This window comes from Yoonia maritima (genome assembly GCF_002933395.1).
GTDB lineage: Bacteria > Pseudomonadota > Alphaproteobacteria > Rhodobacterales > Rhodobacteraceae > Yoonia > Yoonia maritima_A.
On the sequence record NZ_CM009490.1, the window covers coordinates 115,343 to 171,489 of the forward strand.

Annotated in this window: 56 protein-coding genes and 1 pseudogene (2 of these 57 running past the window's edge); 34 read left to right on the forward strand and 23 right to left on the reverse strand. The window is 54.4% G+C overall.

Features of this window, described 5'->3' with window-relative positions; all coding sequences use genetic code 11:
• Positions 1-105 carry the 5' end (the start) of a LysR family transcriptional regulator gene (locus tag CYQ09_RS00560; RefSeq protein ID WP_204353885.1) on the reverse strand. The gene continues 786 nt to the left of window position 1, outside the view, so 105 of the gene's 891 nt are visible here — the first part of the coding sequence; the start codon lies at positions 103-105; its stop codon lies beyond the left edge, outside the window.
• Positions 106-246: 141 nt separating this feature from the next.
• On the opposite strand from CYQ09_RS00560, the gene CYQ09_RS00565 reads away from it, so the two are divergent.
• Genes CYQ09_RS00565 through CYQ09_RS00585 form a run of 5 tightly spaced genes read left to right on the forward strand, consistent with a single transcriptional unit; the run spans position 247 to position 4,648 of the window.
• On the forward strand, positions 247-714 hold the full coding sequence (locus CYQ09_RS00565; protein ID WP_106743467.1) for a cytochrome P460 family protein: 468 nt from the start codon (positions 247-249) through the stop codon (positions 712-714).
• Positions 715-745: 31 nt separating this feature from the next.
• On the forward strand, positions 746-1,432 hold the full coding sequence (locus CYQ09_RS00570) for a DUF4405 domain-containing protein (RefSeq protein WP_239495811.1): 687 nt from the start codon (positions 746-748) through the stop codon (positions 1,430-1,432).
• Positions 1,429-2,442, forward strand: a complete 1,014-nt coding sequence (locus CYQ09_RS00575; RefSeq protein WP_106743468.1) for an alpha/beta hydrolase — start codon at positions 1,429-1,431, stop codon at positions 2,440-2,442. Before CYQ09_RS00570 ends, CYQ09_RS00575 begins: the two co-directional genes overlap by 4 nt.
• 40 nt (positions 2,443-2,482) lie before the next feature.
• Positions 2,483-3,646, forward strand: a complete 1,164-nt coding sequence (locus CYQ09_RS00580; RefSeq protein ID WP_106743559.1) for an aldo/keto reductase — start codon at positions 2,483-2,485, stop codon at positions 3,644-3,646.
• A gap of 12 nt (positions 3,647-3,658) precedes the next feature.
• A complete protein-coding gene (locus CYQ09_RS00585) occupies positions 3,659-4,648 on the forward strand; it encodes an aldo/keto reductase (RefSeq protein WP_106743469.1) in 990 nt (329 codons plus the stop codon).
• Between the two features lie 348 nt (positions 4,649-4,996).
• On the opposite strand, the gene CYQ09_RS00590 is transcribed toward CYQ09_RS00585, so the two are convergent.
• From CYQ09_RS00590 to CYQ09_RS00605, 4 genes are all read right to left on the reverse strand, one after another.
• Complete coding sequence (locus CYQ09_RS00590; RefSeq protein ID WP_106743470.1) at positions 4,997-5,563, reverse strand: metallophosphoesterase; 567 nt, start codon at positions 5,561-5,563, stop codon at positions 4,997-4,999.
• 50 nt (positions 5,564-5,613) lie between these two features.
• On the reverse strand, positions 5,614-5,964 hold the full coding sequence (gene tnpB / locus CYQ09_RS00595) for an IS66 family insertion sequence element accessory protein TnpB (RefSeq protein WP_106743471.1): 351 nt from the start codon (positions 5,962-5,964) through the stop codon (positions 5,614-5,616).
• Positions 5,961-6,395 carry a hypothetical protein gene (locus CYQ09_RS00600; protein WP_106743472.1) on the reverse strand — a complete coding sequence of 145 codons (435 nt, stop codon included), beginning with the start codon at positions 6,393-6,395 and terminating at the stop codon, positions 5,961-5,963. The genes tnpB and CYQ09_RS00600 overlap by 4 nt, the downstream gene beginning before the upstream one ends.
• Before the next feature lie 257 nt (positions 6,396-6,652).
• A complete protein-coding gene (locus CYQ09_RS00605) occupies positions 6,653-7,876 on the reverse strand; it encodes an AAA family ATPase (RefSeq protein ID WP_162617508.1) in 1,224 nt (407 codons plus the stop codon).
• A gap of 169 nt (positions 7,877-8,045) precedes the next feature.
• Between CYQ09_RS00605 and CYQ09_RS00615 the strand changes: the two are divergent.
• A pseudogene (locus tag CYQ09_RS00615) lies at positions 8,046-8,255 on the forward strand (IS3 family transposase); the annotation flags it as partial.
• Positions 8,256-9,376: 1,121 nt separating this feature from the next.
• Here the strand turns inward: CYQ09_RS00615 and CYQ09_RS18590 are convergent.
• The 3 genes from CYQ09_RS18590 to CYQ09_RS00635 all read right to left on the reverse strand — a co-directional run bounded on the left by CYQ09_RS18590 (position 9,377) and on the right by CYQ09_RS00635 (position 12,125).
• Complete coding sequence (locus CYQ09_RS18590; protein WP_106743475.1) at positions 9,377-9,742, reverse strand: uracil-DNA glycosylase family protein; 366 nt, start codon at positions 9,740-9,742, stop codon at positions 9,377-9,379.
• Positions 9,743-10,075: 333 nt separating this feature from the next.
• The gene (locus CYQ09_RS00630) at positions 10,076-11,266 is read right to left on the reverse strand and encodes an alpha/beta hydrolase (RefSeq protein ID WP_106743476.1); all 1,191 of its coding nucleotides are present in this window, start codon (positions 11,264-11,266) and stop codon (positions 10,076-10,078) included.
• 79 nt (positions 11,267-11,345) lie between these two features.
• Positions 11,346-12,125, reverse strand: coding sequence for a MipA/OmpV family protein (locus tag CYQ09_RS00635; protein ID WP_106743477.1), 780 nt, complete (start codon positions 12,123-12,125; stop codon positions 11,346-11,348).
• 157 nt (positions 12,126-12,282) lie between these two features.
• Here CYQ09_RS00635 and CYQ09_RS00640 point away from each other — a divergent pair, with 157 nt between their 5' ends.
• The gene (locus CYQ09_RS00640) at positions 12,283-12,807 is read left to right on the forward strand and encodes a helix-turn-helix transcriptional regulator (protein WP_106743478.1); all 525 of its coding nucleotides are present in this window, start codon (positions 12,283-12,285) and stop codon (positions 12,805-12,807) included.
• Between the two features lie 52 nt (positions 12,808-12,859).
• On the opposite strand, the gene CYQ09_RS00645 is transcribed toward CYQ09_RS00640, so the two are convergent.
• Entirely contained in the window at positions 12,860-14,545 is a 1,686-nt protein-coding gene (locus tag CYQ09_RS00645; protein ID WP_106743479.1) for a vWA domain-containing protein, read from the reverse strand.
• Positions 14,546-14,786: 241 nt separating this feature from the next.
• Positions 14,787-15,395, reverse strand: coding sequence for a hypothetical protein (locus tag CYQ09_RS00650; RefSeq protein ID WP_162617509.1), 609 nt, complete (start codon positions 15,393-15,395; stop codon positions 14,787-14,789).
• A 337-nt stretch (positions 15,396-15,732) separates the two neighbouring features.
• Between CYQ09_RS00650 and sctJ the strand changes: the two genes are divergently transcribed.
• The 11 genes from sctJ to CYQ09_RS00705 all read left to right on the forward strand — a co-directional run bounded on the left by sctJ (position 15,733) and on the right by CYQ09_RS00705 (position 24,590).
• Positions 15,733-16,518 (forward strand): type III secretion system inner membrane ring lipoprotein SctJ, encoded by a 786-nt coding sequence (gene sctJ, locus CYQ09_RS00655; protein WP_162617510.1) that lies wholly within the window; start codon positions 15,733-15,735, stop codon positions 16,516-16,518.
• On the forward strand, positions 16,515-17,144 hold the full coding sequence (locus CYQ09_RS00660; RefSeq protein ID WP_106743482.1) for a hypothetical protein: 630 nt from the start codon (positions 16,515-16,517) through the stop codon (positions 17,142-17,144). The genes sctJ and CYQ09_RS00660 overlap by 4 nt, the downstream gene beginning before the upstream one ends.
• Positions 17,141-17,821, forward strand: a complete 681-nt coding sequence (locus CYQ09_RS00665) for a FliH/SctL family protein (protein ID WP_106743483.1) — start codon at positions 17,141-17,143, stop codon at positions 17,819-17,821. The genes CYQ09_RS00660 and CYQ09_RS00665 overlap by 4 nt, the downstream gene beginning before the upstream one ends.
• On the forward strand, positions 17,818-19,167 hold the full coding sequence (locus CYQ09_RS00670) for a FliI/YscN family ATPase (RefSeq protein ID WP_162617511.1): 1,350 nt from the start codon (positions 17,818-17,820) through the stop codon (positions 19,165-19,167). The genes CYQ09_RS00665 and CYQ09_RS00670 overlap by 4 nt, the downstream gene beginning before the upstream one ends.
• Positions 19,164-19,685, forward strand: a complete 522-nt coding sequence (locus CYQ09_RS00675) for a hypothetical protein (protein ID WP_106743485.1) — start codon at positions 19,164-19,166, stop codon at positions 19,683-19,685. Before CYQ09_RS00670 ends, CYQ09_RS00675 begins: the two co-directional genes overlap by 4 nt.
• On the forward strand, positions 19,682-20,863 hold the full coding sequence (locus CYQ09_RS00680; RefSeq protein WP_106743486.1) for a FliM/FliN family flagellar motor switch protein: 1,182 nt from the start codon (positions 19,682-19,684) through the stop codon (positions 20,861-20,863). The genes CYQ09_RS00675 and CYQ09_RS00680 overlap by 4 nt, the downstream gene beginning before the upstream one ends.
• The gene (locus CYQ09_RS00685) at positions 20,860-21,501 is read left to right on the forward strand and encodes an EscR/YscR/HrcR family type III secretion system export apparatus protein (RefSeq protein WP_106743487.1); all 642 of its coding nucleotides are present in this window, start codon (positions 20,860-20,862) and stop codon (positions 21,499-21,501) included. Before CYQ09_RS00680 ends, CYQ09_RS00685 begins: the two co-directional genes overlap by 4 nt.
• A 14-nt stretch (positions 21,502-21,515) precedes the next feature.
• Positions 21,516-21,785 carry a flagellar biosynthetic protein FliQ gene (locus CYQ09_RS00690; RefSeq protein WP_106743488.1) on the forward strand — a complete coding sequence of 90 codons (270 nt, stop codon included), beginning with the start codon at positions 21,516-21,518 and terminating at the stop codon, positions 21,783-21,785.
• 3 nt (positions 21,786-21,788) lie between these two features.
• Positions 21,789-22,601 (forward strand): EscT/YscT/HrcT family type III secretion system export apparatus protein, encoded by an 813-nt coding sequence (locus CYQ09_RS00695; RefSeq protein ID WP_106743489.1) that lies wholly within the window; start codon positions 21,789-21,791, stop codon positions 22,599-22,601.
• Positions 22,598-23,635, forward strand: coding sequence for an EscU/YscU/HrcU family type III secretion system export apparatus switch protein (locus tag CYQ09_RS00700; protein WP_106743490.1), 1,038 nt, complete (start codon positions 22,598-22,600; stop codon positions 23,633-23,635). The genes CYQ09_RS00695 and CYQ09_RS00700 overlap by 4 nt, the downstream gene beginning before the upstream one ends.
• Before the next feature lie 139 nt (positions 23,636-23,774).
• The gene (locus CYQ09_RS00705; protein ID WP_106743491.1) at positions 23,775-24,590 is read left to right on the forward strand and encodes an IclR family transcriptional regulator; all 816 of its coding nucleotides are present in this window, start codon (positions 23,775-23,777) and stop codon (positions 24,588-24,590) included.
• Between the two features lie 45 nt (positions 24,591-24,635).
• Here the strand turns inward: CYQ09_RS00705 and CYQ09_RS00710 are convergent, their stop codons facing one another.
• Positions 24,636-25,700, reverse strand: coding sequence for an OmpP1/FadL family transporter (locus CYQ09_RS00710; RefSeq protein WP_162617512.1), 1,065 nt, complete (start codon positions 25,698-25,700; stop codon positions 24,636-24,638).
• 224 nt (positions 25,701-25,924) lie between these two features.
• Here CYQ09_RS00710 and CYQ09_RS00715 point away from each other — a divergent pair, with 224 nt between their 5' ends.
• The 4 genes from CYQ09_RS00715 to CYQ09_RS00730 all read left to right on the forward strand — a co-directional run bounded on the left by CYQ09_RS00715 (position 25,925) and on the right by CYQ09_RS00730 (position 29,773).
• Complete coding sequence (locus CYQ09_RS00715; protein WP_106743493.1) at positions 25,925-26,734, forward strand: enoyl-CoA hydratase/isomerase family protein; 810 nt, start codon at positions 25,925-25,927, stop codon at positions 26,732-26,734.
• A 254-nt stretch (positions 26,735-26,988) separates the two neighbouring features.
• Positions 26,989-28,233 (forward strand): acyl-CoA dehydrogenase family protein, encoded by a 1,245-nt coding sequence (locus tag CYQ09_RS00720; protein WP_106743560.1) that lies wholly within the window; start codon positions 26,989-26,991, stop codon positions 28,231-28,233.
• A gap of 3 nt (positions 28,234-28,236) precedes the next feature.
• Complete coding sequence (locus CYQ09_RS00725; protein ID WP_106743494.1) at positions 28,237-29,001, forward strand: SDR family NAD(P)-dependent oxidoreductase; 765 nt, start codon at positions 28,237-28,239, stop codon at positions 28,999-29,001.
• Between the two features lie 4 nt (positions 29,002-29,005).
• A complete protein-coding gene (locus CYQ09_RS00730; RefSeq protein WP_106743495.1) occupies positions 29,006-29,773 on the forward strand; it encodes an SDR family oxidoreductase in 768 nt (255 codons plus the stop codon).
• A gap of 37 nt (positions 29,774-29,810) precedes the next feature.
• On the opposite strand, the gene CYQ09_RS00735 is transcribed toward CYQ09_RS00730, so the two are convergent.
• From CYQ09_RS00735 to CYQ09_RS00785, 11 genes are all read right to left on the reverse strand, one after another.
• Entirely contained in the window at positions 29,811-30,512 is a 702-nt protein-coding gene (locus CYQ09_RS00735; protein ID WP_106743496.1) for an ABC transporter ATP-binding protein, read from the reverse strand.
• Between the two features lies 1 nt (position 30,513).
• Positions 30,514-31,272, reverse strand: a complete 759-nt coding sequence (locus CYQ09_RS00740; protein WP_106743497.1) for an ABC transporter ATP-binding protein — start codon at positions 31,270-31,272, stop codon at positions 30,514-30,516.
• Positions 31,269-32,552 carry a branched-chain amino acid ABC transporter permease gene (locus CYQ09_RS00745; protein WP_106743498.1) on the reverse strand — a complete coding sequence of 428 codons (1,284 nt, stop codon included), beginning with the start codon at positions 32,550-32,552 and terminating at the stop codon, positions 31,269-31,271. Before CYQ09_RS00745 ends, CYQ09_RS00740 begins: the two co-directional genes overlap by 4 nt.
• Positions 32,549-33,505 carry a branched-chain amino acid ABC transporter permease gene (locus CYQ09_RS00750; protein WP_106743499.1) on the reverse strand — a complete coding sequence of 319 codons (957 nt, stop codon included), beginning with the start codon at positions 33,503-33,505 and terminating at the stop codon, positions 32,549-32,551. The genes CYQ09_RS00745 and CYQ09_RS00750 overlap by 4 nt, the downstream gene beginning before the upstream one ends.
• An 89-nt stretch (positions 33,506-33,594) precedes the next feature.
• A complete protein-coding gene (locus tag CYQ09_RS00755) occupies positions 33,595-34,839 on the reverse strand; it encodes a branched-chain amino acid ABC transporter substrate-binding protein (RefSeq protein WP_106743500.1) in 1,245 nt (414 codons plus the stop codon).
• 140 nt (positions 34,840-34,979) lie between these two features.
• Positions 34,980-36,011 carry a phosphotransferase family protein gene (locus CYQ09_RS00760; RefSeq protein ID WP_106743501.1) on the reverse strand — a complete coding sequence of 344 codons (1,032 nt, stop codon included), beginning with the start codon at positions 36,009-36,011 and terminating at the stop codon, positions 34,980-34,982.
• Between the two features lie 7 nt (positions 36,012-36,018).
• Positions 36,019-36,660: a histidine phosphatase family protein gene (locus tag CYQ09_RS00765; RefSeq protein ID WP_106743502.1), complete on the reverse strand. Its 642-nt coding sequence runs from the start codon at positions 36,658-36,660 to the stop codon at positions 36,019-36,021.
• Positions 36,653-37,663 (reverse strand): NAD(P)H-dependent flavin oxidoreductase, encoded by a 1,011-nt coding sequence (locus CYQ09_RS00770; protein ID WP_106743503.1) that lies wholly within the window; start codon positions 37,661-37,663, stop codon positions 36,653-36,655. The genes CYQ09_RS00765 and CYQ09_RS00770 overlap by 8 nt, the downstream gene beginning before the upstream one ends.
• Complete coding sequence (locus CYQ09_RS00775) at positions 37,663-38,859, reverse strand: acetyl-CoA C-acyltransferase (RefSeq protein WP_106743504.1); 1,197 nt, start codon at positions 38,857-38,859, stop codon at positions 37,663-37,665. The genes CYQ09_RS00770 and CYQ09_RS00775 overlap by 1 nt, the downstream gene beginning before the upstream one ends.
• 59 nt (positions 38,860-38,918) lie before the next feature.
• Complete coding sequence (locus tag CYQ09_RS00780) at positions 38,919-40,025, reverse strand: acyl-CoA dehydrogenase family protein (protein WP_204353886.1); 1,107 nt, start codon at positions 40,023-40,025, stop codon at positions 38,919-38,921.
• Positions 40,026-40,035: 10 nt separating this feature from the next.
• Positions 40,036-41,196: an acyl-CoA dehydrogenase family protein gene (locus CYQ09_RS00785; protein ID WP_106743505.1), complete on the reverse strand. Its 1,161-nt coding sequence runs from the start codon at positions 41,194-41,196 to the stop codon at positions 40,036-40,038.
• A 141-nt stretch (positions 41,197-41,337) separates the two neighbouring features.
• Here CYQ09_RS00785 and CYQ09_RS00790 point away from each other — a divergent pair, with 141 nt between their 5' ends.
• Both CYQ09_RS00790 and CYQ09_RS00795 read left to right on the forward strand, forming a co-directional pair.
• Positions 41,338-42,336 carry an NADPH:quinone oxidoreductase family protein gene (locus tag CYQ09_RS00790; RefSeq protein WP_106743506.1) on the forward strand — a complete coding sequence of 333 codons (999 nt, stop codon included), beginning with the start codon at positions 41,338-41,340 and terminating at the stop codon, positions 42,334-42,336.
• Between the two features lie 23 nt (positions 42,337-42,359).
• Positions 42,360-42,827 (forward strand): MaoC family dehydratase, encoded by a 468-nt coding sequence (locus CYQ09_RS00795; protein ID WP_106743507.1) that lies wholly within the window; start codon positions 42,360-42,362, stop codon positions 42,825-42,827.
• 6 nt (positions 42,828-42,833) lie between these two features.
• On the opposite strand, the gene CYQ09_RS00800 is transcribed toward CYQ09_RS00795, so the two are convergent.
• A complete protein-coding gene (locus tag CYQ09_RS00800) occupies positions 42,834-43,559 on the reverse strand; it encodes an IclR family transcriptional regulator (RefSeq protein ID WP_106743508.1) in 726 nt (241 codons plus the stop codon).
• A 170-nt stretch (positions 43,560-43,729) separates the two neighbouring features.
• Between CYQ09_RS00800 and CYQ09_RS00805 the strand changes: the two genes are divergently transcribed.
• The 10 genes from CYQ09_RS00805 to CYQ09_RS00850 form a co-directional block, all read left to right on the forward strand.
• Positions 43,730-45,235: a class I adenylate-forming enzyme family protein gene (locus CYQ09_RS00805; protein ID WP_162617513.1), complete on the forward strand. Its 1,506-nt coding sequence runs from the start codon at positions 43,730-43,732 to the stop codon at positions 45,233-45,235.
• Positions 45,228-46,418 (forward strand): acetyl-CoA C-acyltransferase, encoded by a 1,191-nt coding sequence (locus CYQ09_RS00810; protein ID WP_106743510.1) that lies wholly within the window; start codon positions 45,228-45,230, stop codon positions 46,416-46,418. The genes CYQ09_RS00805 and CYQ09_RS00810 overlap by 8 nt, the downstream gene beginning before the upstream one ends.
• Complete coding sequence (locus CYQ09_RS00815; RefSeq protein ID WP_106743511.1) at positions 46,415-47,176, forward strand: electron transfer flavoprotein subunit beta/FixA family protein; 762 nt, start codon at positions 46,415-46,417, stop codon at positions 47,174-47,176. The genes CYQ09_RS00810 and CYQ09_RS00815 overlap by 4 nt, the downstream gene beginning before the upstream one ends.
• On the forward strand, positions 47,176-48,102 hold the full coding sequence (locus CYQ09_RS00820) for an electron transfer flavoprotein subunit alpha/FixB family protein (RefSeq protein WP_106743512.1): 927 nt from the start codon (positions 47,176-47,178) through the stop codon (positions 48,100-48,102). Before CYQ09_RS00815 ends, CYQ09_RS00820 begins: the two co-directional genes overlap by 1 nt.
• Before the next feature lie 16 nt (positions 48,103-48,118).
• The gene (locus tag CYQ09_RS00825) at positions 48,119-50,200 is read left to right on the forward strand and encodes a 3-hydroxyacyl-CoA dehydrogenase NAD-binding domain-containing protein (protein WP_106743513.1); all 2,082 of its coding nucleotides are present in this window, start codon (positions 48,119-48,121) and stop codon (positions 50,198-50,200) included.
• Between the two features lie 2 nt (positions 50,201-50,202).
• Positions 50,203-51,390: an acyl-CoA dehydrogenase family protein gene (locus tag CYQ09_RS00830; protein ID WP_106743514.1), complete on the forward strand. Its 1,188-nt coding sequence runs from the start codon at positions 50,203-50,205 to the stop codon at positions 51,388-51,390.
• A 4-nt stretch (positions 51,391-51,394) separates the two neighbouring features.
• On the forward strand, positions 51,395-52,447 hold the full coding sequence (locus tag CYQ09_RS00835; RefSeq protein WP_106743515.1) for an acyl-CoA dehydrogenase family protein: 1,053 nt from the start codon (positions 51,395-51,397) through the stop codon (positions 52,445-52,447).
• A gap of 49 nt (positions 52,448-52,496) precedes the next feature.
• Positions 52,497-54,104 carry a GMC family oxidoreductase gene (locus CYQ09_RS00840; protein WP_106743516.1) on the forward strand — a complete coding sequence of 536 codons (1,608 nt, stop codon included), beginning with the start codon at positions 52,497-52,499 and terminating at the stop codon, positions 54,102-54,104.
• 22 nt (positions 54,105-54,126) lie between these two features.
• Positions 54,127-55,605, forward strand: a complete 1,479-nt coding sequence (locus CYQ09_RS00845) for an aldehyde dehydrogenase family protein (protein WP_106743517.1) — start codon at positions 54,127-54,129, stop codon at positions 55,603-55,605.
• Positions 55,606-55,791: 186 nt separating this feature from the next.
• A protein-coding gene (locus tag CYQ09_RS00850; RefSeq protein ID WP_106743518.1) for a helix-turn-helix domain-containing protein crosses the window boundary here: on the forward strand, positions 55,792-56,147 show its 5' portion. It continues 469 nt past the right edge of the window; the window shows 356 of its 825 coding nt (coding positions 1-356); it begins with the start codon at positions 55,792-55,794; its stop codon lies beyond the right edge, outside the window.

Genomic DNA, 56,147 nt, shown 5'->3' on the forward strand with positions numbered 1-56,147 from the left:
GCTCAATGCAGATTGGGAAATCCCCAGTTTTGCTGCGGCACGGGTGAAGCTGCGTTCACGAGCCACCGTCGCGAAGGTGGCCAAGGCGTTGAAGTTCTCGCTCATCACTTATCAGTTTACCTAATAGGCCCATCCGGTTTCCTAGCTCTAATCAATGAATAGTGGAGCGATTAGAGTCAATAACGTCAGCCACAACGTTCATCCATCAGCAAAACACCATGTCACACACCTACAGCCGGAGAACCGATGAAACCTAAACTCACCCGGACAACCTTTGTCGCGGCCCTTGGAATTGGAACCTTTACCGCCCTATTGGCCACAGCCGAGGAAACGCGCGTCACGTTCCCCGACCTTGACGCGTTGATTCACTATACCACGGTCAATCGCGGCAATGTGACCGAGCATATGCTGACGACGCAGGCCGCAATTGATGCCGCGCAGGCCGGACAGAAGATCCCCGATGGAACACAGGTGGTTCTGGTCGATTACCGTGAAGGCGAGGTCTACCGCTATTTCGTGATGGAAAAAGGTCCGGGCTGGGGCGCAGAATATGACGATGGCCGTCGCACGGGCGACTGGCAATTCCAGTTCTACTGGGGTGATCAATCAATCAACATGGAAGAGAGCACCGCCCGCTGCCAAAGCTGCCATCAAGCGCGATCAGATGTAGAATACATGTATACTTACAACGATCTGCGGAGGTTCGCGCAATGACCCTCACCTCTAATATTTCGGGGTGCCTGTGATGCTGCGCTCGCGAATTCTGTTGGATTTCATTGCTGTCCTCCTGTTCGTGTCGGCAATGGCCTATTGGGCATTTGGTAACCTGGCACATGAGGTGATTGGCACTGTGTTCTTTGCGCTGTTGATTGCCCACAATGTGTTTAATCAGCGCTGGTATGGCACCGTGCGGCGTGTGCGCCCTGATCCCGTGCGCCTGTTCAATATGGTGATCATTGCGGCGATGGCGCTGTCCATGATGATCCTTTTGGTCACGAGCATCCTAATCTCGAAAGATGTTTTCGCCGCGGTTGCACTGAATGCCGCCTTTGCCGTGCGTGCAGCCCATATGTTCGTAGCTTTCTGGGCGCTGGTTTTCCTTGGGGTGCATCTGGGTACGCGATGGACGCTTGTGATGACCATCGCAGGTCGGGCTTTTGGCTTTGCAAAACCTAACCTGCTACGTGCTTGGGCGCTTTGGGTAATGGTCGCGGCAGTAGCTGTTAAAGGCGCCTTCGCCATGCGCGAGATGGGGATCTTCACGCGGTTGCGGTTTCAATACGCGCTCGACATGTGGGATTTCAACGCGGACATGATCGGGTTCTTTGTAAATTACCTGTCCATCATCGGCCTTCTTGCGGCGCTGACTTATTACAGCCAGCGCATTTGGCGTTCCCTGCCGCGGCGCATTGTGCGGGGGAAGGCGCAATGAGACAGTCGCAAACGTACTTCATCGCCTTCCTTCTGCTGGCTTTCTTCGGTCAATCCTCGTGTGCGCAAGAGGCGGGCCCGGCTCAAGCGCAGACAACGCTTGCGGACATTACTTGGCCAATCAGTGAGCATCTGGCTTCGGACGCACGGCTGGCGGATATCCTTGACAATCCCGCTTTTGCGGGTTTTGCCGAACGTATCTTGCCATGGCATGGTCGTAGGTACGACCCCGCGATGCCGCTCGGGCATATTGGCCCCCTCGTTCCTTATCACACGGTTTTGAATGTCGAAACTATGGTCTCCGCCCTGAATCTAGTGATCGACGAGGCCAATGCAGGGCAGACCATCTTTTATGAGCTCTATTCCGAGGCAGAAATCAGGGCCGATCCGTCCAAGGCCGCGGCGGGGCTTTTCGTGTTTCGGGGCCGCCCCGGAGCACCTTTTGCAGTTATCGCGGCCGGCGGAGCCTTTTCGCATGTGGCGTCGTTGCACGAGGGCTTTCCTTATGCGCAGGGGATCAGCGAGATGGGGTTCAATGCCTTCGTGGTGACCTACCGCACAGGGCAAGGCGGGCGCGTTGCGACCGAAGACATGGCACGCGCGATTGCCTGGATTTTCGACAATGCGGTACGTCTAGAAGTCAGCACTCTGGATTATTCGGTTTGGGGCAGCTCCGCGGGGGCGCGTATGGCGGCGTACATTGGTTCACATGGACCAGCGGCTTTCGGTGCCGATGACTTGCCCAAACCGGCGGCGGTTATCATGGCCTATACCAGCCATTCTGATCTGGCCGCGACCGAACCTCCGACTTTCGTCGTGGTGGGCGAAGACGATCGTATTGCCCCTCCCATCAATATGGAGCGACGGATTGCCGATCTGCGCCGCCTTGGCACGCTGGTGGAATATCACCGCTTCCCCAACGTTGGACACGGTTTCGGAGCGGGTATCGGAACGAGCGCCGAAGGCTGGATCGCGCAAGCAGTACGCTTTTGGGATGCCGCTCAAAAGTGACAGCTACAGACTTACTTCTTCATCACAAGGACATGACAAGATGACAAATGAAAATGGCTTAAACGTCGGCCGCCGAGGATTCTTTGGCGCAGCAGGTGGCCTTGCCGCGGCACCGCTGCTGGTTGCGAACGGAACACCGGCCGCTGCTCAAGAGCCGCAAAGCGCGGGGGTTTATGCCAGCGCGGCGCGCATTAGCAGCAAGCGTATGCTTGGCACGCTTGAGGTGTCCAGCATCGGCATGGGGGTGCAGAACATGTATCGCACCTATCAAACCACGCGCCCCTCAAGGCCCGAGATGGTCAACATTATCCGCTCTGCACATAATCACGGTGTGACCTTCTTTGACACCGCCGAAGCCTACGGCCCGCATCACTGCGAACGGATTTTGGGCGAGGCCATCGCATCGTTTCGCGACGAGGTGACCATCACTTCGAAATTCGGCTGGAATATCGATTTGGAAACCGGCGCGCGGCTTCCGGGCCTTAATAGCAAGCCCGATCACATCAAGCTTGTGGTCGAGGGGATGCTAAAGCGGCTGAACACCGACCGCATTGACCTGCTTTATCAGCACCGCGTTGATCCCGACGTGCCGATCGAAGATGTGGCGGGCGCGATCAGTGACCTGATGGATGAGGGCAAGGTGCTGCATTGGGGCCTGTCGGAAATGGGACTTGGCACGCTGCGCCGCGCCCATGCGGCCCTGCCTGTAACGGCCGTTCAAAACGAATATTCGATGCTGTGGCGCGGACCTGAGGCAGAGGTTTTGCCGCTTTGCGAGGAACTGGGGATCGGTTTCGTGCCGTGGAGCCCACTGGGTGTGGGCTTCCTGACCGGGGCCATTGATGCGGCAACCCGCTTTGCCGAAGGCGATATCCGCGCGGTCGAGGGGCGTTTTAGGCCCGAAAACCTGCCCGCCAACCTTGCCCTTGTCACCTTGTTGACTGACTGGGCCGCTCGCAAAGAAGCAACGTTGGGGCAAATCGCACTTGCGTGGCTGCTGGCGCAAAAACCTTGGATCGTGCCGATCCCCGGTACGACGCAAATGGCGCACATGCTGGATAATGTCGGTGCGGTAGAGGTCACGTTTACGCCTGAAGAAATCGCCGAACTGAACGCCGCAGTCGCGTCCATCGAGATTCAAGGCCAGCGTCTACCCGATTTCGTACTGGCGTTTTCAAACGTCGAAGCCCCAGCGCAACAATAAAGGAAAACGACAATGAATTACAGAAAACTTGGAAACCTTGAGGTGTCCGCGCTTGGCCTTGGATGCATGGGCATGACTGGGGTCTATGGATCAGGTGCAGATAGATCTGCGATGATCCGGTTGATCCACGATGCCTATGAACGCGGTGTGACGTTTTTCGACACTGCCGAGGCCTACGGCCCCTTTGCCAATGAGGCGCTCCTCGGAGAGGCCTTGCAGCCTATCCGCGACAAGGTGGTGATCGCCACCAAGTTTGGCTTTGACATCGATCTGGAAACTGGGGCTCGCACAGGCGGAACCAACAGTCGCCCCGAGCATATCAAGGCGGTCGCCGATGCCGCGTTGAAACGTCTTAAAACCGACCGCATTGATCTGTTTTACCAGCATCGCGTTGATCCCGCCGTGCCGATCGAGGATGTCGCGGGGGCGGTCAAGGATTTGATCGACGCAGGCAAGGTCGGCCACTTTGGCCTGTCAGAGGCAGGCGTGCAGACCATCCGTCGCGCCCATGCGGTGCAGCCCGTGACGGCTGTACAGATCGAATATTCCCTCTTCTGGCGTGGGCCAGAGGTTGAGCTTCTCACCGAATTGGAAAAGCTTGGAATTGGTTTTGTGCCTTTCAGCCCATTGGGGGCAGGCTTCTTGACTGGGAAGATCGACGAAACCACCACATTTGAGAAGGACGATTTCCGCAACCTTGTACCGCGTCTCGCGCCAGAAGTCCGCACGGCAAATATGGCGCTGGTTGAGGTGGTCAAAAGCGTTGCTGCACGCAAGGCCGCGACGCCAGCGCAGGTCGCTCTTGGTTGGCTCTTGGCGCAAAAACCTTGGATTGTGCCGATCCCCGGTACGACCAAGGTGCATCGGCTGGAAGAAAACCTCGGCGCGGTTGATCTCGACCTTACACCGAATGATCTGGCTGAGATTAACGCTGAAGCAGCAAAAGTCGAAGTTCAAGGCGACCGGCTGCCCGAGGCGGTGCTGAAGATGACCGAGAATTGAGTAATTCTGCCAGCTTGCTGGCGGCCAGATTGCGGAACGCGATCTGGCCGTCACTGAATGCCGCCATGGCCCGAGATGAGTCGGGACCACCTCGATAAGTGTTTGATACCACGGTAAAGGTGCGAGCCATTTATCAGAATGGAAAGCAGAATTGTGGAGAAAACCCGTTACGTCACGTGGTTGGTGAGTAATGAACGGATCAACGACGCCTGTCAAAGCATGAATTCAAGGTCTCTAAACGATCTTTTAAGTCATTTGAGCGAAAGCTGACATTGGCGCGCTCGCAGAGAAAGCTCACTTTGTCCCGCCACCCTGTCATTTCGTACCGATCGCGGCGAAAGTCGGGAGTTAGTTGAGTTCCTTGCGATGCTCGACATCTGACCAATGCTTGTTGATAGGCAACTGACGTGCTCGTCGCGCGACATCATCGAATGTAACCGGCATGAAATCCCAGACATCAACGCCGACATTGACGGAGTTGCGTGAGCCGCGCCAGTTGTTGTGTACGTGCCCAAACAACTGGAGAGCTTGGCGTCTCGCGTGGTTCCATGTGATCATTGGGTAGTGGCAAAGCGTGTTTCGCTGCTTCTTCGGCCCATCGGTCACTTCGGCCATCAATGAAACCGACGTCCAATCCAACGACTGGGTGAGAACGCTGTCGTGATTTCCAACAATCAGGTGCTTACGCGCTCCGGGCAGCTGCCCAAAGATCAGTTGGAGGTAAGCCGCATCCTTGGCTGGTGCACCGAAGGCAAAGTCTCCGATAATCCACAAATCATCATCCGGCTTCACAACCTTCCACATGTTTTCGAGCATGATGCCGTCCATGTGAGACGCTGACTTGAAAGGGCGGTCGCAAAACCGAATGACGTTTTCATGCCCAAAATGCGTGTCCGCAGTGTACCAGTTCGTCATCTCGCAATTCTCAATCAATGGCTCGTTTTGTGGCTTCAGTACCAGCTGTTTCAGACCGCAACAGGACGGCGCATACCTCTGGCGGTCACCCGCTTCCAGTCAAGGCCTTCGAATAAGGCCTCAAACTGGGATTTGTTCATGTTGATCATACCATCCTGAATGCGCGGCCACTCGAATCCTTTGCCTTCGATGCGCTTGTAAGTCATCACAAGGCCTGTGCCGTCCCAAACGATCAGCTTAAGCCGGTCCGCACGTTTTGAACGGAAGATAAAAATGGCACCACTAAACGGGTCAAGATCAAATTCGTTTTGAACAATCGCTGCGAGGCCGTCCATCCCCTTTCGGAAGTCGACGGGCTTGCTGGCCACGTAAAATTTGAAGTTGCCCGCCGGAGAAATCATGATCCGCTTTCGAATGCACGTATGAGGCCGACCAAATCAGCGACGGGGTAAGTAGATGGCAGCAACAATTCACATCCGGCGCGTTTGAAAACAATGTGAGACGCCTCAGCCAGTTCAACTGGCACATCATGTTGAACCTTGATCTCGGCAAATACTGGTACGGATTCCTGGACCTTTTGTCGCTTTGCCGATTTCTTTTGCTTCGGCCCCTTCCGCCAAGCATAGGCGGTCTTGTCCGAAATCTGGCACGTCTTTTGGACATCACCGATTGAGAGCGTACCGGATCTCATGCGCTTCGACATTTCGCGCTTGAACTTTGTAGGCCACAAACGGCGGCCATCTTTTCCGACCGGGATGGAGTAGCCGAAGGCGTGGAAGACTTTGTCGATTTTCTGATCACTTGAGAGCGCACCTAATGTTTGAGTATTCATGATGCCTGTATCCTTTTTAGGGACATCATATTTTCTCAAATCGAGTGTGCTAAGCCCCTATTTAGGGGGTCAGATGCAACGCTTACCTTATGTAGAGCAAGTTTTCAATCAGTTGCCGGGTGCAGCACGTCCCCTGGTTATTGGCAACCACGATCACAAACCAACACTAGAGCTATCTTGGGATTCAATCTCCCATTTTGCAGAGTTGCGAGACGGGCCGCAAAACCAGCTCAACACATTGTGCCACTACCCAATGATTACGTGGAACCATGCTCGCAGAGGCGCGCTACAGCTGGCATCGGGGCTGAGAGTTCATCCAACGCTGCGCACCAGAAGCTCCGTCGGATGTCGACGCCACTACGGTCGAATGCCTCTCGAACCTTTGAATCGAAGAGATCATTCAGAGACTTTCCGTTAGGGCGTAGAAAATCAACCGCATCTGACAACGACATTGCTCCGGCCAGCGCACTTGTTTGAACACGAGGAATACAACGCGAGAGATCATGAAAATCGCTGATCGCAGTCTCGCTTCCTTCCAAACCATGGAGCGCGATCATTGCCCTTGTTTCACTAAGAGAAAACGCGGGGCATAGGACTTCTTTGGTCTCCTCAGGCAGGTTCATTTTTGATAGCCTAGAGGTGCGGCATGTGATTAGAATTCGGACGTTGGAGGGAAGATCTGTGAAAGCAACTAACTGATCCACAAAGCACCTTTGTGGCGGAGTTTGTGTAGCTGCGTGAGTCACGATGTTGTCGGCCGCGTCGATAATAATCACCAACAAGGAACCTGGGTTCTCTCGACCAAAAATCTCAGACGCGGTTTCCAGCTTTTGGCGGAACGGTGGAGCCATGTCCTCCCGTTCACTGTACGGGAAGAACAGCGGTGTATTGGTCGACCTTGCAAGCTCGTTGGATAATTGCGTGAATCCCTGCCAGGAACTATGTCTTGGCCTTGACGGGTCACGATAGCTGCCTGCACCGTAGCAGTCGTAAACTATGGTTCTCGAGCCAATCGGCAAGGCAGTCTCTAGACTTCTAGCCGTGGTTGTTTTCCCACAACCTCCTTTCCCATGCAGAACAACCAGTGGATGCTTTTGAACCTCACTGGCAAGAGTTTCCGTAGTAGATCGTGGGATCGCCTCTGAAAGGGGCTCGAGCTCTGGTTCGCAAGGAAACAGTCCTTGCCCTCTTCCAAGGTTGAACCAACTCAACACCGTATCGCGTTTGACGGTTCTGTTCCCTTCCGGTCCAAGTAACTCCTGAATGCGTACTCGCAGATTGTCCGCCATGTCTTTGACTGGGCTCAAAACGAGTTCGGAGATTTCCTTCGTATTCTGCTCACGGAGCTCTGCTCTGGCGCTTTCACCGCCTTCAAGTACCAGCACCTTACAAAATTGGATTAGTTGGTTTTTTCCGAGACCAGTTGCACGCTTTAGCGAGTTGTAATCGTCTCCTTGCAACTTGCAACTTGCAACTTGCAACTTGCTGCCTTGAATATTGGACCTGTCGCGGTTTGATGCCGCTCCTTTGATAGCATTTACTGCAGCAAAGGAGACTGACTATGGGACTGAAACGGACGGACGAATTCCGCCAGGACGCGGTGCGCATCGCATTGACCAGTGGGCTAACACGTAAGCAGGTGGCTGATGATCTTGGCGTTGGAATTGCTATGATAATGCTGCCGTCGAGACGTTCTTCAAAACCATCAAAGCAGAATTGATCTGGCGGCATCCTTGGGAGACAAGACGGAAAGCTGAGATGGCAATCTTTGAATACATCAATGGCTTCTACAATCCACGCCGCCGCCACTCAGCACTGGGCTGGAAAAGCCCTGTCGCATTCGAACGGAAGGTGGCCTAAACGAGCACTTGGGGCGGCACGAAAGCGCGACAGGTCCATATACTACCTTGCAGCTTTTTTGCTATTGGCTGGTTCGTTACCAGTTTGATGCTCAGCGATGCCTCCACTTGACGAGGTTTCCGCCCCTTAATCGCGCCCTTGAACGCGTCCGCAAGCCTTCGCGCAACGGAGTTGTTGCCTGTCTTCTTTGTTGATGTGCAAAAACGAGCTAGTGTCCAACTTTTGTTCTGGCCAGTCACCGAGTACTTCAGCTGAATGAATTCAACGCGAGAGTTCTCGGGCTTCTCGTTATTGTCGAAGTATAATGCGCAGTCCACTCCGTCCCAATTGGTACTATTATTGGTTTCTGCGGCGTCCCTGACACCCTCGACAGTTAATTCAGTAAGACCTGTAGCTGGGTCTAGCAATTTCAAGGCATTTCCGAGCGCCCAGGCTTCATGAAATTCATCTCCCGCGTTGGATGCGGGTGCACCAAGTACGTCTAACGGTCTGCTCAATATTAGGTCTTTCCGATGCTGAAAATAACTTTGGTGAAGAATCCCCTTTGACATTCCCACCGTTAGCTCTTCGAAACAAGGTGTTAGCGAGACTGATCTACCGCGAATAGCAGAAATGATGGGCTGCAACGCAAAACCCAAACACTGCGCCTCTGGTCGGCTTAGCGTCGCTTGACCAAATCCGATAGAAGTCATATCAACAACTTGGCCTTCACGCAGGCCGGTGTGCCCGCCATGCAAAGCTAAGCAGCGTATTCAGCTTTGAATTGAAACACTGCGCAAGTTGCGTGGGATGATTAGCAGCGGGCACCTAGTCAGATCCTATTGGAGATGACACATGACAAACTATCAGATGAAAAAAATTAGAACTTTGGGAAAGCGGTATGCGCGAGCGACTGCAATGGCACACACTGACGCTTTGACCATCCTGGCCATGGAGTTTGGCTTCGCTCACTGGAAATCTCTTACCGATGAGGTGAAAGAAGATTGGCAGCCGAGTGAAGAAGCGCTCGCTCAGGTCGAAGAATTCGTGCGCGAAGCAGGTGCCATACCGGATGCAAGAAATGACGCCTCGCACTTCCACGAACCAGAACCGGAAAACGGAGAGCTTTGCGGTCATCAATTTCAGATTGGAAGCTCCCTCGGGGATGTCTTCGTCTCGGGGAACGGATGGGAATTACGCATTCCAGAAGCTCCCTTCAAAGCACCTATTGTTGAAATTGATGAACGCCACGCAGAAACCAGCCCAGTCAAATATCCAAGCTTTGTGGCCAAGCTTATTGAGATCGCACAAGGGCGCAGTAACCAACTTCTCAAACGGTTCCCCGAAGGGTCATCGAACGGAATTCCTTTTTGGTGAGTGATCCGCCCCGGTGCCTGTCCGACGATCAAAAGGCGAGCCGTCGCGCTGATCTGCAAGATGGGACGCGGTCCAAGGGGCAGGTCTTTGCAAACCGTGCAAGCCTTTACTTCGTCCAACAATGTGTTCACGGCGCGATCGTCCTTTATAGTTGGCCTTAGATAAAACGGCCGCGATCAGTATGTGGCCTGATCTGGTATCGATAGAGCCTTGGGACCGATAGAACAGACAGGTCAGGCACCACGTAGTACCAGAAATCCAAGCTAAAAAAACCGGTACAATTGTCTTGGCAACAACGGCAATGCCGATAGGGCGAAATGCAGGTTGTCGTGACGGGGCACGCATAGCACCCAATTTATGATCTGTCGGGTTGGTTGTGCAGCGCCATGCGTCGTGGCGTGTGACCGGCCAAAGCGGACTGACGAGACCTTCCAATCATTGGAAGGTCTCGTTGTTTTGTGGGATTAATCTCTTAGGTTGCTGATGATCCATGCCGACACAATGGCTTCGCGTTGGTTATGGGGCGGGCAATGGCCTGGAAGGTGAAACACAACCGACTCTGCGTTTTCCGCTTGGTCCAGCAAACGTGACATGTCATCTAAAGACGCGACCGGGTCATCATGTGTGTTGATTGCCAAAAGGGGCGTCGTGATTTTATCCCCGTCGAACAGGCCCTGATTTTCCAAAGACAGAACCCGCACTGCGTCAGCCAGATCTTGATATGATGCGTCCAATTCAAGACCGACACGGATTTTCACGCCGTCAATCGTGTAACGCGGGAAATTTTCATATGCTTCTGGAGGGGCAAGAAAGGCTTGGTGAAGGGGGCCGCAGGTATAGATAACGCCAGCTAGATCCAGTTCGGGCTTGTCGAGAAACAAACGTGCAGCGGCGTTGCCGCCGAAACTGACACCTTGCAAGAAAACGTTGTTGGATTGCAGGTTTGGCTGCGTTTTCGCCCAAGCCGCAGCAGCTGCGTGCAGTTTATCTGTCTGACCGTCACGAACGTCATACGCGATGCTGTCGCCCATTCCTGGCGTGTCGAGTGTCAGAAAGGCGATGCCTTTTGGCTGTAAGTGTGTTTCGTAATAATTCAGGGCTGTCACTTTTGACATGTCAGACCCATTTGACATGACAAGCACGGGAAAGGGGCCTTCGCCCTCTGGTAGGTGTAAGAACGCTTGAAAGCTTTGATTTTCATGCGCGATGTCGACAACTTCAAAATCGCTCGCGACGGTTGATGCGGCCTGAACGTAAGCTGCGTTCGCGCTTTGTAATGCTGCGACACTGTTGGGATCGTTCGTATGGGGTGCTGAAGCGGTGTGGTAATAGATCGCCGCTGCCTTGTGGTTGCCTGCCGCCATGGCCGCATCACCAGCAAGAGTAAATTCGTAAATCCAATTGCCGGGGCCGTATGCGATCTGAGTATCTGGCTGATCCGGATCGACCCGCGGCCCATCGCTATCGGCAACACGTTCGAGAATTTCGTAGACAGTCGTTTCGTCAGCGCCAAAATAGGTCCACATTTCTGGTTCAATTGGATGATACCATTGGCCTTCTTCGATTGCCCGGAACTTTGTTCCATCTACAGTTTGTGCAAAACCTGCTGTGCAAAATGTCGACGCACAGAGAAGAAAAGATACGTACTTCATCATGATTAATGACCTTTCAGTTTGAGTTGTGAGTTCGGTTTTGGAGTGAATAGGGCGCGTTCAACGCCGGTCTATTCCCAGATTAAAAGCTGTAGCGCAGTCCAACTTCGATCGACTTTGTCGTGTCGTTTCCGACCTGACTGACAAGCGGGCTGTCGGCGATTTTTGACCCGTACTGCTCTATGGACATTGCGGAATAGACTGTAGCGTTGTCAGTGATCAGGTAATCAATTCCGGCGCTGAGAGTTGTGCTCTTGTATCCGCCGTCGGTCGTGTAGGGTGCCAGCCCGCTGGCCAAAGAGACAGCATTTGAAATACCCACTTCGGTATTCATGTGTTCTGCATCCGCAAAGCTTAACGCCAACGAGGTGTTAAAGCTGAGCCGGTCAGTCACATCATGGTCGTATTGTGCACCCAAAAAGCCGACAAGACCTTTTCCTTTGCCCAACAGGTCCTGTTGGAAGCCGACGCCCACGCCGATGGGCCCGACTTCGTGCAAATACATTGCCTGAATTTCCCACGTGTCTTCGATTGCGTCGAAAGGTTCTAAAATCGTATCGTCATCACTGTCGCGGCCCGGTTCATATTCCAAAGATGCTGTGATCGCGGAACCGTCGTTGATCCGATACCGGACACCTAGGCCGCCAAATGCCAAGATCCATTGTAGGTGTGCTGACGCAGTGTATTGTGCCACCGCGCCATATGATAATGCGGTGACGTTACTGTCCGAGCCGACATAGGTCGGTTCAGATTCAGCACCGACTGACAGCGTATAAGACCACCCAAGCTCTTGTGCGGCTGCGCTGTGGGACATGACGCACAGACAAAGCAGGGTACATGAAGGTAAAATGATGTGTCGCATATGTAAGACCTATGTTGTTTACATCTGGTCTTGGACGCGATCTGGCTTATCATTTCATCGGGCCTATGACGGAAGTTTTCCATATTCGATGGTCATCCGGCAAATGACATATGTCCTTTATGGGGTAACGAAATATCCTATCCACAAGGAGATTTAGATGTTTCAACACCACGAACGCCCCGCAATCATTGGGGCTATTTGTATTCTGGTCGTTATGGCCGGGCTAGATATCTTGGACGATGCGCGCCAAGGCGAAAGCCTTAGTATGTTGATCTGGGATGTCGTGCTGGTCGGGGCTGTTACCGCGCTTTTGACCTATATTTTCATTTTTCAGCCCTACGCCTCTTATTTGAGGACGCGCAAGTTAGAGAACGAGGCGGTTGAGCAAACGGCTGAACTGACGACTCTTGCACGCCAAGCCCGCAAACAGCTCGAGGGACTGGGGGTCTACATCAGCGCACAATTCGACATTTGGAAATTAACGCCTGCCGAAAGCGAGGTTGCGCTTTTGTTGTTAAAGGGGCTTTCAATGAAAGAAATTGCAAACGTCCGCGGAATTTCGGAACGCACTGCGCGGCAGCAAGCAACGACAGTTTACGGCAAGGCCAATTTGGATGGGCGTACTGGTTTATCGGCCTTCTTTTTGGAAGATCTACTGCTGCCCGTTTCGCCAGCTGAGTAACAGTTGCAGCCGAAAGATAAGCACTGAAGGCTTAAGGTGCCGCCCTTTACTCTCAATCGGTCACTGTCAGCGGCCGGCTTGCAATCGCTGTTTCGCCTTGTCCCAGAAAATACCTCAACTCGTAACGACCGGGTATTTCTGGTGCGGTGACGGTCAGCGGGTTGCCTTCGTGGGTATAGCTCCAGCTTCCTGAAAGGGGTCCTGCATCATCCAACGTACCAATCGCGACGAAATCATATTGGTAGCCCGGCCCATCCCAATTTACAGTCAGCGGTTGGCCTGATCTGATAGTGTCCGCCGCATCAAGGCTGGCCGAGACCGGGGTCAGGCTAATCGTGCTGGCAAGCAAAACGGTTTCATCCTGACCGGCGTGATATCTGATTTCATATTCACCCGGTTCACTAGGCATTAACAAATGCGCAGGGTTGCCTTCGTGAAGGTAAACAAAGTTCACGTAACTTTCTTCTCCGACTGGGCCGACAGCAAGGTAATCACCTTCGTTCTCTGGTCCAATCCAGGGTAAATTAAGCGTTTCACCGGCGTGCGCAGTTGCGGGGCTATCAACGTGAATGTCGGCGGCGGCTATCGTGATGGATGTTGCAAAAACGACCCTATCGTTTTGTCCCTCGTGATATCTGATTTCGTAAATGCCCGGTTCAATCGGCATCACCAATGGCACGGGGTTACCCTCGTAGAGATAGGAAAAATTGACGTAAGTTTCGTCCTCTGCTGGGCCGACGGCAAGGTAATCGCCTTCGTTTGCTGGACCTGACCATGGCAAGCGCAGCGTTTCACCCGCAAGCGCTGTGGCGGGTGCTTTGATCATCGCATCGGCAGGCGTCACTGCAATCAATTGAACCGCTGCAATGTCACTGTTCGGGCCGTAGACATAACGGATTTCATATGTTCCCGGATCGGCAGGCATACGCAATTGCGCGGGTTGATCCGCCTCGACATACACAAAATTTACAAAACTTTCTGCTTCTGGCTGGGCAACGGTCAAACTATCGCCCTCTGCGGCTGGTCCTTCCCACATCACTTCAATGGTGCTGCCGGCAACAGCGGTGCTTGGCGCGGCAATGCTGGCTTCAGGCGTCAGTGGGGTCTCAGGCAGGGTATCGGGTTCTGCGACAACAGTTGCGATAGCTTCGTTTAGCGCGGCCGCATCAGCGGCTCTTAGAAAGCGACCACCAGTGGCGTCGGCGATGCACTGCATCTGCGCTAATGCGTCGGGGTCATTTACGTCGAAACCGATTACATGCGTGGTAAAGTTTACGCCTGACTGATCAAGATGGCGCGCCGCAGCACAGGGATCTGGATGACAGGTTTCCACGCCATCGGACACCAGAATGACGGTTGCAGTCCGGCTGGTATAGTCGAGCGCATCCGCTGCGGCGATCACTGCGTCGGTCATTGGCGTTTTGCCAAGTGGGCTGATGCTGTTTACCGCTGTTCGAATATCCTCTGCTGTGCCGGTTGCGGGGGCAACGATCGTTTCGATATCGGTGCAACTGCCTTTTTGGCGGTGCCCATAGAGCGTGAGCCCAAGCTGCTCATCCTGTGGGAAATCGTCTAAAATTGTGCCAACAGCCTGCTGGGCAATGGTGATCTTGGCAGTGCCATCAATCTGCCCCCACATTGACCCAGAGCCATCAAGGATCAGAACGGTGCCCACGTTGTCCTGAGCTATAGCAGCGGTCGATATCGTCGCTGCCAACACAAAAGCTAAAGAGCGCATCAAAATCCCCCGGAAGTCTAATGTCTCTTTTCGTAGTTAGCCGAGGGACGGTTTGTAAATAGATGACTTAGCCGTCGCCGCGTTTCAGCGGAAATAGACCGACGTATGATAGCCATAAGGCAATCCGTACTAGGTTCTTGTAGAACCAAAATGGATGGTTTCGCGAAAGCAACGCCACATCGTTTTGCGAAGATAGCGGAGCAGCAGATCACAGGCGGTCACAATAGTATCGCCGTCAGATCTATGGAACTTTTAGATTTGCTTTCAGCGCAAGCGCATAGTGGCTTCTGTCGCAAAATCCGTGCCATTGTCCGGCCTCAATCGGCAAAAAGGACCAATCGCCTTCTTCGGACAAATCGGCGGGTTTGCGTTGCACCAACCGCGACAGCGCGAGCCCGCGCCGCGCGAGCGTTGCAGAGGCTTCTGGCATCGCAAGGCCCGCCATTGTGACACTGCGCATGATTGAAATCCCCATGCCAGCGTGGGCAGCCGTCGTGATTTCACGCAAGCCCCGATGCCGAGACAAAAGAACAACATGCCGATCCGCATGTGTCATCTTTCCTTTCACAGCGCAGAGCATATCTCGTGTTTCGCGACCCGCATCGGAAAACCAACGAAAAACCACCGGCTCTAGATGGCCCTGATGTTCGGTGGTGGCTGGTAACCCGACAAGATTTTGCGCGATCTGAATGGCAGGTAAAAAGCGGTCGCGCGAAATAGCCAAAATATCGCTTAGCTTTGATAGGTTGTGTGACCCATCCCTGACAACATGTTCACTGTCGACCAAATACCGCTGGTAAGAGGCCGTTACAGAACCGGATATCGCGGCAATCGGATCAGACCGCGACATAGGAACAATCCATGCCATATTGGCTTTGGTATGATGCAAAAATTGACTGCATTTTAAATTTATAACTCACTAATTAAGGGCGAATTGTCCCCGACACCTGCTTTTCGGGGAAAACTATACACAATTGCTACTGGTATGCACGTATTGTTGCTGGGGTTTGCCCCGCTCTTGGGAACAGGTCCCGCATTTGGAAGGCCGATATAAGCAGGGGCGCTACGTAGCCGCGCAGGCTCTACGCAAAATTTTACGTATGTGATCCAGCCTTAGGCCGGGGCCGTCTGCGGCATAGATAAGGCAGCGCAGCCGCGCACCCACCAGTTCCGAGGCGACGATGCCCATGCTTAGACGCTTATTTGATATCTCACAGGCTGTTCGTATGGCCGCACTATTGGCGCTTACGCTGCTGGTCAGTGGGTGTAAGGAACCGCTGTATTCCAATCTGGACGAAAACCAAGCAAACGAGATGATCGCGATCCTTCAGGCTGCGCATATCGCTGCTGGTCGTGAAGGCGATGGCGATGGGCAATATGTGGTAAAGGTGCTGCCCGATGACGTAGGGATCGCTGTGACCCTGCTGCGTGCACGTGGTTATCCGCGCCGGACATTCACGACCTTGGGCGATGTGTTTCCAGACGAAGGTATCGTTGGCACCCCGTTCGAGGAACGTGCCCGGTTTATGTATGCCCTAAACGAAGAACTGGCCCATACCATTTCCGATATTGCAGGTGTGCGTCAGGCGCGTGTGCAGGTGATCATCCCGCCATCGCCAAGGTTTGGTGAACAGACGGCACTATCGACGGCGGCAGTTGCTGTTTATTACGAAGCCGGGGTGGAACTGACGCCGCTGGTGCCTACGATCAAATCACTAGTTGCCCATTCGGTGCCGAACTTGCGTTACGACGACGTAGAGGTCGCGCTGCTGATGGCGGGTGGCACGCAAATGGAAGCGGTGCCTGCTGTGACGCCAGATACGCTTGTTGCGGTGAAACCTGCGCAAGCGACGATGCTACCAATACAGGTTTCGTGGCGGGTGATGGCGTCTATCGGTGTTTTGCTTGCCCTGTCGTTGACGGCCATGTTTGTTTACTGGTCTGGCGTCTGGCGCGCGGTATTCCGCAAATGACGGCGGCCGCACAAATTCTGGAACTTGCGCAAGAACATCGCGCGGGAACCAGCGGCAGCATTTCACATGTCGCCCTTGGCACGATTACGGATCCACGCCTGCGAAATGCGATGATCGCGAACCCCCGGCTGGGCGGCCAACTGCGTGCGCGGCTTGAAAAGGGTGGGGCGCTTGCTTTGCCCGATCAGCTTGTTGAGTTTGATGGTGACGCTGCGCTGTGCCAACTTTTATCAGGTGATTTAGATACCACCCGTCAGGGGCTAGGGCTTGCTTGGTTCGCCAATGTCTTGTCGCCTGCATTGATGCGCGGTGATCCCTTGCCGATCAACGTATCGCGCGTGACTATTCGCTGGGCGTTGACCTTGCGCGCATTTGCACCGGCACTTTCGCAAACGGGCAGGGACCTTCCCGACACGGATGATGTGATGCGCGCCGGCAGGCTGTGTCTGGCTGCGTGGTGCGGTGCATTGTCCGATGTGCCCGCCATGATCGCGCTCGAACTTGGCGCGATGGATCATACTGACATGCGCGAAGCCGCCGCCGAAAGCACAGACATCCGGGCGCGCCGGCGACAGCTAACTAACCGCTGGCTTGATGCGGTGAGACAGGCAGAGGTTCCGGCATGACAGCGCAACGGATCACAAAAGCAGACCTTTCGCGGCGTATTTCTCTAGATGCAGCGCGCAAAGGTGCCCTGCGCAGCGCAGATGAAATTCTTGACCGCGCGCGTGCGCAAGCGGCGCAGATCACGAGTGCAGCCGAGGCCGCAAGTGAACAGCAGCGCGCGGCGCTGGGTCAGTTGTCAGATGCACAGCTTGCACATTTTATTGACCGGACCCGGATCGAAGGCACCGCCCACGCGATGCTGCAAATCATGTCCGAGGCAACCCGGCTGACCGAACGGTTTGACGTCATTGGTCCGTGGGTTGGTGATATGGTTGATACCGCGCTACGTCGGATTTTGGGAACATATGAAGCCCAAGATTTGCATCGACAGATCGTCGCGCAAGCCTTGGCCGAGGGGCGCGCGGATTGGCATGTCACCATCCGCGTTGCGCCGCAGGATGCCGCCGCGCTGCGCGCTGCTTTGCACGACAAGGCAGGTCAAATTCGTTCAGATTTTGCCGGATTACGTGAAATTGTCGCTGATCCCAAATTGCAAAAGGGTAGCTGTCTGTTGGTGTCCGACCACGGCGCCGTCGATATTTCGCTTGAAACCCAAGTATCTGCACTGGTTCAGCAAATTCGGCATCATGATGCGCGGCCTATGTCATCAGACGACGAAACAGGTGGTCCATTTTGACGCTTCATAGCCCGATCCGCGCCGAAGACGCGCCTGACGACACAGCGACCTGCGAAAGGTTGCGCGGGTTGCTTGAACAAGCGACATCGCGCCCTGTGCTTGGATGGGTGCGCGCAATCAGTGGGGGCGTAGTGCATGCCGCACTGGCCGAGGCACCGATTGGCGCAATCTGTCGTATTGGCGTTGGCGCAGACGCTGTAACCGCCGAAGTGATCGGTGCCGCCGATGATACCGCAATTCTAAGCCCCTTTGGGGGGACTGCCGGGCTTTCGACTGGGATGATTGTGCGGATCGTAAACAGATGTTTGCGCGTCCCAGTCGGTGACGCGCTTTTGGGTCGTGTCATGGATGGCATGGGGCAACCGATTGATAAACGAGGTCCCGTCGCTGCGACCGCGCTACACCCGATCCGTGCCGCAGCCCCTGATCCGCTGTCGCGTCCGTTAATCGATACGCAGCTGGTAACGGGATTACGTGCCATTGATGCGTTTACGCCTATCGGTCGCGGGCAGCGGCTTGGTATCTTTGGGCCGCCGGGTGCCGGGAAATCGGGGCTGCTGTCGGCGCTTGCGGCTGGCTGTGATGCAGATGTGATTGTAATCGCTTTGGTCGGGGAACGTGGTCGCGAGGTGCGCGAATTCATAGAGATCGCGCTGCCGCCTGATAAACGACACCGTGCTGTCGTTGTCGCTGCAACATCGGATCGTCCTCCGCTTGAACGTGTTGCCTGTGTTCACACCGCCACCGCCATTGCCGAAGATTTTCGGGCACGGGGTAAATCGGTTTTGCTTTTGGTGGATAGCCTGACCCGAGTGGCACGTGCGCTTCGTGAAATTGGGCTTGCGTCCGGGGAACCACCGACGCGGCGTGGTTATCCGGCGTCCGTCTATGCGGCTTTGCCAGAAATCATTGAACGCGCCGGGGCGAGCGCCACTGGCAGTATCACCGCGCTTTATACTGTTCTTGTCGAAGGGACCGGCGAAGGCGATCCAATCGCCGAAGAGGTGCGGTCGCTGACCGACGGGCACATCACGCTAAGTGCCGAGATTGCGTCGCGCGGCCGGTATCCTGCAGTTGATGTTTTGGCCAGTCTTAGCCGATTGGCGCCTGCGATCGCGGACCCCGCCGATCAAGATGCCGCCCGTCAAGCACGCGGTTTACTGACAAAGTACAACGAAATCGCGTTGTTGCTGCAGGTTGGTGAATACGTCGAAGGCGTTGATGCTATCGCCGACCACGCCATTCGGGCGCAAGCGAACATAGATCGCTTTATGGCGCAAGATTTATCCGAAGAATACAGTGCGCTGGCCCGGACACGCGCCTTGTTACAAGAGGCGCTTCAATGACGGATCTGATGCAATTGGGCCGTTTGCGGCAGCTTCGTACGAATACGGCCAAACGGCTAGAGGCGGCTGTGATCGTTGCGCGTTCAGCCGTGGTAACGGCTGATGCCGTCAGTCACCGCGCGGCACAAGACCTTTTGGATTGGCGCGATGGGCGTCAGGCGCGGTTGGTCAAGAACCTTGCAGAGGCCGGAAATCACCGTGATGCACATAAGCAAATTTCGGTGGTGTATGCCGCCCGTGCGACAGAGCAAGCAAACGAAGCGCGCTTGTATCGGGCCGATGTCGCGGCGCAGAATGCTATGGTCCAAGCGCGCGATGACCGCGATGTTTTGATCCAGCAGCATAGCCAGGCAGTGCGCAAAACAGAAATTCTTGAACAGTTGTTGCGGGTAATGCAACGCCGTGAAGACCAACGCCAAGAACTGCTGGAAGAGGACGATCTGCCACTACGGCCCTTGGGCAAAGCTATCACGCCCCAGGTCAGAGTACCGCTGTCACCAACGGGGGTAGTTGTATGACGTTTCAGCGTAAACTTGATGGGCCGCGCACGGATGTTAGCCCACGCCGGATTGGCCCTGCGGCGCTTGCTACGCGGGTGATGACGGCTAGTCAGGCGAAACTGCAAAATCAGTTTGCAGCACGCGATATGAACTTGCGGGTGCAGGACCCTTTGCTTGGCACGTTGATCGTCGAAAAGGCCGATTCCAAAAATGCGCCACCACCTGCCGCCGAGACAATCATGCTGGACTGTAACGGTGTTCCGTTCAATCTGTCTTTGACGCGACCTATGCTGGGTGGGCTATTGGACAACGCGGGTTTTGGGCCGGAATTCCCCGCATTACAGCAAGATACGAACCTTGCAGCGCTCGTGGCAGAACACCTTTTGTCGGCGCTGCTAGGGGATGTTGAACAACAAACGGGTCTGAACGTTACGCTATGCGATATCGTATTTGGGCCGACCGACGCGCGCGCCACGGCGACCCGACAGGCGTATCAGGTCACATGTGATCTTTGGCAGGATCCCGTGCAGGCAGAGCTTTGGTCTGATGATCCGGCGGCTGGCACTGTGTTTGAAAAATTGACTGCACAGTTGCCAGTTCAAATGGGTTTGTCGTTGGCGTCTCGGGCTGCGCGCGGCACGCCTGTTCTCGTATCTGTACGTGCCGCCAGTCAAACGCTGTCGATGAATGACCTTGCCGCTTTGCGGATTGGTGACGGGGTGTTGTGTGGGCGGGACTTTAGCGCGCAAACTGGGCTGACACTGGTCATTGCGAATTCCCTTGCCGGACCATGCGTTGCGGATGCCACAGGCGGAAGGCTGACGATGGCCGGCCCGCTAAGCCCCCTGAATGAGACAATGGAGATAACAATGAAACCACATGATGGTGATATTGCCGGGATCGGCGACCTTCCGGTGACGTTGACGCTTGAGCTAGACCGGATGGAAATTGCGTTCAATGAATTGGCAGACATGCACAAAGGTAGCGTGGTCACGTTTTCGAACAGTGACAGTCTGGTGCGTCTGGCGGCAAATGGCCGGCCCTTTGCAACGGGCCATCTGGTGGCGTTGCAAGAGGACGACGGCACAGTGCGCCATGCCATACAGATCGAAACATTCGCCGCGACGCATGACGCAGACATCAACGATACACCACAGCAAAGCAACGCTGAACCCGAAGCCAGTTTCGCGGAATGAACGAACTGGCTTCACCGCTGATTATTGGATTTGTTGGCAGCTTCTTTTTGTTGGCGATGCTCACACTGACCGCGTTTATTAAGCTATCGGTCGTGTTCATGATTTTGCGCAACGCGCTGGGGCTTCAACAAGTGCCGTCGAATATGATCGTCATGGCGGTATCGCTGTTTTTGTCCATTTTCATATCACTACCGGTTATTTCAGCCTCTCTCGCGGCGCTTTCCGAAGTCGACATGACAGATTTGACGCCGGATCAGATTTACGAAATTGCCAAGATCGGTATCGCCCCGTTTCAGGCCTTTCTGACCGCCAATATTGATCCCGTGCAAATCGACATCTTTGTCGAAATTGCAAACCGGGTTTGGGAAGGCTCTGGGATGACGGGGACACGGGATGATTTCATCATTCAAGTTCCTGCTTTTATGCTGTCTGAACTGACCCGCGCGTTTGAAATTGGGTTCATGATTTACCTACCGTTCGTCGCAATTGATCTGGCCGTCACGGGCATTTTGATGGCGCTTGGTATGCAGATGGTACAGCCCAACATCATATCTGTTCCGTTCAAGCTGTTGGTTTTTGTCACGCTGAACGGCTGGCTGTCCCTCGTGGAAAGCCTGCTTACCAGTTACACAGTTTAAGGAAGGCGCCTGCAATGGAAGACACTACCTATGTTGGTCATCTTGTTGCGTTCATGCTGGACGCGGCAATTATCGCCGGTATTCCGCTTGCGGTGGCGACTGTTGTTGGGCTGGTGATTTCGATCTTTCAGGCGGTGACCCAAATTCAAGATCAGACACTGGCGCAGACGGCGAAAATTGTATCAATCGCGTTTGTTTTGCTGACATTTGGCGGGTATCTGGTGTCGCCGCTGATGACGCATACTGCCAACCTGTTTGGTGATCTGGCGTCGGTCGGTCGATAGCCGATGGATGACATTGTCATCACACGATTTTTGTCGCTTCCGTTGGAATCGGTTTTCCTCTTTATCGCGCTGAACATGTTGCGACCGTTCGGTCTGATGTTTGGGTTTCTGGCCTTTGGCTGGGGAATGGCGACATCGGTATTGCCGCGCGCCGCCATATCGATTGCCTTATCGTTGCCGATCATGCTGACAAGTATCGAAGGCTTTGCTGATTTGCGTGCCAATCTTGGCGGAGCGAATATTGCGTTGGTCCTGATCAAGGAATTTGCGCTGGGTTATGGGCTGGGCGTATTGGCGAGCCTGCCATTTCTGGCGCTGCAATTCGCGGGCGCGATTACAGATACCTATCGAGGCGAATCCAATGCGGGCACCGCGGACCCATCAGGGGGGCAGTTACAGACCTTTGGTTTGCTTTATTTACTTATCGGCCTGTCCGGCTTTTTCGCAGCTGGCGGCCTGTGGCGATTGATTGACGGCGTCTACCAAAGCTATGTGATCTGGCCTATTGGGCTGGTTCTGCCTGATCTTTCTGGCGATGCGGGATTGATCGTGGCCGGGCTTGTTGATGCGTTGCTACGTGATGCCTTGCTGATTGCAGCGCCATTGTTGATTATCTTTGTCGCCATTGATTTCGCGCTCGCGATTGCGGCACGGCTAGCGCAACGGTTTCGGCTATATGAACATGCGTTTTTGTCAAAGAACCTGACTGCCATGGTCGCGCTTCCCATTCTGGTGCTGTACGTGGCGCGGGCAAATGATGGGCGGATGGCCCAATCGCTGTTCGCCTTACCATTGCTGGATGGGCTTCTTAAATGAGCGAAACAGAGGAAAAAACCAAACCGGCAACCGCCAAAAAATTGCGTAAGCAGCGCGAGGAAGGCAACGTGCCCCAATCGCAGGCGATGACGTCATTTTTTACGACCGCGCTAGGGCTTTTGACGCTGCTGATCATCGGGCAGTTTGTTTTACTGCAGTTAGAAGACATCTTTGCCCAGATTTTTTTGGCTGTGCCCCAGCCTTTGTCAGAAACGCGCGGTGCGCTGTTCGCGCTGACCGTGAACACCGTTGCGCGTACGGTTGCCCCTGTTGCACTGGCAACCATGGCTGGCGCGGTCATCATCACGATTTTGTTTCACAAAGGCATTCCGTTTTCTGTCAAACCGCTGACGCCCAAGTTCGAAAAGCTATCACCGGCATCGGGGCTAAAGCGGGTTTTTGGCCGCCGTGCATGGATTGAAAATGGGGTTGGGCTCGTGCGGGTGGTCATCTGGTTTGGCGCGGCATTTATTGGGATTTGGACGTTGCGGGACATCTTGTTTCGTCTGGACCTATGCCCTGTATCATGCACGTTTCAGGTGTCTCAGATGCTTATCTGGCGTTTGGTACCGGTCGCCATTGTTGTGCTGTTGTTGTCGTCAGGGTTGGACATGTTGGTGCAAATCAACGCCTATCTATTCGAACAAAAAATGTCTGTGTCCGAACATAAGCGCGAACAAAAAGACGTATTTGGCGCACCAGAAATTCGCCAAGAACGAAACCGGCTTCGCAAAGGATCCGCGCGTGGCGCTGAACATGTCGGCCCTGAATTGGCGAATATGTGTTTTTATTCCCAAGAAGGGGCCGTTGGCATACGGTATCATCCCGAAAAATCCCCTTTGCCACGTGTTTCAGCGGTGGCCCGTAGCCCGCAAGACGCCGCGAAACTGCGCGCGATTATTCGCGATAACGGTCACCCAGAACGAAATGCGCCGCAGATCACCAGCCTATGCTTGCGCACGAGCCTTGGGGCGCCTGTGCCAGAAACCGTATTTGTTGAACTTGCCACGGCGATGCGCGAAATGTTCGGCTAAGAAAATTCGCAAACATATCTGCCGTTAACCTTTGTACCATCCAAGAAACCAATTGGCGTTCTCCGTTTTGGCGCATAGACAGGGATGATGTGTTTCATCAGGGTGCGACCCTGATCCGGATAAGAAGGCAAAGGGCACGATGGCGGACGACGACCTGAACGATATCGACGGCGACGACAGAAAGTTCGTTTCAGCGCTTGCGCGTGGTTTGGATATTCTGCGCGCATTTCGCCCGCATGAAACCACATTGACCAATCTGGAAATCGCCACACGGACCGGGTTACCAAAGCCAACGATTTCGCGGTTAACGCATACTTTGTGCAAGCTTGAGTATCTTGTTTATTCAGAAAGAACCGGGACCTACCGGCTTGGTGGTGGGGTTCTGGCGCTTGGCTTTGGCGTATTGTCTGGCATCGAAATGTCGGATCGTGCTGTGGAAGAATTGATTGACTTGTGCGCAGGGCCCAACCCGCATTTGACGGCGTCATTTGGGGAACGGTTCCGGATGTCGGTCGTTTACACCGCAGTGCGCCGGAGCCAGCAGGCGGTTTCGCTAAATAATAACGTCGGTGCGCGAATACCATTATTTCATAGTGCAATTGGGCGGGTCGTTCTGGCGACGATGCCAGAAGATGAACGCCAAACGATTGTGGATGCTGCGGTCGCGGAACGCCCGGATGAAAAGGCGCGTATCCATGATGGTTTAGGTCAAGGTCTTGATGATTATGACAAATATGGCTTTTGTACATCCTTTGGTGATTGGCTGCCAGAGGTGAACGGTATCGCCGCGCCGGTGTTTTCGCTGAATGGTGAACGGACCTGTGCGATAAACTTGGGTGGTCCCGCATTCCTTGTTGAACCGTCAGAGCTGATCGAGGTTTACGGTCCACGTATTCGGGCCGCGACAGAGCGGCTTTCTTATGGCGCGGTTCAGTCTACGGGTGGTGCAAAATAAAAAGGGGCGCCAAAGCGCCCCCTGATACCGCGTTTGCCACTTACATTAAAATGTTCGCGCGATCTTTAAGCCAAGGGCAACTGTCGTGTTGTCGTCAAACATGCTGCCAGCATTCGAAACGGCATCCCCGTTGCTAAGCACTTTTACAATTCCTGTGATCTTGGTTTGGTCCATTGTGTAGGTCGCACCGACACCCAATCCAAGTTTGCCATCAGTCGGCGACAAATCTGATACAGGGCTATCGGTCGCAGGTTCAAAGTCTACCGAAACAATGCCCGCCCATTCTTTGCTGAACGCCCGGCCAACACCGATGGATGTTTGCAGTGTGTTGTCCGAGTAAGACACCAGATCGCCAAAGCTGTTTGTGTTGATGTCGAGAGACTTCCAATCGATATAGCGCGCGCTGCCAAACACGATTGTCGTCGCTGAGATCGCACGCCGGAATTCAAGATTAAACGATGATGGCATATCGAACGTTGTATCGCCGTCATCAGCGCCGTTAAAGCTGACGTCGGCATTGTGTTCGACCACAGAATGATAGGTTAACGAGATCCGCGCCGCCTTTGCGGGGATTTCGTAGGCGGCACCGACAGTATAGCCAAAACCTGTGCTAGCTTCGATTGTGTTCTCGGCACCTGCAGCCGGCAGGTTTACGTCGATCTCTAAGGTTTCTGCGCGTAAGCCGCCATGGAGGCTAAAGCCGTTGCCCAGTCTATATCGCCCAAGAGCGGTGATCGCTGAGCTGTTCCATTCGGTGTTGGCGTCTGAGAAAACCCCATTTGTGGCATCCATATTATAGGTGATATCTGCCCCCCACGGTTGATCAAAGATCACACCAAAGGACAGCGTATCGTCGATATCTTTCTTAAAGGCTCCTCCAAACCCGTAATAAGTATCGCCCAAATCGCTGATGTCGTCGCCGCCTGATGTTTCCCCGGTTAGGTCAGGCGAAACTGCAGAAAAGGTGAATTCTCCGTATGTGCCTCGTTCAAAGATCGACGCGACCGACTGCCCGGAGCGTTCAGGCGTGCCCGCCACGGCGGCTGTCGCGCCCATCACGCAGACGGCGGTCGAAATCTTTAGCAAAGTTGTGTGTATTTTCTTCGTCATTTTTTCCTCCCTGGTGCACCTGACAAGGTGCGTGGGAACAAGATTTTGTGACCAAGAGGGCTGTGTCAATAAAAATGCGAAATTAAGTTTCGCAACTGCTATAAAAATGCGAAATTAAGTTTCGCAGTTGTGGATTCGTGTCAGTTGGCGCGCGTTCAGGACACACAAAACTGGATCGATTCGGTTTTTGAAGACCGGATCGAATCACGTTTGCGACTGCTTTGATGATGCAAGATCGCCCCGATGAAACAGGCCACGATGATGGAAAGACGGATACGATGATTGAACAAACTCTTGATGATGGCGTGCTTATTTTGACTATATCTGCCCCAGAACGCCGAAACCCAATCGGGCATCCAGTGCGACAAATGCTGGTGAATGCGCTGGCTAAGGCCGAGAATGATACCGAGGTCGGCGCAGTGGTACTGACCGGGGCAGGAGGCCATTTTTCGGCTGGTGGGGATATTCGCGAAATGGGGGGCACCAGCTTTGCCGAGTCACGCGATCGGTTTTCGGTTATGAAAGATCTGACAAGCCGGATGATGCGGTTTCCCAAACCACTGATCGCTGCCGTTGAAGGTTGGGCGGCTGGCGCTGGGTTTTCGACGACGCTCGCATGCGAGACAATTGTTGCCGCCACGGATGCCCGTTTCATCGCAAGTTTTGCCAAGATTGGTCTGATCCCAGATATGGGTATGTTGGCGACCTTGCCGGCGCGTGTTGGGGTTGGGCGTGCGCAGCAGATTATGCTGAACCCGACACCCATTGATGCGCCCCGTGCAGAGGCAATCGGAATGGTGGATCACCTGACCGACCCCGGCAGTGCGCTTGATCTGGGGGTGTCGCTGGCGCGCACCGCGATGCAGGCAGCCCCAATGCCGCGCGCTTACATCCGCGATTTCTTGGCATGGCAGGTTGATGCCGCTTTGGAATATGAACGTCAGATGCAGCCGTTGTTAGCCCGTAGCGCTGATGCTGCCGAAGGACGGGATGCGTTTCTAGCAAAGCGTGCGCCTATCTTCACTGGGAATTAACATAATGCGAAATATAATTTCGCTATGCGGTATTGGCAGTATGGTATTCGCCGACTAAGATAGATTTCGTCGGGCGCTATTGCGTCGGATTGCACAGGGCGTGATGGCCCCGTGGGGAGGAAACATTTATTTGGTTAGTCTGCGCTGCGCGGACTGGTCAGTCCTTTGCCGCGCTTGTGCGTCCGGTCATTTGCATCGCCCAAATTGGAATGACCCAAGGAGCCCGCATGGCACACACAGATACGCCCTTTGAGATGAACAATCTTGAGATGTCCGACAAAGCCAAGCCATTGCTGGCAGCCGTGACAAAGCACATCGCGGAAAATGTGGATCCGATCACTGAAGAATTTCATGCGGCTGCAAATACGGGCGAGGCGCGTTGGTCATTGTCTCTGCGTCAGGCAGAATTGTTAGAAGCAGCAAAGCAAAAGGCGCGGGATGCCGGGCTTTGGAATTTCTTTCTTCCAAACGCCCAAACTGGCGAAGGTCTTTCGAACCTTGATTACGCGTACATTGCGTTTGAACTGGGCAAGAACCCTTTGGCGTCCCAGACACTCAATTGTTCGGCACCAGATACGGGCAATATGGAAGTATTGGAACGCGTGGGGACGACTGCGCAAAAAGAGAAATGGCTAAAGCCGTTGCTTGCCGGTGAAATCCGGTCCTGCTTTGGCATGACAGAACCGCGACATGCGTCGTCGGATGCACGCAATATCCAGACCTCTGCCGTATTGGACGGTGACGAATGGGTCATAAACGGCGAGAAATACTATATTTCCGGGGCAGGCGACACGCGCTGCAAAGTGATGATCTGTATGGTCAAAACATCTCCCGAGGCAGAGACATTCCGGCAGCAGTCACAAATTCTGATCCCAATGGACACACCGGGATTAGAGATCGTTGGTCCGATGACGGTGTTTGGTGCCGACCATGCGCCGCACGGCCATATGCATTTGCGATTGAACAACGTCCGTGTTCCCAAGGAAAACATCCTGATGGGCGAGGGCTGCGGGTTTGAGATTAGCCAGTTGCGCTTGGGGCCGGGCCGTATTCACCACTGTATGCGGTCGATCGGCATGGCGGAAAAATCGTTGGACCTGTTCATGTCCCGTGGGCTTGGCCGAGAGGCGTTCGGCGACAAGCTGATCAACCTTGGTAAGAATATGGAAACTCTGTCACGCGCGCGGATCGAAATCGAAGCGATGCGTTTGATGGTTCTTAAGGCGGCAAAGGCGATGGATACGCTGGGCAACAAAGAGGCTCGCATTTGGGTGTCGATGATCAAGGCGATGGTCCCCGAAAAGGTGTGTCAGATCATTGATCAAACCATCCAAATTCACGGCGCGACAGGCATGTCCCAATGGTCAGAGCTGCCTGAGATGTACGCAAATCAAAGGACATTACGTTTCGCGGATGGTCCGGACGAGGTTCACCATGCTGTCGTCGCCCGCGCCGAGGTGAAGGCATTTCAGGCGTCAAACACGCGAAACGGGGGGTAAGCCATGTTTGATCTTTCAGGAAAGACGGCGCTGCTGACGGGCGCATCAAAGGGCATGGGGCTGGCGATGGCGACTGCGCTGGCAGGGCAGGGGGCGCGGGTGGTGATTTCATCGCGCAAGCAAGATCAGCTAGACGAAGCCGCCGCAGGTATTAACGCGTCCGTTGGCAAGGATTGCGCCACCGGAATTGCGGCCAACGTCGGTTACAAGGATCAGCTAGAGGCGCTGGTGGCCCAGACCAAATCAGACGTTGGGCCAGTTGATATCGTGATCGGGAACGCAGGGGTAAATCCCTTTTACGGCAAGACCTCTGAAATTCCTGACGCGGCGTATGAAAAAATCATGACCGCGAATGTGCAGTCTAACCTTTGGCTGGCGCAGTTGCTTGCCCCGGATATGGTCGCCAATGGCGGCGGTTCGATGATATTTACCGCGTCGGTTGGGGCCTACAAACCATCCACCATGCTTGGGCATTATGGCATGTCAAAACTGGCGCTGATCGGTTTAGTGCGCAATCTCGCGCTGGAATACGGGCCGCAGGGCATTCGCTGTAATGCGATTTGCCCCGGTGTGATCAAGACAGATTTTGCCAAGGAACTATGGGATAACCCCGAAGCCGCTGAACGGGCGCGCAACGAAATCCCGCTTCGCAGGTTGGGTGAACCAGAGGATTTCAAAGGGCTGGCCGTTTTCCTCGCCTCTGATGCCAGTAGCTATATGACCGGGCAGGCGCTGACGGTCTGTGGCGGCACAAATATGTGGGCGTGAGATCATGGAGATCAGCGGAAAGATTGCCGTTGTCACAGGCGCGGCCAGCGGGATTGGCCGTGCGCTCGCGCTTCGGTTGGCGGCTGAAGGTGCGAAATGCGTTGTCTGTGTTGATCTAAACGCCGAAGGCGCTGCTGAGACGGCTGCCGCCAGTGGTGGTGTGTCGTATCAGGTGAATGTTGGTATCGAGGCAGAGATCGCGCAGCTTATCGCGGACGTTGAAACCAATATTGGCCCGATTGATCTGTTTTGTTCGAATGCCGGGATCATGGTCAAAGGCGGTGCAGAGGCCGCGAATGAAGACTGGCAGCGGATATGGGATATCAACGTCATGGCCCATGTCTGGGCCGCACGTCATCTTGTGCCATTGATGATCGCCCGTGGTGGCGGGTATTTGCTGAATACGGCGTCAGCGGCGGGGCTATTAAGCCAAGTCGGCGCGGCGCCCTATAGCGTTAGTAAGCATGCGGCTGTTGGTTTGGCCGAATGGTTGGCCCTGACCCACGGCGATGATGGTATTGGTGTTTCGGTTCTATGCCCACAGGCCGTGCGGTCCGACATGACACGCGGCAATGAACAATCCGTCGCGTCGCTTGATGGGTTGCTAGAGCCAGAACCCGTGGCAGAGGCCTGTGTGCAGGCGATCAAAGAAGAGACATTCCTTGTTTTGCCGCATCCAGAGGTGTTGGGATATTTCCGTAAAAAATCTGAAAATTATGACCGCTGGATTGGTGGTATGCGCAAGCTGAACAGAATATTCCGTAAGTCGTAATGAGAAAGCCCGGCGCATATGTGCGCCGGGCCATTGCCTAGACTTCAAGCCATTCTTTCCGAACAGCGTCATTCGCTTTTAGCTCTTGCGGTGTGCCTTCGAACACGACCCGCCCGTGGCCCATCACATAGACGCGGTCAGAAATATCCATCGCGATATCCAGCTTTTGTTCCACCAACAGTGTCGAAATACCGCGCTTGGCAATTTCTTTCAGAACTTCGGCGACCTTTTGCACCATCTGCGGGGCAAGCCCTTCGGTCGGTTCGTCAATCATGATCAGGTCAGGATCCCCCATCAACGCCCGGCACATGGTCAGCATCTGCTTTTCACCGCCGGACAGAACGCTGGCCTCGGTGTCGGCGCGGTTGTTTAGGTTTTCGAACATGTCGAACATGTCCTGCAAAGACCAGCGCCCCGATCCGTCCTTTTGACCCGGCTTTAATCCAAGGATCAGGTTTTGCCGTGTCGTGAGCCCCGGAAAGATGTCGCGGTTTTCAGGAACATAGCCAAGACCTAGGCGGGCGATGTCGAATGCTTTTTTGCCTGCAATTTCGGTGCCTTTGAAACGCACAGACCCATGCGGGGGAACTTCTCCGATCACGGTTTTGCATGTGGTTGAACGGCCAACACCGTTGCGGCCCAAAAGCGCGACAATTTCGCCTTCTTTGATGTTCATGTTCACGCCTTGCAGCACGTGGGATTTGCCGTAGTAGGCGTGCAGATTTTCGATTTCCAGCATGTCAGTGTTCCGCCGTGATTGCCGTACCAAGGTAGGCTTCTTGTACTTTGGGGTTTGCGCGGACCTCTTCTGGGGTGCCTGTCGCGACGATCTGGCCATAGACTAGAACCGAAATGCGGTCGGCCAGCCCAAAGACAACGCCCATATCGTGTTCAACCATCACCAAGGTTTTGCCGACGGTCACCTTTCGGATCAGATCAACGATATAGTCCGTTTCTGTGTTGCTCATCCCGGCGGTGGGTTCGTCAAGCATGATAACGTCAGCACCACCAGCAATCGTCAGCCCGATTTCAAGCGCACGCTGTTCGGCATAGGATAACACCCCAGCAGGCAGATCGCGCCGCGAGGTCAGGTTGATCTGTTCGATGATGGCATCTGCGGCTTCGGTTAATGGCTTTGACCTGTCGACCATTGTCCAGAATGAATACTTAAACCCCATTGAATAAAACAGCGCACAGCGCACGTTTTCAAACACGCTAAGGCGTGGAAAGATGTTGCTGATCTGAAATGACCGGCTTAGCCCCATGCGGTTTACTTTGAACGGGACAAGACCGTGTAGGTCTTGCCCATGCAGATGCACCTTACCTTCGGTGGGTGCCATGCGCCGGGTTATCAGGTTGAACAGCGTTGATTTGCCAGCGCCGTTTGGCCCGATAATCGCGTGGCGTTCGCCTTTGTCGATTTTCAGATCAACGCCGCGAATGATCTCGGCTTTGCCATAGCTTTTCTTAAGATCACTGAGTTCAAGCGCGTGGTTCATTTCGCACCTCCTTCGACGGTATTGGCGTCGTGCCATGCATCATTGATTTGCGGGATGAGCTTGCGCGTGATGACCATGGCCGCCAGCGTGCCGCCGATTGCGATAACCCACGCGAACGGGCTGTGACTGTCAAAGGTGATCCCAAACAGCCCCATTTCATGTTGCCCCGGCGTGGCGTGGCGAACGTGGAACAGCATTTCAAACACTGCCGCACTGCCAAGGACAGCCACCGTTCCTGGGATCACCAGTTTTAGATAGGGCGCGAGCAGAAGCCGTAGTTTGCCAAGCCTGTATGCCGGTTCGTGCATCATAAGCAGCCCTGCCAATCCACGCGGACAATACATCACGGTCAGAACAAAGATCGTGCCAATGTAAAGCGCGCCAAGCTCAGTGTAGCGGCTAAGCACGGTTGTCAGCAGGGTGAAGACAATCGCACCGATGATCGGTCCGACGAAAAACCCCATACCGCCTAGAAAGGTGATCAGCAGGATCTTGCCAGATTGCACGAGGCTCATGTTTTCGGTCGTCATGATTTCATAGTTCAGCGCGAACAAGCCACCAGCGATACCCGCAAAGAACCCTGAAAAGATGAACGAATAGAAACGTACCCATCGTGCAGAATATCCTAAGAATTCAGCGCGTTCCGGGTTGTCACGTACCGCGTTGGCCATGCGCCCCATTGGTGTGCGGGTGTATAGATACATTAGCAAAACGGATAGCAGCAGCCAGCCAGCAATCAGATAATAGACTTCGGATTGGCGCAAAAATTCGACACCAAAGACCGGCAGCCCATATGTCCGGTCAGCTGATACGCCAGTTTCACCGCCAAAGAAGGCGACGAAAATCAGCGAACAGGCCGCGATCAGTTCACCAACACCAAGCGAGATCATCGCAAAGACGGTTCCGGCTTGCCGTGTTGAAAAGCTGCCGATGATGCAAGCAAAGATCAGCCCGGCAATTCCGCCAAATATCGGCAACAATGGAAGCGGCAGTGGGGCACCGAATACTTCGACATAGCTCATGACGTGGACGGCAAAGACGCCGCCGATGCCCATAAACACCGCATGACCGAACGATAGCATCCCGCCTTGTCCCAACAGCATGTTGTAAGCCAAGGCAAAGATGATCGTAATGGCCATCTGGTTCATGACCGTAATGGTCGAATTCGCCGAAAACACAAAGGGTAGCAAAAGCAGTACGATTGTCGCGACTAGCCACGGCATGACAGTGCGGAGGCTGATACCAAATGGTCGTGAAAAACTGTGGGTCGTATCGGTCATAAGCCACCCTTTCGGAATAGGCCGTGAGGGCGGAAGATCAGCGTCAGCACCATCAACAAGTAAGGTAAGATCGGGCCAATCTGTGACAGGGTGATTTGCCAGAAATCACGCCATGGGCTGTTTGCCATATCAACAGGTTTGCTGATCCCGATTGCGGTTAAAATCTCGGCCAAGCCAACGTTGTAGGACGCAGCAAAGGTTGTCATCCAGCCAATCAGAAGGGATGCAAACAACGCACCCCAAAGCGACCCCAGCCCGCCAATCACGATGGTAACGAACACGATTGAGCCCAAGACAAACGCCATGCCTGGGAAGGTGCCCAATACAGGCCCCGCAATGACACCCGCAACAGCCGCAAGTGCGGTTCCAACGCCAAAGACGCACATAAAGATGAGTGGAACGTTGTGGCCCAATGCTTCGACTGTGCGTGGAAAGCTAAGCGCGGCTTGGATGATCATGCCGATCCGGGTTTTCGTCAGTACGTATAACAGCCCCGCAAATATTCCGATCGCGATAAAAATCATAAAGATTTTGTAGGCTGGGATCGCATTGCCGGAAATTGAGAATAGCGCAAAATCAAGCGCCTCTGGCACCATGAATGGCACTTGGCTTTTGCCCCAGAAAAATTGAACGGCTTCTTCAATCAGCAGTGCCAAACCAAAGGTAAAGATCAGTTCGGCAACGTGGCCGTGTTGATGGACGCGGCGCAGGCCGTATCGTTCGACCCCGGCGCCAAAAATGCCGACAATAATAGGCGCAAACAAAAGCGCCATCCAAAAGCCCATGTACTGGCTGATCTGATAACCAAAATAAGCGCCAAGCATGTAAAAACTGGCGTGTGCAAAGTTCAAAACACCCATCATAGAAAAGATGAGCGTCAATCCTGCTGAAAGCATAAACAGCAAAAGGCCTGTGACGAGACCGTCAATAAGGTTGACGAGTATCAGGTCCATTTCGTTCCTCCGGGGGGTTAGTCTAACACCAAATGGCGTAAAATGCGCCTGACCGGGGAATGACGATCAGGCGCGGGCGCGATGATGGATCAGGGACGATCCATCTCACAGGTTGTGGCGGAATCCCGGCCAGCGGCGACAACGGAATCTGACACAAGAAGACCATAGGGCGATCCGTCTAGTGAATTTGTAACCCCGTCATCGGTGTGGGCCATCACGTGCACATCTTGAATGACTTGATGGTTGTCTGGGCGCATATAGAGCGTTCCACCAAATGGGTTTTCGATCTCAAGGCCTTCGAGCGCGTTCGCAACGGCCACCACGTCAGTCGCTGTTCCGGCCTCGTTGATTGCGGCGGCCAACATGCGGATCACGTTGGATGTGCGCGCAAGGGTAAAGTTTTCACCGGGGAAGGCTTCTTTGAAGCCAGCAACATATTGTTCTGCTTCTTCAGATGCGGGTGGGTTTGTTTGACCTTCGGCAAGGATGAATAGCGATCCTTTTCCTGCTTCGCCAAACCCAGCTGTGATACCGCTTGCCGCTGCATAGTAGGTATAGATTGGGCCGGTGAAACCGTTCGCAATCAGGGACGTCCCCAACCCATACATGTCTGCGCCCCACGCCCCTGTGATGACAAAGTCAGCGCCAGATGAAACGATTTTCCGTGCGTAGGGGGTAAAGTCTTTGACCTGCCCAATCGGGTGAACTTCGTCCCCGGCGATCGTGATATCGGGGCGCTTGTCTGCGAGCATTGATGTCGCGCTTGCCGCGACCGCCCGGCCAAAGCTGTAGTCTTGGTTGATTAAATAGGCGGAGGTAAGATCCGGATTTTCCGCGATCACATCCGTCAGCGCATCCATTTTCAGGTCAGAGTTTGCATCAAAGCTAAAGTGCCAAAAGCTACACGCCTCATTCGTGAGCGCAGGATCAATCGCCGCATAGTTTAGAAACAGAACCTGTTGGTCAGGGTTGCGGCGGTTATGTTTGTTGATCGCGTCAATCAGCGCGGCAGCCACACCCGATGATTGCCCCTGCACAATATAACGTACACCATCGTCAATTGCGGTTTGCAGGTGGATCAGGGTTTCGGTCGCACTGATTTTATTATCAAGACCAACGATCTCGAATGTGTCGCCGTCTAGAACCCCGCCTTGATCGTTTACGACTGCGTCGACGGCATATTGAAACAAATGAAACGCATTTTCCCCAGTTGCGGCGAATGGGCCAGACAGTGGGTCGATAAAGGCAATTTTTACCGTGTCAGCAACAGATGCCGAGGTACTTAGCATTAGCGCCGTAAGCGCACCGAGTACGCCTGTTTTGGTCTTGTTCATCTTTTTCTCCTCCCAAAGAATAAAGTCGCGACGTTCCTCCGATGTGACGACCTTCGATTATTGAATCAGTTTTGCACAACTGCCCTATGATTCAAACAATTTTGTTCCGCATTGCGAAATCTAATTTCGGCTTTTGTGATTTATGCTTGTTCCAATGCCTCTAGTCCGCGTTGTGCAAACAGCGGGACTTTTTCTCCGGTTTTTTTCGCGCGCTCTGGGTTTGACGCGTTGCCGGTCATCCCGCGTTTACGCACGCCTTGAATGATTGCTGCCATACGAAAAAAGCAAAACGATAAGTAAAAACCAAAGTTTGCGATTTCTGGGATGCCGCGTCGGTCGCAATACTGAGCGATGAAATCACCGTCACTGGGTAACCCATGCGCGCCTCTGTCGATCCCTTCCAACCCGCGTCCTTCGGGCCCCGCAGGCATTTGCCACTGCATGATCACGGCGGCCAAATCTGCATAAGGATGACCTATTGTGGACAGCTCCCAATCTAAAACAGCCAGACAATTGGTGCCGTCTTTGGCAAACATCATATTGTCGATCCGATAGTCGCCATGCACCAATGTTCGCTGGCCGTCATCGGCGGGTATTTGGTTGTTCAGCGCGTCAATTAGCCGATCCATAGCTGGCAGTTTTTCGGTTTCAGAGGCGCGGTATTGTTTCGTCCATCGCCCGATTTGCCGTTCGAAATAATTGCCCGGCGGGCCATAGTCAGACAGCCCGCGCGCATCGATGTCGATATCGTGCAACGCAGCAAGCACACGGTTCATTTCGCGGATGACGGCACCACGGTCCGCCGATGTCAGGTCAGGTAGTGTCGGCAGGTTAAAGTTCCGGCCATCAACGTGGTCCATGATATAGAACATTGATCCGATGATGCTGTCATCCTCGCAAAGGTGGTGCATCGTGGCGACAGGCACATCGCTGTCGGCAAGCGCCTTTTGTACGCGGTATTCGCGATCCACTGCATGTGCGGACTTGAGCAATTGTCCCGGTGGTTTTCGCCGTAGGACAAAACGTTTCGTTGGGGTATCCAGCAGGAATGTCGGGTTTGACTGACCTTGTTGAAACTTGGAAACACTTAACGGGCCAGCAAACCCTGGTAGGTGATCTGATAGATAATCGGTGATCACCGGGATATCGAGATTTTGCGTATCGGTTGTCATCGCGTCCCTAACTATAACTGATCATCTTGGCCCCTTCGCCATTTGCGAAATGCGGGGTGCTGTTGAATTCGTGCAGGTGGAAACCACGGTCCGAATAAACAAAGCGGGTTATGGCTGTGTTCTTGATCTGCAAGTTCAGCGTCATCATGTTTTCTACTGGGCCACCTAGCGTATGGGACACCATTTGACCGATCACGCCGCCAGAACTCACGACCAATACGCGTTTCGCGTCACTAGAAATTGCAAACTGACGGGCAGCCTCAACACGGGTGGTAAAGCTGTCCCATGTTTCGGTCGGGTCGGGTATTTCGCCACGCATCCACGCATGGACAGTTTCGCGCAAAAGCCGGAAATGCGCCTTGCGGTCATCGGACGATATTTTGGTATTACTGCGGGCCCTTAGCAGGTCTTGAAAATCATATTCGTTGAACCCCGCATGGCGTTCTGGATCGATAGCAAAACCCATAGCCGCGAGCGTATCGACCTGCCGGGTCAATGTGCCTGAAATGACCCGGTCAGGTGTCCAGCCGGACGCCCGCAAAGTATCCCCAATCAGGGTTGCCTGCTGGTGCCCCAACGCGGATAGCGCATCATAATTTGCCGCCCCAAAGGACGCTTGGCCGTGTCTGATGATCAACAACTCAGCCATCGAATTCCGCCACCAATGCCTGTCCGGCTGCGTGATATTCGCGGTCTATCCGGTTGATAAGGTTTGCGACATCAGTGACGTTACTAACCGCACCGATACCTTGGCCTGAACCCCAGACGTCTTTCCAAGCCTTGGGTTTGGCAGCGCCATCGGCAAAGCTCATGCTATCTTGGGTGCCATGGGGCAGATGATCGGCGTCTAGTCCCGCCCGCGTGATGGATGGTTTCAGATAGTTGCCTGTCACACCGGTAAAGAGTGACGAAGTGATAATATCTTCGGCCCCACAATCAGTGACCATTTGTTTGTGGTCGCTTGTGGCGTTCGCCTCTGTCGTGGCGATAAAGGGCGATCCCATATAGCCAAGGTCGGCCCCCATCGCACGCGCGGCGAGCAGGCTTTGGCCCGTCGCAATGGACCCAGACAAAAGAAGTGGGCCGTGAAACCAGCTGCGGATTTCACTAATCAGCGCCAATGGCGACTGTGCGCCTGTATGCCCACCTGCGCCAGCCGCAACGGCGATCAGCCCATCGGCACCTTTGTCGATCGCTTTGTGGGCGAAGGTGTTATTGATCACATCGTGCAGCACAATACCGCCACAGCTACGCGCTGCATCGTTCACTTCGGGGCGGGCACCTAATGATGTGATCCAAATCGGGACACGCCATTTTGTACAAATCTCAAGGTCGCGTTCCAATCTCGTGTTTGAGCGATGCACAATCTGATTCACCGCAAACGGTGCTGCCGGCGTATCTGGGTTTGCTTGGTTGTAGCGATCAAGTTCTTCTGTGATCTGGCGCAGCCAAATGTCCAACATCGGCGGTTCGCTGTTATCTTCGCGCGCATTCAACGCTGGAAATGATCCCACGATCCCGGCCTTGCATTGCGCAAAGACCAATTCAGGACCCGAAATGATAAATAGCGGTGCCGACACCAGAGGAATCCGCAACCCTTGTAGGGCTGCGGGTAAATGGCTGTCGTCACGATTGGATGTAATCCGTGCCATCAAAAGATTTCGAACAGACCGGCAGCACCCATGCCGCCACCGACACACATGGTTACGACGGCGTATTTCACGCCACGGCGTTTGCCTTCGATCAGGGCATGACCCGCCATGCGCGCGCCGGACATGCCATAAGGGTGACCGATCGAAATCGCGCCGCCATTCACGTTAAGGATTTCGTCAGGAATACCCAGTTGATCACGGCTATAAAGAACCTGAACGGCGAAGGCTTCGTTCAGTTCCCACAGGCCGATATCGTCCATCTTTAGGCCATGCGCCTTAAGCAGTTTGGGCACGGCAAAGACCGGACCAATGCCCATCTCATCGGGTTCACACCCGGCCGCAGTGATGCCAACACAGCGCCCTAGTGGGGTTGAACCGTTCTTGGCCGCGAATTTCTCTTCCATGATGACCATCGCTGAACCACCGTCAGATAGCTGGCTCGCGTTACCGGCGGTGATGTGTTTGCCTTCTTTGATGTGGATGCCGTCCTTAAAGACGGGATCCAGCGACGCAAGGCTTTCTGCGGTGGTCGCAGGGCGGTTGCCTTCGTCCTTGGTTAGCGTGACCTCTTCTTCGAACCATTCACCGGTTTCGCGGTTTTCAACCTTTTTGATCGTGGTCATCGGGACAATTTCGTCGTCGAATTTTCCAGCCTGTTGCGCGGCGTGGGTGCGTGCCTGCGATTGTGCGGCGTAAGCATCCTGATATTCGCGCGAAAGGCCGTAGCGTTCGCCAACCGTTTCAGCCGTTTCAAGCATGGACATATAGGCTTCGGGTTTGTTTGCGATCAGCCATGGGTCAGTGCCGCCCCGGAATTCTTTGTTTTGCACCATTGAAACGCTTTCGACGCCGCCGCCGATCACAACATCCATTCCATCCATTGCTACCTGTTTGCACGCGGTGCCAATGGCCATCAGCCCAGACGCACATTGGCGATCAATCGACATGCCGCCGACGGTCACAGGCAGCCCGGCACGCAATGCGGCACGCCGCCCGATGTTTCCGCCTTGGACGCCCTGCTGCAATGACGCGCCGAAAATGCTATCTTCGATCAGGGCAGGGTCAACGTTCGCACGCTGCACGGCGTTAGTAATAGCATGGGCCGCAAGAGCAGTGGGTGTGGTCGCGTTGAACGCACCACGGAATGCTTTCCCGATCGGTGTTCGGGTGGTCGAGACGATAACTGCGTTACGCATAGAGTGTTCCTTTGTCCGTCAAAAAATGGCTGCAACAGGCCGCTGATCTGTGTGATTGATCAGAATCCGCGAAGCCTTGCGATTTGTTCGGCGTGGTAGCCGTAGTCACCCAGCCATTCGGCTGCAACGCGGGCGCGTTTCATGTAAAACCCCATGTCGAATTCATCGGTCATGCCAATGCCGCCATGCATTTGAACACCTTCGACGACGGCAAGTTTCGCCGTGCGGATGGCACGTGCTTTGGCAAGCGAAACAGCAAGCGTGGCGTCGCAAGGGTTTTCATCAAGCGCGCGTCCAGCGTTGAGTACAGCAGATGTGGTCACCTCGGTTTCGCACCACAAATGCGCGGCGCGGTGTTGAAGCGCCTGAAAGCTGCTGATTTTAACGCCAAACTGGCTGCGTTCTTTTAGGTAGCTAACGGTCATATCCATCGCGGCAGTCGCAAGCCCGATGGTTTCAGCTGCAAGCGCGGCTTGCCCTGCCGCCAGCGCTGGCTGCAAAACGGACATCGCATCATTGATCGTGCCGACGATGTCATCACCCGTGGCCGCAACATTATCAAAACTAAGTGCCGCCGCATTGCGGCTATCGATCATGTTGTTTTGGGTCGTCGTTAACCCGGCGCTGTTGGCCGCTATATCGAATAGGGTTAGTCCGCCATCGGTGCGCGCCAGAACCAGCACACGATCTGCAAGACCACCATCGACGACAAAGGCCTTGTGCCCATTCAGCTGGAAACCGTTGCCGTCTGCAGTCGCCATCAACTGCGTGTTCTCTGGGGCGAACTTCGCGTGTTCGTCGATTGCGAGCGCATAAATGGATTGCCCACTGGCAATCGCCCGCATTGCAAGGGTGGCACCTGCTTGTCGCAAGGCCGTTGCAGCAATGACTGCTGTGGATAGGAAAGGGCTAGTCGCCAACGTCTTTCCCATTTCCTGGGCAAGCACACAGGCAGCCGAAAATCCCATGTCGCTTCCGCCAGCGTCTTCTGGGATTAAAATACCGGCCCAGCCCATCGCGACCATTTGTGTCCAAAGTACCGGATCATGGATTTCACCAGCGTCACGCAGTTTGCGCAAGTGTCCGACAGGGGCCGCGTCATCAAGAAAACCTCGCGCCATTTCGGCCAGCATGGTTTCCTCTTCGGTTCTGACGAGTTTTGCCATTGCTGTGGTCCTATTTCAGATCAAGAACGCGGCGCGCGATGATGCCAAGCATCACTTCGGATGTGCCGCCTTCGATTGAATTTGCTTTGGTGCGTAGCCACGGGGCGGCAAGGCCAGCATCCCAATCCAACGCATCACTGCCGTTTGCGGACATGATCAGTTCGTGCCGCGTCTTGTTCAGTTCGGTCCCCATGTATTTCAACATGGCCGACGCATGGCCTGTGCCTTGGCCAGTCAAGGATTGATCCTTGTAACGGTCAATGGTCAGCGAAATGGCAAGTGCATCTATTTCGGCGTCCATTGCTTGGGCGCGCAGTGATGTATCGGTCAGCCCGTCGGGATACGCATCAGCGATAACAGCCCCCAGCGCACGTCCACCCGACACGCCCGTGCCGCCGCCTGAAATCATCTCGCGTTCATGGGTCAACAGGTACTTGGCAACATCCCAGCCGCGGTTCACATCGCCGACGACGTGACCTTTGGGTACTTTGACATCATCAAAGAAGGTTTCGCAAAACGGCGAGCTGCCAGAGATAAGCCGGATTGGTTTCGTGCTGACGCCTTTGGCTGCCATATCGATCAACAAGAACGAAATGCCTTTGTGTTTGGGCGCGTCTTTGTCCGTGCGGACAAGCGCAAAGATGGCATCGGCCTTATCTGCGTAAGACGTCCAAATCTTCTGCCCGTTAACCAGCCAATGATCGCCCATGTCCTCGCATTTGGTCTGCACACTGGCGAGGTCAGACCCCGCGCCCGGTTCTGAATAGCCCTGACACCATCGTATTTCGCCTCGCGCAATGGGCGGAAGGTAGGTTTCTTTTTGTTCATGCGTTCCGAAGTTCAACAACGCAGGCCCCAGCATCCAGATGCCAAAGCTTTGAAGCGGTAGGCGGGCGTTTATGCGCGCTAGCTCTTCGCGGTAAATCTTCTCGCGTGTGCGCTCTAACCCTGCGCCGCCGTATTCGCGCGGCCACGTCGGGACCGTCAGCCCAAGGGCAGACGCGCGTTCCAGCCAGATTTGCTGCGCATCTGATTCATAAGCCCAGTTTTTGCCGCCCCAGCAGATATGATCTGGGGTGTTTTGACCGTCGCGCATTTCGACAGGGCAGTTGTCATCCAACCACATGCGAATCGCGGACCTGAATGCGTTGGGATCCGTAATATCTAACATTTATTCCTCCCCGGTCGTCATATGTGCGATCAGCGTCAGCATATATTTCGCATAGCAGAATTGCATTTCGCAAAATGATTGACAACCCGATTATCTTTCGATGTTGTGCAAAACTGAAATTCCCGAGGAGGAGACAGCCCGATGAAAGCGATGCTTAGCAAAGAACCCGGTGGCCCTGAAATGTTGGAAATGACGGAACTGCCGACGCCGGAACCGAAAGCGGGCGAGCTTTTGATCAAGGTGCATGCGGCTGGTGTGAACTTTCCAGATACGCTGATTATTAGGGACCTATATCAGTTCAAACCGCAGCGCCCCTTTGCCCCGGGTGGCGAAGTAAGCGGCGAAATAATGACCATCGGTGAAGGCGTCACTGGGTTTACCATCGGGGAACGGGTGCTCGCGTTAACGGGTCACGGCGCATTTGCCACACATATGACATTAGAGGCTGCCCGCGCGGTCAAAGTACCTGACGCGATGCCGTCTGCAGATGCCGCATGCTTTATCTTTACTTACGGCACATCCCACCACGCCCTAAAAGATCGCGCGCAAATCAAACCCGGCGAAACGCTGTTGATTTTGGGTGCCGCAGGTGGTGTTGGTGCTGCTGCTATTGAATTGGGCAAAGCGGCAGGCGCCACGGTGATCGCCGCGGTCTCGACCGAAGATAAGGCTGCGTTCTGCAAATCTATTGGTGCAGATCATACGATCATCTATCCACGCGACATGGATCGTGATGCGCAGCGGGCGTTTTCTACCAAGATCAAAGAACTGTCAGGCGGCGACGGTGTAGATGTCGTTTACGATGCCGTTGGCGGCGATTACGCCGAACCAGCGTTGCGCGCTATTGGCTGGCAGGGACGGTATCTGGTTGTTGGTTTTCCTGCGGGCATTCCAAAACTGCCGCTAAATCTGCCGCTTTTGAAAGGCAGCCAGATTATGGGGGTCTTTTGGGGGGCGGCTGTCCGGCGCGATCCAAAAGGCCATGCAGAAAACATGGGTGATCTGTTTCGCTTATATGCGGAAGGTAAAATTCGGCCGCACATTCACGCCAGTTATCCGCTTGCACAGGCGGGCGATGCGATCAACATGATGTCGGACCGCAAGGCAATGGGCAAAGTCATCGTAAAAGTCGCTGAATAATCGACACTGTTGAAGGAAGTGAAATGTCTGCAATCGCAAGGTCCTTGGCCGCGTCTGAACCGTTGATCAGTCAAGAAGTCGCTGTCTCTGATTGGGTGTTGGTTGATCAGGCGCGTATAGATGCCTTTGCGGCTGCAACGTTGGATCACCAGTGGATACACACCGACCCAGATCGCGCTGCGCAAACGCCGTTCGGTGGCACGATCGCGCATGGGTTTTTGACATTGTCATTGGCCGCCCATTTTGCGCAGTCTTCGCTACCGTCGTCCAAAGAGAGCGTGATGGGCGTGAACTATGGTTTTGACAAAATCCGCTTTCTGGCGCCCGTCCGCGCTGGGTCGCGATTGCGTGGGCGGTTTACGCTAAACAATGTGATAAAGCGTAAGCCGACCGAATTGCTCAAAACCCACACGTTGACCATAGACATCGAAGGAGCAGAAATCCCCGCCCTGACCGCGGTTTGGTTGGGGCTCACGATTTTCAGCGATTAGATCAGATTATTGCGACAGCCCAAGCATCACTTTGAGCGCGTTTACCTTCGCGATCAGTTTGGGACCCACTTCGTCATGTATCCGGTCATTGTCCATTTCATCCATGCCAGCGCCGCATAGAAACGCAAAGGGCAGGCCGGTTTGGTCGGGTACAAAAGGTACGGCGCAGGCGTTCACCTCGGCGTTCCAGCCGCCCAGCGATGTGACATAGCCCTTGATGATCAGCGCTTGGCGATCCTCAAAGGTTAATGGCAGGTCATCGGGTTTTGGTGTCGCAAATGCTTTAATCGCGCGACCTGGTGCACTGCGATCCATTGGAAGCCGGTGACCTTCTTGCAACCAGATTGCAGGGCGTTCCAAGGGCCGCCAGACCCGCGCCAACATCACCGCATCACCATCTTGGACACCTACCGCGACCAGTGCAGAAATATCATTAGCCAGTTCTTGCATCAAAGCGTCCGCGAGAGACAAGAATGAAAACCCTTCGCGGGCGGTGTACCCAAGCGCAATCGCTGCAGGTCCCAAACGGAACGATTCGGACGGTTGGAGCTGTACAAGAAATCCATGTTTCGCGAGCGTGTAGGTCATTCGCGAAACCGTCGAAGAATGTATGCCAGTACGCCGGGCAATTTCGCGATTCCCAAGTGATGCGTCTTTTTGGCTGAACGCGCGCAATACCTGCAAACCCTTAGCCAGCGTTGACGCATATCGTCTATCAGTTTCGTCGACCACTTAATTTCCTTCGCAAAAACGTGCGTGCGGCCCACCTTACCTGTCTGAACAAAGCGGGTGAAGCACTTGCTCATCTTATTCAAAGTGCTTTACATAGTAAAGCACTGCACTGCATGTTGACGCAACGTGCTACGTGTGTATGTTTCTCCTTAAGGGGAGAACATTTGGCCATGATGCAAAGAATCCATGATTTGATTGGGGGAAATCCGTCTGACAGCGTAGCAGTGATCGCGGATGACGGTCGGAGTTACACCTATGGTGATCTCGACCGTATCTCGGACGAGATGGCGCAGATGTTACGCGTCCACGGCGTTCGCGGGGGTGACCGTGTTGTTCTGCTTGCCGAAAACGGGATGACCTATGTCGCTGCGATTTTAGCGATCAGCAAGGTTGACGCGTGGATTGTTCCGCTAAATGCACGCGTGACCGAACGTGATATCGACACCGCGCTAGCCCATTCCGATGCGCGCTGCATTCTTTACACGGTTGATGATTCTTCTGCGGCCCAAGCACATGCTACCCGTGTCGGGGGCGTTGAATTGGGCACGCTGGATTGTGGGCGTATCGTTGCTTCACCCGCGCGTGACGTAGCGGTTGAACCTGTTGTGACCGGTGCAGATCAGGTCGCAGCATTGTTTTATACGTCAGGCACGACCGGCGCGCCAAAAGGGGTGATGCTAACCCACGCAAACCTTATCTTTGTTGCAACCGCAACGTCCCGCATACGCGAAATGGGCGATAATGATGTGGTTCTGGGCGTATTGCCCGGAACGCATGTTTACGGATTTGGCGCAATCCTTCTTCCGGTTTGGGATATCGGAGCAACCATTCGGTTGATGCCACGGTTTGACGCAAGGCGGGTTTTGGATGCGCTGCAAGACAACGTGACGTTGTTCCCAGCGGTGCCGCAGATGTACGCCGCCATTTTAAAAGAACTGCATGACACAGGTGTAGACCATGTCGAGACACCGCTTCGCGTTATGTCTTCGGGTGGTGCGCCGCTTGATCCGCATTGGAAATCCGAGATCGAGCGCAAATTCGGTGTGCATATGGATAACGGCTACGGGATGACCGAAGCTTCGCCGACAATATCGGTCACGCGGCGTGATGACCTACGGCAAGACACGTCTGTTGGGCTTGCGCTACCGGGCTTGGAAGTCGTGCTTCGCGGTATCACCGAAGATGGGGCTGGTGAAATCTGTGTACGCGGTCCAAATGTGATGAAGGGCTATTACAAAGACACTGATGCGACTGCAAAAGCTATCACTGCTGACGGTTTCCTAAAGACAGGCGATGTCGGTCGTATTGACCCCGACGGTGCGATTCACATCGTTGGTCGCTGCAAAGAATTGATCGTGCATTCGGGTTTCAACGTCTACCCGGCCGAAGTGGAAAGCGCATTGAATGCGCATAAATCGGTGGTGCAATCCGCTGTCGTCGGGCGCGAACGTGCGGGTAACGAAGACGTTTTGGCCTTTGTTACCGTGTCAGGTGACGTGACCGAAGCAGAGTTGCGAAGCTGGATGCGCGAGAACGTCGTTTCCTACAAAATTCCTCTGCACATTGTTCTGGTGGATAGCCTACCACAGGCCGCGACGGGCAAAATCCTGAAAGGATCTTTAACGACCATCTTTGCCGAAATGCTTAGCCAGATGGACACTGAAAAAGATGCTTAATGCTTTTGTTTATGACGGGCTGCGCAGCCCGTTTGGCCGCCATGGTGGCGCGCTTGCTGCGATCCGGCCTGATGACTTAGCCGCCCAAGTTATCGCAAAATTAGTGAGACGCAGCCCGTTTCCGCCTGAGATGATCGAAGACGTTATTTTGGGGAATGTTTGCCAATCTGGTGAAGACAGCCGCAATATCGCGCGCTTTGCCGGATTGCTGGCTGGTTTGCCGATTGAGGTGGGCGGTCTGACAGTGAACCGTTTGTGCGGCTCGTCAATGGCGTCGGCGCTTGACGCCGCGCGGTCTGTAACGCTGGGCGAGGCCCCGCTTTATATCGCGGGCGGCGTCGAAAGCATGACGCGTGCGCCATTTGCCATCGGAAAAAGTGCCAGCGCTTGGGATCGTAACAACACGATATATGACACCGCAATTGGCACCCGCTTTCCCAATCCGAAAATAGCCGAGATGTACGGCGATTTTCCGATGCCGGAAACGGCTGACAACCTTGCCGTTGATTATGAAGTCACGCGCGATGCGTCAGATGCTTTTGCCTTTGCTTCACAACAACGGTTCGAAGCGGCACGTGCGCGTGGTTTCTTTGATGAAGAGATTACCCCGATCAACGTGACCGGAAAACGGGGCGCGGTTACGGTGGTGGACCAAGACGAACACCCCCGGCCCGACGCGAACCTTGAAAAGATGAACGCGATGCGCCCGCTTTTTGCAGGGGGCGTTACGACCGCCGCCAATGCGTCAGGGATCAACGATGGGGCCGCAATGCTGATGATCGGCGCAGCGTCGGACAAGGCCAAGCCAATTGGCCGGATTGTTGCAGGCGCGGTCGCTGGTGTACCGCCGCGTATCATGGGGATCGGTCCGGCCTTTGCGGTTCCCAAAGCATTGGAACGCGCTGGCCTAACCATGGCTGATATGGATCTGATCGAAATTAACGAAGCCTTTGCCGCGCAGGCGGTTGCCTGCTGCAAACATTTGGGCATCGACGCGAACGACAGCCGTGTGAACCCACATGGCGGGGCAATCGCGGTGGGTCATCCATTGGGCGCAAGCGGCGCACGGATCATCCTGACAGCATTACGAAATTTACAAGAAACAGGCGGAAAATATGCCTGCCTCTCGATGTGTATCGGGGTGGGGCAGGGCATCGCCATTATCGTGGAGTCTATTAAATGAGGGTCTTAGTCCCTGTTAAACGTGTCATCGACTATAACGTCAAAGTGCGCGTCAAAGCGGACGGCACAGGTGTCGATCTGGCCAACGTCAAAATGTCGATGAACCCCTTCGACGAAATCGCCGTCGAAGAAGCAATCCGTCTAAAGGAAGCAGGCACAGTCGACGAAGTTGTCGTTGTTTCCATTGGCGTCAAACAGGCGCAAGAAACGCTGCGCACTGCGCTTGCAATGGGTGCAGACCGCGCGATTTTGATCGAAGCGGTTACAGATGTGCACGACGATATCGAACCGCTAAGCGTTGCGAAATTGCTGGCCGAGGTGGTGAAGCAAGAAGCGCCGGGTTTGGTGCTTTGCGGCAAACAGGCGATCGACAATGACATGAACGCCACAGGGCAGATGCTGTCGGCATTGTTGGGTTGGTCGCAGGCGACCTTTGCGTCCGAAGTTGGCGTTGACGGTGATCATGCGACGGTCACACGCGAAGTCGACGGCGGGTTGCAAACCATCAAGGTTAAGATGCCGACGATTATCACCGTCGATCTACGCCTAAACGAACCGCGCTATGCGTCGCTGCCCAATATCATGAAAGCCAAGAAAAAGCCGCTTGAGGTGAAAACACCCGCCGAATTGGGTGTCGATGTTACCCCGCGTCTTCAGATTATCAGCACCAAAGAACCCGCACAGCGTTCGGCAGGCGTGATCGTCAAAGACGTGAACGAACTGATTGCGAAACTCAAAGACGAAGCGGGGGTCATCTGATGGCTGTATTACTATTGGCCGAAATGCAGGGCGGGGAAATCTCGCTTGATCAAACTGGCAAGGCTGTCACTGCGGCGCAGGCGCTTGGTGATGTGACTCTTCTTTGTGCATCTGCAGGATGCGCGGATGCGGCAGCACAGGGTGCAAAACTGGCGGGTGTTAGCAAAGTTCTATGTGCTGACGATGCCGCCTATGGAAATGGCTTGGCTGAACCCGTGGCGGCGCTGATCGTATCACTGGCAGGGGATTATTCGCATATCGTTGCCCCGGCGACCGCTAGCGCGAAAAACATCCTGCCACGTGTTTCGGCGCTGCTTGATGTGATGGTTTTGACGGATGTCACTGCGGTTGTTGATGGCGATACGTTTGAACGCCCAATTTATGCGGGCAATGCGATCCAGACAGTAAAATCGACTGACCCGACCAAGGTGCTGACAGTACGTACCGCGGGTTTTAGCGCTGCTGCCCAAACAGGGTCCGCGACCGTCGAAACCATTGCGGCCGCGTATGATCCCGGTCTGTCCGAATGGGTCGAAGATAAGGTCCAGCAAAGCGACCGCCCAGATCTGACCTCGGCCAAGATCGTTGTGTCCGGTGGGCGTGGCGTTGGATCCGAAGAACATTTCAAAATTATCGAAGCCTTGGCGGATAAACTTGATGCGGCTGTTGGTGCGTCCCGTGCCGCCGTTGATTCAGGCTATGCGCCCAACGATTGGCAGGTGGGGCAGACTGGTAAGGTCGTCGCCCCTGATCTTTATATCGCCGCCGGTATTTCGGGCGCGATCCAGCATCTGGCGGGCATGAAAGACAGCAAGATCATCGTCGCCATCAACAAAGACGAAGAAGCGCCGATTTTTCAGGTCGCGGATTATGGGTTGGTCGCCGACCTATTCGATGCCGTGCCTACGCTGACCGAAGCACTTTGACCAGATCGAGAGAAACATGACTGAAGTCGTTACAATTCAAAAATTCGATGACATCGCGACGATCTGCATCGACAACCCCCCAGTGAATGCTGCGGGTCACGCGATGCGCAAAGGCGTTGTTGATGCATTAGACACGCTTGAGGCCGACCCGGCGGTAAAGGCGATCGCGCTATATTGCGCAGGCCGCACATTTGTCGCGGGTGCCGATATTCGTGAATTTGGCAAGCCGTCCCAACCGCCCGTGTTGCCTGATGTGTGCAATCGGTTAGAGGCATCTTCGAAACCCATCGTGGCAATCCTGCACGGCACCGCGCTTGGTGGCGGGCTTGAGGTGGCGCTGTGCTGTCACGCCCGTGTCGGGATCACAGGGTCCAAGGTTGGTCTGCCCGAGGTAAATCTTGGTCTGCTGCCCGGCTCGGGTGGGACTATCCGCCTGCCACGTGTCGCGGATACGGCGACCACAATTAAGATGATCACCGGCGGCGCGCCTATTTCGGCGGAAGACGCGCTAAAGCATGGCATTATTGATCGGCTAGAAGATGGCGATCCCGCACAGGTTGCCGTCGCCATGGCCAAAGAATTGCGTGACGGCAAATTAAAGGCCCGTGTCACGCGTGATCTGCTGGTCAACCTAAGCGCCGACAAAATGTCTGCCGCCCGGTCGAAATTCGAAGCGTTAGGATCAAAAGGTGTGGTCGCCTTGCGTGCCTTGCGCGCAATTGAGGGTGCCACAAAACTGGTGAACGAAGGATTGGCAGCGGAACGGGCGCTGTTCATCGAAGCATTGGCGAGCGACGAACATCATGGCCTGAAACACGCGTTCTTTGCTGAACGCGCAGTGGCAAACATCCCCGAAGCCAAGGAACCACCGCGCGAGATTAAGACCGCGGGTGTGATTGGCGGCGGCACGATGGGATCAGGTATTGCGACGTCCATGTTGCTGGCCGGCATTCCTGTCACTGTCATTGAAATGGCAGAGGACCGCGTCGCATTTGCGGTGAAAACGATCACCGGCAATCTGCAAGGCGCGGTCAAACGCGGGAAACTATCCCAACAAGCCTTTGACGCGACGGTCGCCAAGCTGACGGTGACCACGGATATGAACAGCCTTTCCGACGTTGATCTGGTGATCGAGGCGGTGTTTGAAAGCATGGAAGTCAAGCACGAGGTATTCGCCAAGTTAGATGCCGTTTGCAAAACCGGTGCAATTCTTGCCTCTAACACATCATACCTGAACATAGACGAAATCGCGAAGGCGGTGACACGTCCGCAAGACGTGATCGGTTTGCACTTCTTTTCGCCCGCGCATGTGATGCGCCTGTTAGAAGTCGTCGTCGCGGGTAAAACCGCGCCGGATGTTGTAGCGACGGGTTTTGCCTTGGCAAAGCGCCTGCGCAAAGTCGCTGTGCGGGCAGGGGTCTGTGACGGCTTTATCGGTAATCGGATATTGGCGCACTATGCGCGGTCCACGGGTTACATGATGATGGACGGCGCCGATTATGAACAGATCGACAATGCGCTGGTCGGGTTTGGTGCGGCCATGGGGCCGTTCACCGTCGGTGATCTGTCTGGTCTTGATATCGGCTGGGCAGAACGTAAACGCCGTGCACCGCTACGACCTGCCGAGGAACGCTATGTCGGGGTTGCTGATAAAATCTGCGAAGCGGGCGACTTTGGCCGAAAGACTGGCAAGGGTTACTATGTGTATTGGCCCGATGGTTCGAAAACGAAGAACCCAGATGTCGCCCAGTTCATCGCGGATGAACAAGCCGAACGGGGCATCACCCCGCGCAGCTTTACCGATAAAGAAATCGTTGATCGTTATATCACTGCAATGATCGTTGAATGCGCGCGCGTCGTCGAAGAAGGCATCGCGCTGCGCCCTATCGATGTTGATGCGGTGTTTTTGTTTGGCTACGGCTTTCCACGCCATCGCGGTGGCCCGCTTTGTTATGCGGATAAGATCGGTGCGCAAACGCTGGTCGCGCGGATCAACACCTATGCCAAAGATGACGCCTATTACTGGCGCGTTCCCGCAATGCTGCAAAAAATGGCCGATGACGGCACCACATTCGCTGATTTGAACAAGGAGCGCTGATCATGGATCTGCAATTCACCAAGGAAGAAGAAGACTTCCGCGACGAGGTCAAAGCATTCCTTCGGGATAATCTGCCAAAGGATATCCAACGCAAGGTGCGTAACAACACGCCCTTGGATAAGGCCGATTATGAAAATTGGCACGCCATCATGCAAAGCCGGAATTGGCTGGGAATGACTTGGCCGGTGGAACACGGCGGACCCGGTTGGAATAACTATCAACGGCATATCGTTGGCGAAGAAACCGCACTGGCCTATGCGCCGCGTTTGGTTGCATTTGGCGTCGCGATGTTGGGGCCTGTGTTGTTGAAATTCGGGACTGAAGAACAAAAGGCCGATATTCTGCCGGGTATCTTGGATGGTATCGACTGGTGGTGTCAGGGTTATTCCGAACCGGGCGCTGGTTCTGATCTGGCCAGCCTGAAAACCCGCGCGGTGCGTGACGGTGATGACTATATCATCAACGGGCAAAAGACGTGGACCACCCTTGGGCAGTACGCCAATAAAATTTTCTGCCTTGTCCGGACCGACGCCGCCGCAAAAGCCCAAGAAGGTATCAGCTTTATCTTGGTTGATCTCGATACGCCCGGCATTGAAATGCGTCCCATCAAATTGATCGAAGGCGGTCACGAGGTGAACGAGGTCTTCTTTACCGATGTGCGTGTCCCTGTTTCCAACTTGGTCGGGAAAGAAAACGAAGGCTGGACCATCGCGAAATACCTGCTGACCCACGAACGGACCAACATTGCCGGCACCGGTTTTGCGATCCGCGATCTTGCCGCGCTTAAGGCACTGGCAGCCAAGACTATTCGCAACGGCAAACCACTGATCGAAGACCCACTATTTGCAAAAGAAATCGCCGAGACCGAGATCGACCTTGAGGCGATCCGCATCACCAACCTGCGCGTTCTGTCCGAGAGCGAAACAGGGGCGGCGAGTGGGTACGAAAGCTCGATGTTGAAAATCAAGGGCACTGTGATCGTGCAGCGTCTGAATAGTCTGACACGTCAGGCATTAGGTGCAGCCGCCGCGCCTTTCCCGGCCGAAAAATTGCCAGCCAATGCGCTGACTGTTCCCGAAGATGCTGCCGCTGCTGCGGCCGCCTATTTTAACAACCGCAAACTGTCGATTTTCGGTGGATCAAACGAGATCCAGCGCAACATTATCGCCAAAGATCTGTTCAGAGGATAACGCCATGGATTTCAACCTAAGTGAAGACCGCCGGATGCTCTCGGACACACTGCGCCGATATTTGACAGAGCAATACGATATCGAAACGCGTAACAAAGCGGCCTATGAAGCACCGTTTTACGTGCCGGAAAAATACATCGAGATGGCCGATCTGGGCGTCATCGGTGCGTTTGTCACTGAAGACCAAGGTGGGTTTGGTGGCCAAGGGTTCGATATCACCACCGTGTTCGAAGAACTGGGCCGAGCCATTTGCCCTGAACCTATGCTGGCCTCTTTGATGTCGGTGCGTTTGCTTGCTGATTTGGGGCAGGACGCGATGGTCGAAGATATCATCGGTGGCAGCAAACGCCCGGCGCTTGCCGTGTTCGAACCAGAGGCAGGTGAGCGACTGGCTGATATCACGGCATCTTTTGCCAATGGTAAGCTGACTGGTCGCAAATCGGTCGTCTATGGTGCGCCAAATGCTGACGTTATTCTTGTCGCGGCAAGGGCTGATGGCAAAATCGGCCTCTATCTGACTGAAACCGCCGAAACCATTGATTATGCGATGATCGATGGTGGTGGTGCAGCGGAAGTCATTCTTGATAACACCGCCGCCGTTTGTCTGGCAGAAGATTCCGAAGCAGCGTTGGAAGCTGCATTTGATGCGGGTCGTTTGGCGCTGTGCGCCGAGGCCGTGGGCGCAATGGACGTTCTGCTTGCGATGACCGTCGACTTCATGAAACAGCGTCAGCAGTTTGGTCGCCCGATTGCCGTCTTTCAGGCGCTGCAACACCGCGTTGTCGATATGGCGATCGAGATCGAACAATGCCGCTCAATCACGGTTCTGGCGGCGTCGCATCTCGCATCTGACCAACGTGCAAAATACGTCGCGATGGCAAAGAACCTGATCGGACGCACCTCTGTGAAGTTATCCGAGGAAGTGATCCAATTGCATGGCGGTATCGGCATGACGTGGGAATATCCGGGCGCGCATTATGCAAAGCGCCTGACCATGATTGACCATCAGCTGGGCGATGCATTGATCCAACTTCACAAAGTGATGCACGCCGCCTAGCGCCATTCATTCAGCACAACGAATCCCAATTTGAGAGGGAACAAAGATCATGGAAGAGTCTGACTACATTATTGTCGGTGGCGGATCATCGGGCTGTGTGATGGCCGAAAGGTTATCCGAAAACCCAATGACGAAGGTCTTGATGATTGAACGTGGTCGCAATGACTTTCACCCGTGGATTCATATTCCCGCCGCGTTTTTCAAAATTCTGAAAAGCGGGCGGGATATTAAAAACTATGTTGCGGCCCCGTCCGAAGCGATGGCCGGTCGGCCAACCATCGTCCCAACGGGCAAGGTGATCGGCGGCGGTAGTTCTGTGAACGCGATGCTTTATGTGCGCGGCCAAAGCGAAGATTACGACAACTGGGCGCAGTTGGGTGCAAAGGGGTGGTCGTACAACGACTGCCTTCCGGTGTTCCGAGATCTCGAGAATAACGAGCTGTACAGCAACGACTATCACGGCAGCACCGGCGATTTGCACGTTTCAGAACCAAAGTTCAAACACCCGCTAAGTGAAGCGTTTGTTGCCGCGGCCCAAGAAACCGGCATCCCATTCAACCCGGACTTTAACGGCGCGGTACAAGAAGGCGTCGGCTTTTATCAAACGACCACGCATAACGGTCGGCGTTGGAGCGCGGCACAAGCATTTCTGCGCAAGGCTGAAAAACGCCCAAACCTAAAGATCATGAAAAACACGAGCGTCACTAAGCTGACGTTTGATGGCACGCGGGCAACGGGTGTGATGTTGGAAAGTGGTCCAAAGATCAAAGCAAGATCCGAGGTGGTGATGTGTGCCGGGGCCTTTGAAACGCCGCGATTGCTGCAACTGTCAGGCATTGGGAACGCCCAAGACCTACGCGATCTGGGTATCGACGTGATAAGCGATCTACCCGGTGTAGGCGAGAATTACCAAGACCACCTTGAATCGACAGTGCAGGGCGAAACCATCGACCCGATTTCGAACTATCGTCATGACAAGGGCCTGCGTGCGGCGATGCATATGCTGCAATATCTGACCACGCGCAAAGGTCTGCTAACGTCGAATGTCTGTGAAACGGGCGGATTTATTGATGTGTCAGATGCTGGCATCCCTGATCTTCAGTTCCACGTATTGCCGTCGATGGTCGCAGGTCTGGACCGCCCAGCGATCGAGGCGCATGGGGTGTCTATCGGTCAATGTTTCTTGCGGCCAAAGTCGCGAGGGTCATACAAAATTAGGTCCGCTGATCCCACAAAAAAACCCGTTTTCATCAGTGGTGCGCTAACCGACAAGCACGATGTTGACCTGTTGATGCGTGGTGTACGCAAATCTATCGAGATTTTGGATGCGCCCGCTTTGGCCAAATACATCAAACGTCGGCATATGCCCGCACCTGATGTGGAAAACGATGATGCCGCGCTTGAAGAATATGTGCGTAAGACCGCAAAGACGCTCTTTCACCCGTCCTGCACGGTCAAAATGGGCGCAGATTCCGACCGCATGGCATGCCTTGATAGTGAACTACGTGTACGCGGCGTGCAGGGGCTTCGGGTTTGCGACGCATCAGCAATGCCCGCATTGATCAGCGGCAATACCAACGCGCCAACCATGATGATCGCCGAACGCGCGGCGCGGTTCATCTTGGGCAAAGATACAATTGCAACGCAATCAGCCTAAGCGCAGCGCCAAAGGAAGAACAATGAGCCAAGCAAATAATGACTTTTTAGACGTCAGTCGTTGGACCGGTAAAATATACTCAAACGGGTGGGTCACGGCCCAAGGCGGCACACAGACCGTCACCGCGCCTGCAAATGGCGCGCATCTGGCCGACGTTGGCCGGGCAACCCCCGATGATCTAAGAACTGCCGCCGCTGCTGCAAGCCTTGTGCAACCCGTATGGGAAGCAACACCAGGTGCCGAGCGCGCCAAGATTTTGAACAAAGCGGCTGAGATCCTTCAAGCGAACGCAGATGAACTTGCCCCTTGGATCGTCCGCGAAAGCGGGGCGACTGCGCCAAAAGCCGCGAATGAAATTGCACATAGCGCCGGTTTTATCCGCGCCGCTGCAGCAGCCGCGCTTGAAAACCATAACACCACTTTGAAATCGGTTGATGGTCGGAACGCACAAGAAGAAATGATCCGTGTCCCACACGGCGTTGTTGGTGTGATCTCGGCGTTTAATTTTCCGCTGTTCCTGTCGATCCGTGCGATTGCGGGGGCGCTCGCCACTGGGAATGCAGTTGTGCACAAGCCAGACCCGCGCACTGCGATTTCGGGCGGTGTCATTATCGCCCGCATATTCGAAGAAGCGGGGCTTCCTATGGGGCTATTGCACATCATTTCTGGTGGGGGCGATGTCGGTGCCGCAATCTGCGAAGACCCGAACATCGCGATGGTATCCTTTACGGGCTCATCTGCCGTGGGTGCCAAAGTCGGCGAAGCATGCGGGCGTAATTTAAAGAAAGTTCAGCTCGAGCTTGGCGGAAAGAACGCGATGATTGTGCTGGATGATGCTGACATGGACGTTGCTGCATCAAACTGCGCGTGGGGTGCATGGATACACCAAGGGCAGGTATGCATTGCGGCTGGTCTTATTTTGGTCCCGGCTGCAAAGGCTGAAACACTGGCCGCGGCGCTGACCGCCAAGGCGCATCGGTTACCTGTCGGGGATCCCGCGACCGAACAATGCGCACTTGGCCCGCTGATCGTCGAAGCCGAATGTAAGCGGATCGAAGCCATTGTCGAAGATGCCGTTGCAAAAGGCGCAACGCTTCATGTTGGCGGCAAAGCCAAAGGCACAATGTTTCCTGCCACCGTTTTATCTGGCGTAAAACCGGGCATGCGTGCATTTGACGAAGAAATTTTTGGCCCGGTGGCGGTGATTGCATCCTTTGATGATGATGATCACGCGGTCGCATTGGCGAAGATGTCCGATTTTGGACTTGCTGGCAGCGTGATTGGCGGCGATGTCGCGCGTGCCCGTGCGGTTGGTAACCGTCTTCGGGTTGGTCATCTGCACATCAACGATCAACCTGTCATTTCATCACCACTCGCCCCATTTGGCGGACGCGGAAAATCTGGCAACGGCACACGGATCTCTGGGCCTGCTATTTGGGAAGAATTCACACAATACGTCTGGATCACGACCAAACCCGCCGCCACGGCGTATCCGTTTTGAACCAACACTGGGATAGGGCCAACATGCCATAGTGACCAGCGCTCGCGATGACTGCGACGACTGATGGTGTATGTGTGGTGCCTATGGTCAAAGCTATCGCGTATTTGGCAGCTCAAGTACCCTTTTTTTCGCAGTCGTGCATAAATTTTCTTGACGCTTTCTAGTTATTTCCAATATTCATGAAATATGGAAGATTTACTGATAGAACGCCTTGCAACTCTTAGCCATCCGCAGCGGATGGCCGTGTTTCGCTTGCTTATGCGGCGTTGCCCGGATGAATTGCCTGCCGGTGAGATCGCCGATGCGCTTAGCCTTAAGGCAAGCACTGCCTCGGTATATCTATCGGCTTTGACCCAAGTGGGTCTCATTTCGCAGCGTCGGGATAAGACGCGTTTGCTCTATGCGGTCAACTTAGAGACAGCCGGCGCAGTTGTGTCTGGTCTTTTCGTTGACTGTTGCCGTGGCCGCGCCGACCTTTGTCCACCTCCATTTTCAGAAGTGATCAAGCATATGTCTTCAACCACCGCTCCTAAATTCAATGT

What these genes read in the sequence shown, in the direction of transcription:
- tnpB (WP_106743471.1), bottom strand. Translation starts at nt 5,964, where the DNA reads ATGATTTCTCCGGCGGGCAACTTCAAATTTTACGTGGCCAGCAAGCCC.
- CYQ09_RS00820 (WP_106743512.1), top strand. Translation starts at nt 47,176, where the DNA reads ATGGCTGTATTACTATTGGCCGAAATGCAGGGCGGGGAAATCTCGCTT.
- CYQ09_RS00790 (WP_106743506.1), top strand. Translation starts at nt 41,338, where the DNA reads ATGAAAGCGATGCTTAGCAAAGAACCCGGTGGCCCTGAAATGTTGGAA.
- CYQ09_RS00680 (WP_106743486.1), top strand. Translation starts at nt 19,682, where the DNA reads ATGACGTTTCAGCGTAAACTTGATGGGCCGCGCACGGATGTTAGCCCA.
- CYQ09_RS00665 (WP_106743483.1), top strand. Translation starts at nt 17,141, where the DNA reads ATGACAGCGCAACGGATCACAAAAGCAGACCTTTCGCGGCGTATTTCT.
- CYQ09_RS00780 (WP_204353886.1), bottom strand. Translation starts at nt 40,025, where the DNA reads ATGGCAAAACTCGTCAGAACCGAAGAGGAAACCATGCTGGCCGAAATG.
- CYQ09_RS00715 (WP_106743493.1), top strand. Translation starts at nt 25,925, where the DNA reads ATGATGCAAGATCGCCCCGATGAAACAGGCCACGATGATGGAAAGACG.
- CYQ09_RS00745 (WP_106743498.1), bottom strand. Translation starts at nt 32,552, where the DNA reads ATGACCGATACGACCCACAGTTTTTCACGACCATTTGGTATCAGCCTC.
- CYQ09_RS00775 (WP_106743504.1), bottom strand. Translation starts at nt 38,859, where the DNA reads ATGCGTAACGCAGTTATCGTCTCGACCACCCGAACACCGATCGGGAAA.
- CYQ09_RS00700 (WP_106743490.1), top strand. Translation starts at nt 22,598, where the DNA reads ATGAGCGAAACAGAGGAAAAAACCAAACCGGCAACCGCCAAAAAATTG.
- CYQ09_RS00795 (WP_106743507.1), top strand. Translation starts at nt 42,360, where the DNA reads ATGTCTGCAATCGCAAGGTCCTTGGCCGCGTCTGAACCGTTGATCAGT.
- sctJ (WP_162617510.1), top strand. Translation starts at nt 15,733, where the DNA reads ATGCTTAGACGCTTATTTGATATCTCACAGGCTGTTCGTATGGCCGCA.
- CYQ09_RS00645 (WP_106743479.1), bottom strand. Translation starts at nt 14,545, where the DNA reads ATGCGCTCTTTAGCTTTTGTGTTGGCAGCGACGATATCGACCGCTGCT.
- CYQ09_RS00720 (WP_106743560.1), top strand. Translation starts at nt 26,989, where the DNA reads ATGAACAATCTTGAGATGTCCGACAAAGCCAAGCCATTGCTGGCAGCC.
- CYQ09_RS00585 (WP_106743469.1), top strand. Translation starts at nt 3,659, where the DNA reads ATGAATTACAGAAAACTTGGAAACCTTGAGGTGTCCGCGCTTGGCCTT.
- CYQ09_RS00710 (WP_162617512.1), bottom strand. Translation starts at nt 25,700, where the DNA reads ATGACGAAGAAAATACACACAACTTTGCTAAAGATTTCGACCGCCGTC.
- CYQ09_RS00740 (WP_106743497.1), bottom strand. Translation starts at nt 31,272, where the DNA reads ATGAACCACGCGCTTGAACTCAGTGATCTTAAGAAAAGCTATGGCAAA.
- CYQ09_RS00750 (WP_106743499.1), bottom strand. Translation starts at nt 33,505, where the DNA reads ATGGACCTGATACTCGTCAACCTTATTGACGGTCTCGTCACAGGCCTT.
- CYQ09_RS00650 (WP_162617509.1), bottom strand. Translation starts at nt 15,395, where the DNA reads ATGTCGCGGTCTGATCCGATTGCCGCGATATCCGGTTCTGTAACGGCC.
- CYQ09_RS00770 (WP_106743503.1), bottom strand. Translation starts at nt 37,663, where the DNA reads ATGGCACGGATTACATCCAATCGTGACGACAGCCATTTACCCGCAGCC.
- CYQ09_RS00630 (WP_106743476.1), bottom strand. Translation starts at nt 11,266, where the DNA reads ATGATGAAGTACGTATCTTTTCTTCTCTGTGCGTCGACATTTTGCACA.
- CYQ09_RS00675 (WP_106743485.1), top strand. Translation starts at nt 19,164, where the DNA reads ATGACGGATCTGATGCAATTGGGCCGTTTGCGGCAGCTTCGTACGAAT.
- CYQ09_RS00730 (WP_106743495.1), top strand. Translation starts at nt 29,006, where the DNA reads ATGGAGATCAGCGGAAAGATTGCCGTTGTCACAGGCGCGGCCAGCGGG.
- CYQ09_RS00640 (WP_106743478.1), top strand. Translation starts at nt 12,283, where the DNA reads ATGTTTCAACACCACGAACGCCCCGCAATCATTGGGGCTATTTGTATT.
- CYQ09_RS00830 (WP_106743514.1), top strand. Translation starts at nt 50,203, where the DNA reads ATGGATCTGCAATTCACCAAGGAAGAAGAAGACTTCCGCGACGAGGTC.
- CYQ09_RS00590 (WP_106743470.1), bottom strand. Translation starts at nt 5,563, where the DNA reads ATGACGAACTGGTACACTGCGGACACGCATTTTGGGCATGAAAACGTC.
- CYQ09_RS00690 (WP_106743488.1), top strand. Translation starts at nt 21,516, where the DNA reads ATGGAAGACACTACCTATGTTGGTCATCTTGTTGCGTTCATGCTGGAC.
- CYQ09_RS00685 (WP_106743487.1), top strand. Translation starts at nt 20,860, where the DNA reads ATGAACGAACTGGCTTCACCGCTGATTATTGGATTTGTTGGCAGCTTC.
- CYQ09_RS00785 (WP_106743505.1), bottom strand. Translation starts at nt 41,196, where the DNA reads ATGTTAGATATTACGGATCCCAACGCATTCAGGTCCGCGATTCGCATG.
- CYQ09_RS00580 (WP_106743559.1), top strand. Translation starts at nt 2,483, where the DNA reads ATGACAAATGAAAATGGCTTAAACGTCGGCCGCCGAGGATTCTTTGGC.
- CYQ09_RS00635 (WP_106743477.1), bottom strand. Translation starts at nt 12,125, where the DNA reads ATGCGACACATCATTTTACCTTCATGTACCCTGCTTTGTCTGTGCGTC.
- CYQ09_RS00695 (WP_106743489.1), top strand. Translation starts at nt 21,789, where the DNA reads ATGGATGACATTGTCATCACACGATTTTTGTCGCTTCCGTTGGAATCG.
- CYQ09_RS00600 (WP_106743472.1), bottom strand. Translation starts at nt 6,395, where the DNA reads ATGAATACTCAAACATTAGGTGCGCTCTCAAGTGATCAGAAAATCGAC.
- CYQ09_RS00565 (WP_106743467.1), top strand. Translation starts at nt 247, where the DNA reads ATGAAACCTAAACTCACCCGGACAACCTTTGTCGCGGCCCTTGGAATT.
- CYQ09_RS00840 (WP_106743516.1), top strand. Translation starts at nt 52,497, where the DNA reads ATGGAAGAGTCTGACTACATTATTGTCGGTGGCGGATCATCGGGCTGT.
- CYQ09_RS00765 (WP_106743502.1), bottom strand. Translation starts at nt 36,660, where the DNA reads ATGGCTGAGTTGTTGATCATCAGACACGGCCAAGCGTCCTTTGGGGCG.
- CYQ09_RS00660 (WP_106743482.1), top strand. Translation starts at nt 16,515, where the DNA reads ATGACGGCGGCCGCACAAATTCTGGAACTTGCGCAAGAACATCGCGCG.
- CYQ09_RS00725 (WP_106743494.1), top strand. Translation starts at nt 28,237, where the DNA reads ATGTTTGATCTTTCAGGAAAGACGGCGCTGCTGACGGGCGCATCAAAG.
- CYQ09_RS00735 (WP_106743496.1), bottom strand. Translation starts at nt 30,512, where the DNA reads ATGCTGGAAATCGAAAATCTGCACGCCTACTACGGCAAATCCCACGTG.
- CYQ09_RS00705 (WP_106743491.1), top strand. Translation starts at nt 23,775, where the DNA reads ATGGCGGACGACGACCTGAACGATATCGACGGCGACGACAGAAAGTTC.
- CYQ09_RS00805 (WP_162617513.1), top strand. Translation starts at nt 43,730, where the DNA reads ATGATGCAAAGAATCCATGATTTGATTGGGGGAAATCCGTCTGACAGC.
- CYQ09_RS00570 (WP_239495811.1), top strand. Translation starts at nt 746, where the DNA reads ATGCTGCGCTCGCGAATTCTGTTGGATTTCATTGCTGTCCTCCTGTTC.
- CYQ09_RS00815 (WP_106743511.1), top strand. Translation starts at nt 46,415, where the DNA reads ATGAGGGTCTTAGTCCCTGTTAAACGTGTCATCGACTATAACGTCAAA.
- CYQ09_RS00575 (WP_106743468.1), top strand. Translation starts at nt 1,429, where the DNA reads ATGAGACAGTCGCAAACGTACTTCATCGCCTTCCTTCTGCTGGCTTTC.
- CYQ09_RS00835 (WP_106743515.1), top strand. Translation starts at nt 51,395, where the DNA reads ATGGATTTCAACCTAAGTGAAGACCGCCGGATGCTCTCGGACACACTG.
- CYQ09_RS00810 (WP_106743510.1), top strand. Translation starts at nt 45,228, where the DNA reads ATGCTTAATGCTTTTGTTTATGACGGGCTGCGCAGCCCGTTTGGCCGC.
- CYQ09_RS00760 (WP_106743501.1), bottom strand. Translation starts at nt 36,011, where the DNA reads ATGACAACCGATACGCAAAATCTCGATATCCCGGTGATCACCGATTAT.
- CYQ09_RS00755 (WP_106743500.1), bottom strand. Translation starts at nt 34,839, where the DNA reads ATGAACAAGACCAAAACAGGCGTACTCGGTGCGCTTACGGCGCTAATG.
- CYQ09_RS00845 (WP_106743517.1), top strand. Translation starts at nt 54,127, where the DNA reads ATGAGCCAAGCAAATAATGACTTTTTAGACGTCAGTCGTTGGACCGGT.
- CYQ09_RS00825 (WP_106743513.1), top strand. Translation starts at nt 48,119, where the DNA reads ATGACTGAAGTCGTTACAATTCAAAAATTCGATGACATCGCGACGATC.